A 46,286-nucleotide genomic window follows, 5' to 3' on the forward strand; every position below is an offset into this window, starting at 1 on the left:
ATTCCTCATGTCTCGTGTGGCTAAAGCCCCAGTAACTGTACCGAATGGTGTAACAGTTACTCAGAACGGCCGGCAGGTCGAAGTGAAAGGCACTAAAGGTACATTGTCTTTCAACCTGCATGCGCTGGTCGAGCTTAAACAGGAAGACGGTACTCTGGCTATTGCTCCAGTACAAGAGTCGAAAGACGCTTGGATGCAAGCTGGTACTGCTCGCGCTGTGCTTAACAACCTTGTAAAAGGTGTTAGCGAAGGTTTCGAACGTAAGTTACAGCTTATCGGTGTTGGTTATAAAGCTGCGGTTAAAGGTGATGTTGTTCATCTTAACCTTGGTTTCTCTCACCCGATCGATTATGCACTTCCTGCAGGTGTAACTGCTGAAACTCCAACTGCAACTGAAATCGTACTTAAATCTGCTGACAAAGCAGCTTTAGGTCAGGTTGCTGCAGATATCCGTGGTTACCGTCCACCAGAGCCGTATAAAGGCAAAGGTGTTCGTTATTCTGACGAAGTTGTACTTCGTAAAGAAGCTAAGAAGAAATAAGGCGCGAGGTTCTTATGAACGAAAAGAAACAATCCCGTTTGCGTCGTGCGAAAAGCACACGCTTGCACATCCGTGCATTGGGTGCGACTCGTTTGTGTGTAAACCGCACTCCGCGTCACATCTATGCTCAAGTTATCTCTGCAGATGGTGGCAAAGTATTAGCGCAAGCTTCTACTTTAGACGCTACTCTACGTGCAGGTACAACTGGTAACGTTGAAGCAGCTCAAAAAGTAGGTGCTTTAATCGCAGAACGCGCTAAAGCAGCTGGTGTTACTAAAGTTGCATTTGACCGTTCTGGTTTTAAATATCATGGTCGTATCAAAGCCTTGGCTGATGCTGCTCGTGAAAACGGCTTGGAGTTCTAATCATGGCTAAAGTTGAACAAAACGAAGGTCTTGTTGAAAAGCTGGTTGCCGTTGATCGTGTAGCCAAAGTTGTTAAGGGTGGTCGTATCTTCTCTTTCACAGCATTAACTGTTGTGGGTGATGGTAATGGTCGCGTAGGTTTTGGTCGTGGTAAAGCACGTGAAGTTCCAGCTGCTATCTCTAAAGCACTTGAAGCTGCTCGTCGCAACATGATTACTGTTGACCTTGTTGATGGTACGTTACAGCACCCAATTCATGCACGTCATGGCGCTAGTCGCGTATTCATGCAGCCTGCCTCTGAAGGTACAGGCGTAATTGCTGGTGGCGCTATGCGTGCAGTTTTAGAAGCTGTAGGTGTACGTAACGTTTTGACTAAATGCCGTGGTTCTACTAACGCTGCTAACGTAGTTAACGCAACTTTCAACGGTTTGCGTGATATGACTACTCCTGAAAAGGTTGCTGCGAAACGTGGTCTTTCAGTAGAACAAATTCAAGGGTAATCAATCATGAAAACGATTAAAGTTACCCAGACTAAATCTGCATCGCACCGCTTGAAAAATCATAAGCTGAGCCTGCAAGGTTTAGGTCTGCGTCGTATTGGTCATACTGTAGAAGTGCAAGATACGCCTTCTAACCGTGGTATGATCAACCAAGTCTACTATATGGTTAGTGTAGAGGAATAAGCCATGACTCTGCGTTTAAATACAATTGCACCTGCAGAAGGTGCTAAACGTGACAACCTTCGTGTAGGCCGTGGTATCGGTTCTGGCGTTGGTAAGACCGGTGGCCGTGGTGTCAAGGGTCAAAACTCACGTAAGAGCGGTGGTACTCGTCCAGGTTTCGAAGGCGGTCAAACAGCACTTTATCGTCGTTTGCCTAAATTCGGCTTCACTAGCCAATTGGCTTTGAAAACTGCTGAAGTACGTTTATCTGAGCTTGCTAAAGTTGAAGGCGACATCGTGTCTCTAGAAACTTTAAAAGCGGCGAACGTTGTACGTAAAGACATGATCCGTGCTCGTATCGTACTTTCTGGTGAAATTACTCGTGCATTCACTGTTCAAGGTGTTGCATTGACTAAAGGCGCTAAAGCTGCTGTTGAAGCTGCTGGCGGCAAAGTCGAGGAGTAATCCCCAGTGTCTATGACTCCTAGTTCTTCAGGTCATGTCAACATGATGAAAGGCCAACCATTTCATGTGAAATACCGTGAAATTATTCGTCGAATGATGTTTCTCATTGGTGCGTTGTTGGTGTTTCGGCTAGGAGCGCATATTCCAGTACCGGGCATCAATAATGCGGCCCTAGAAAACCTGTTTAATGCAAACCAAGGTACTATCCTTGGTTTGTTTAACATGTTTTCCGGTGGTGCATTAGAACGAATGTCTATTCTTGCTCTTGGGATCATGCCCTACATTTCTGCATCGATTATCGTGCAGCTGATGTCGACAGTGGTTCCTTCGCTGGAAGCTTTGAAAAAAGAAGGCGAGCAAGGCAAGCGTAAAATAAATCAATACACACGACAAGGCACATTATTTCTGGCGCTTGTACAAGCAATCGGGATGTGTGCAGGCTTGATCAGTCAGGGGATTACCCTGAATACTGGTTTGGCTTTTTATATTCCTGCAGTAACCTCATTGGTTGCGGGAACCATGTTCTTGATGTGGTTGGGTGAGCAGATTACCGAACGTGGGGTGGGGAATGGTATTTCCATGATCATCTTCGCGGGTATTGTTGCCGGATTGCCTAATTTAATTATGCAATCTTTGTCATCTGTAGATAATGGCCAGACCAGCCTGATTGGCTTGGTAATTTTTGGTCTGTTGTCTCTGGGTGTTTTGGCAGCCATCGTGTTTATCGAGAAAGCGCAGCGTCGTATTCCGGTCAACTATGCTCAAAAACAACAAGGTCGTCGTGTATTTACTGCACAGCAGACACATTTGCCATTGAAAATTAATATGGCGGGTGTGATTCCGGCAATTTTTGCCAGCTCATTGCTGTTGTTCCCTGCGAGCTTAGGCCAGTGGGTGGGTAGTGCAGATCCGAATGCCGGATTTATTCAGCGTAGCCTGCAAGATGTAGCATTGGTATTGTCGCCTGGTCAGCCGTTGTATTTGGTGCTCTTTGGTGCGTTAATTATCTTTTTCTGTTACTTCTATACAGCACTGGTATTTAGTCCTAAAGAAGTGTCAGAGAACTTGAAACGCAGCGGAGCTTATGTGCCTGGTATACGTCCAGGTGAGCAAACTGCTCGTTACTTAGATCATATTCTCAGTCGTTTGACATTTATTGGCGCGATTTACATCACCGTCATTTGTTTGATGCCGATGGTGTTGCAAAGTTCATTTGGTATTCCATTCTATTTGGGTGGTACTTCTTTGCTGATTGTTGTGGTAGTAGTGATGGACTTTATGGCTCAGCTGCAGTCACACCTCACCTCGCACCAGTACGATAATCAAACGTTAATGAGAAAAACGACAGCTCATCCTAAGGGATAAGCGCACTTAGAGGTTTCATCATGAAAGTACAAGCTTCTGTTAAGAAAATTTGTGGTAGCTGTAAAGTTATCCGTCGTAATGGGGTTATCCGCGTAATTTGTAGCGCAGAACCTCGTCATAAGCAGCGTCAAGGTTAATCTGATTAAGACCTGTTGATTTCTGTAGGCGAATTGGGTTATTATCCGCCCCTCAAGATTTTTGTGGGGCGGTTGATTATCTACTGCCTTTTTGGAGAAAATTGAATGGCTCGTATTGCCGGTGTAAACATTCCGGATAACAAGCACGCTGTTATCTCTCTAACGTATATCTTTGGTATTGGTCGCCATACTTCAAAAGCTATTTTAGCTGCTGCGGGTATTGCTCCAACGACTAAGATCCGTGAATTAGATGACGCTCAGCTTGATGCGATTCGTGCAGAAGTTGCTAAGGTTCCGACCGAAGGTGATTTACGTCGCGAAATTTCCATGAACATTAAACGTTTAATGGATTTAGGCTGCTATCGCGGTCTTCGTCATCGTCGCAGCTTGCCTGTCCGCGGTCAACGCACCAAAACTAACGCTCGTACCCGTAAAGGTCCGCGCAAACCTATTAAGAAATAAGATTTCTGGAAGCTAAAAGATGGCTAAAGATACTCGCGCACGCAAGAAGGTCACTCGTACCGTCTCTGAAGGTGTCGCACACATTCACGCTTCTTTTAATAACACCATTGTGACTATTACCGATCGTCAAGGTAATGCACTGGCTTGGGCCACTTCAGGTGGACAAGGCTTCCGTGGATCACGTAAATCAACTCCGTTCGCTGCTCAGGTAGCTGCTGAAGTTGCTGGTAAAGCTGCTTTAGACTACGGTTTGAAAAACTTGGACGTCCTTGTAAAAGGTCCTGGTCCTGGTCGTGAATCTGCGGTTCGTGCTTTAGGTGCAGTGGGTTATAAAATTAACAGCATTACCGATGTGACGCCAATCCCGCACAACGGTTGCCGTCCACCTAAAAAACGTCGCGTGTAAGGAGAAACATTCATGGCTCGTTATATTGGTCCAAAATGCAAACTCTCTCGCCGCGAAGGGACAGACCTGCAACTTAAATCAGGCGTTAAACCGTTTGATGTAAAAACTAAAAAACACGCTAAAGCTCCTGGCCAACATGGTGGAGCTCGTGGCGGTAAACAGTCTGAGTACTCACTACAATTACGTGAAAAACAAAAAGTACGTCGTATGTACGGTGTTTTAGAGCGTCAATTTAGTAACTACTACAAAGAAGCTGCTCGTGTTAAAGGCGCAACTGGTGAAAACCTGTTGAAGCTACTTGAAAGCCGTCTTGATAACGTTGTTTATCGTATGGGTTTCGGTTCTACTCGCGCAGAAGCTCGTCAGTTAGTATCTCACCGCAGCATCACTTTGAATGGCCGTCGTGTTAACATTGCGTCTATCCAAGTTAAAGCGGGTGATGTGATCGCAGTTCACGAAGGCGCTAAACAACAATTACGTATCAAAAACGCAATTGAATTAGCAACTCAACGTGGCATGCCTTCTTGGATGGAAATCGACCATTCTAAATTAGAAGGTACGTTCAAAGCTGCACCGGATCGTTCTGATTTACCTGCTGAAATCAACGAAAGCTTGATTGTAGAATTGTATTCTAAATAATCCTTGAGGAAGCAATATGACGCGTACTGCAAATGAGTTTCTAACTCCGCAAGCGATCAAGGTCGAAGCGGCAAGCGGGACCTCGGCAAAAGTTATTCTAGAACCTTTAGAGCGTGGCTTTGGTCATACTCTGGGTAATGCTTTACGTCGCATCCTTCTTTCTTCTCTACCTGGCGCAGCTGTGGTAGAAGTTGAGATTGAAGGGGTCGAGCACGAGTACAGTACTTTGGAAGGCTTGCAGCAGGACATCGTCGAGCTCTTGCTGAACCTAAAAGGATTGTCGATTAAGCTGTTCGATCAAAATGAAGCATACTTAACATTAGAGAAACAAGGTGCAGGCGACGTAACTGCGGCTGACCTTCGTTTACCTCATAATGTTGAAGTGGTTAACCCTGAACATTTGATCGGTACTTTAAGTGCCTCAGGCTCATTGAAAATGCGTCTGAAAGTTGCTCAAGGTCGTGGCTACGAGACTTCTGATTCACGCTTCCCAGAAGGCGAAACTCGCCCAGTGGGTCGCTTGCAGTTAGATGCTTCTTATAGCCCAATCAAACGTGTGTCTTATACAGTGGAAAACGCTCGTGTAGAACAACGTACTGACCTTGACAAATTGGTCATTGATCTTGAAACCAATGGTACTGTAGATCCTGAAGAAGCAATCCGTAAAGCGGCAACAATCTTGCAACAACAAATTGCAATCTTTGTTGACCTTCAGAAAGATCAAGCACCTGTGGCTCAAGAGCCGCGTGAAGAAGTTGACCCAATCTTGCTTCGCCCAGTAGATGATCTAGAGCTAACTGTTCGTTCTGCTAACTGTTTGAAAGCAGAAAACATTTACTACATTGGTGATCTTGTACAGCGTACTGAAGTTGAGTTGCTTAAAACTCCTAACTTGGGTAAAAAATCGCTTACTGAGATCAAAGATGTTCTGGCTTCTAAAGGCTTACAACTCGGCATGCGTTTAGAGAACTGGCCACCGGCTAGTCTCCGTATGGACGATCGTTTCGCCTATCGTAGCCGTTAATTAAGTAGGACTATCACCATGCGTCATCGTAATAGTGGTGTGAAATTAGGCCGTACAAGCAGCCATCGTAAAGCGATGTTCCAAAACATGGCTAACTCTTTGTTCGAGCACGAGTTGATCAAAACAACTGTGCCTAAAGCGAAAGAGTTACGTCGTGTAGCTGAGCCTTTAATCACTTTAGCTAAAAACGATACAGTAGCAAACCGTCGTTTGGCGTTTGCTCGTACTCGTTCAGCAGCAACTGTTGGTAAATTATTTACCGTTCTTGGCCCTCGTTACAAAGAGCGTAACGGCGGTTATCTACGTGTTCTTAAAGCGGGCTTCCGTGCAGGTGATGCTGCACCGATGGCTTACGTTGAGCTAGTAGATCGCGAAGTTAATTAATTTCGTGTAGAACAGCACACGTTGTTCGAAAAGGTCGGTTGAATAAACCGGCCTTTTTTAATGCCTGTTAAAAGGGAAAATGGCCAGATATATTTTTATTTTGTCCTCAAAAGATAAAAAAAAGAGTGCAAAAATTCAAACTTGACATGGAGTATTGTCAGTTTTGTGCTTTAATAAAATAAATGACAAAACATAGGTCAAAAGAAGAACATGGAAAAACAAGTTGATATTTTAATTGTGGGTGCGGGGATCTCGGGAATTGGTCTGGCAGCGCATCTTTCTAAACATTGTCCGCAGCGCTCATTTGAAATTATTGAGCGACGTGCCAGCATTGGCGGAACTTGGGATTTATTTAAGTATCCGGGAATTCGTTCTGATTCGGATATGTCGACCTTTGGTTTTAATTTTAAACCCTGGAAAAAAGCCAGTGTACTTGCCGATGGCGCTTCGATTAAGGGCTATCTGGCCGAAGTAGTAGATGAATTTAATCTGGAATCGAAAATTCATTATCAACACCGTGTGTTAGGTGCAAATTATGACTCGAGTAAACATAAATGGTCGGTACACATCGAAAATGTTCAAGGCAAAAAGGAAACTTGGATAGCAAACTTTGTGCTGAGTTGTACCGGTTATTACAATTATGACCAAGGTTTTCAGCCTGAGTTTCCAAATCAGGAGGCTTTTAAAGGTCAATTCATTCATCCGCAGCATTGGCCGGAAAATTTAGATTATCAGGGCAAAAAAGTGGTGATCATTGGTAGTGGTGCCACCGCGATTACTTTAGTTCCAGCGATGGTCAAAGGCGGCGCCGGGCATGTGACCATGTTACAGCGTTCTCCGACCTATATCGCTTCAGTGCCCTCTATTGATATGATTTATGCAAAGATGCGGCAGTATCTACCAGAAGATGTGGCCTATAAAATTACCCGTGCCCGGAATATTGGCATGCAGCGCGGAATTTATGCCTTGGCACAAAAACAGCCAAAACTGTTAAAAACGCTGTTACTTAAATCCGTGCAGTTTCAGCTCAAAGGTAAAGTGGATATGAAACACTTTACCCCGAATTATGAGCCGTGGGATCAGCGCCTATGCGTGGTGCCGGATGGTGATCTGTTTAAAATTTTACGTGAAGGGCAGGCATCAGTTGTAACGGATCAGATCGAAAGCTTGACTGAAACTGGCATTCAGCTGAAATCGGGTCAACATCTGGAGGCAGATATTATCGTTTCAGCCACAGGCTTAAATATCCAGATTCTTGGTGGAATTCAGGCGACGATTGATGGTCAACCTGTCGATACCTCACAACATATGCTGTATAGAGGCATCATGGTTAGTGATGTGCCGAATATGGCGCTAATTATTGGTTATATCAATGCCTCTTGGACTTTAAAAGTGGATATTGCCGCTGAGTACATTTGCCGTTTGCTGAACTATATGGATCAGCAGGGCTATGCTGAAGTCATCGCTCAGGGTGATCAGACTGAATTGCTAGAGGATACTGTGATGGGTAGTCTCAGTTCGGGCTATATTGCCCGTGCCGCAGATGTGATGCCAAAACAAGGTAAACATGCACCGTGGAAAGTCAGCAACAATTATCTTGCAGATCGTAAGGAACTTAAACAGGCTTCGTTTGAAGATAGGGTGCTGAAATTTAAAAAAAACAGCAAGGCTCTCAAACATAAACCGCGTCTGGTCTCTTAAAGTCGGATATTGAACTAAAGAAAAAGGAGTCCTGAGTGACTCCTTTTTTATGCGTCCAGTTTACAGTGAACGTGCAATCAGTTCTTTCATGATTTCGTTGGTACCAGCATAAATCCGGTTGGCACGGTTGTCGATATAGGCCCGGGCAATTGGATATTCCAGCATATAGCCATAACCACCATGCAATTGCAGGCATTCATCTACCACCTTGCTATACATTTCTGAAATCTTATATTTGGCCGCAGCAGCGGCATCGATGCCTAATTCTTGCTTGAGTTGCAGCTCCATGCAGCGATCCAGATAAGCGCGACAAAACTCGATTTCGGTACGCATTTCTGCCAGTTTAAAGCGGGTATTCTGAAAATGGCTAATACTCTTGCCAAAGGCCTGACGTTCCTTGGTGTATTTCACTGTATGTGCGAAAGCAGCTTCAGCGCCAGCCTGGCACATAATTGCCACAATCAGGCGTTCCCAGGCCAGTTCTTTCATCAACATCATAAAGCCCATGCTTTCCAGACCGAGCAAGTTTTCTTGTGGTACGCGTACATCGTCAAAGAACAGCTCGCAAGTATCCTGGCCTTTCATGCCAATTTTATTCAGCGGCTTGCCTTTGCTAAATCCGGCTCGATCGGCTTCGACCATAATTAATGAGAGATTGGCCGAGCCTTTGTCACTATTACCCGTTTTACAGACCACAATCGCCATATCGCAGAGATAGCCATTGGTAATGAAGATCTTGGATCCATTAATTACATACTCATCGCCATCCAGTACTGCAGAGGTACGCACTGCCTGTAAGTCTGAGCCGGTTCCCGGTTCGGTCATGGCAATGGCGGTAACTACTTCTCCAGATGCCATTTTCGGTAGCCATTGCTGCATTTGGGCTTCATTACCAAAGTTCAGCAGATAATTGGCGACGATATCCGAATGCAGGGAAAAACCTGTGGCTGAATCACCAGCATAAGCCTGTTCTTCAATCAGAATCATGCTATACAGCCGGTCTACCCCAGAGCCGCCATATTGCTCTGGCATGGTGGCGCAGAGTAGTCCCAGTTCACCCGCTTTAGTCCAGAGCTCTCGATCCACATGCTGTTGCTTTTCATAGCGCTCGCTATGCGGAATAACTTCCTTTTCATAAAACTTGCGTACGGTTTGACGAAATGCTTCATGTTCGGCAGTAAAAAGCTGGCGGGGCAGCATCGGGGCAAGCGGGCGAATGGCTGCAGATTGCATCTTGTTATTCCTTATTCTGATCTGTTTGCTTTAAAGTAGGTCAAGCATAGATCAGCAACAATGAGCGGAATGTTCAAATAACTTAAATATGCTGATGCTTTTGGTCATTTGTATGAAATCCCTCGAAATTCAGCGATGGCTTCAGGTAAACTATTCCGGTTTATAACGAATTGGGGAAATTCGATGACTGATGACATCACCTTAGAAGAGCGCAAAGTGATTTATCGCGCGCGTCGTGGCCTAAAAGAGCTGGATGTGTATTTTGATCCCTACGTAAAAAACTACTACTTAACTGCTGATCCATTTGAAAAGCAGATGTTTGCTGAGTTGGTCGATCAGGAAGATCCAGATCTGCTGGACTGGTTTATGGAAGTCTCTGAGCCGCCGCGTCCTGAATTAAAAGATTTGATCAAGAAGCTTAAATTTTACGTCCATGGATAATCGCTGTTTCAAGCTGAAACGCAGTTATTGTGCACTGGCGTTTCAGCTTTTTATTTTTGCACTGTTGATGTACCTGCTGTATCAGCTACTGCCAATTACAATTTGGCTATTGTGTGCTGTGATGGGACTGGTGATTTATCAGCTGTTTTATCGCAAGACGCCCCAGATTGAACAGTTTGAATATCTGGATGGACGTGAATGGTCATTGACGGCCAAATCTCGGCCCACCTGTCGGGTATGTGTTAGTCATGTGATTGATCATCAAGCTTATATTGTGGTGTATTTTCAGCACGCCAAGGCTCAGCCTTTATTGATCTGGTGTGACCAATTGCCGCTAAAACAATGGAAATCCCTGAAAGTTCTGACCAAACTTATCTAGTTGTCAGACAACGCTATTTTAATCACTTGATTGAAGTTTCAATAAAACAGATACTTAGATCATTAATACGCTTTCATTGTCAGACAGAAAATAATAATGACTTATCAGTAAGATAAATTGTATGACAATTTCCCGCCTATGTTTTATTTTTAGCCTGTACATTGAACGCACCAACAGCAAATACGGGAGAATTCAATAGAATCTCCAGTGTGGATGTTTTTGATCGTAGTGATTGTTTCAGCTTTGGTGGTTGGACAATTCGCGATGGTGCTGAAGGATAAATTTTCATCTTAATCAAGCAGAGTTATTACCGGCTCTCTGTTTGTACAGTTAATAAGTAGCATGTGCTGAACCGTCGCAATGCTACTTTTTTTTGCCCAAAATTTGGTAATTCAACAGATCAAGTCAATTGCAGTCGGCCAGTTTGATGGCACAGTGTCTGGTCTAAATTAGAGTAAATACTCTTTTATTCACAAAATGCTTCTGATATCTTTAGCAGAAAGATGGACATAATCACAATTATAGAGGACAGGAAAATGTCAGGCGTCCGTAAAATATGCCAAGGTATGGCGACCATTGCAATAACAACAACAGTATTAACGGGGTGTTCCCATGTCATTAAAACCGGTGCCAATGTCGCACTGGGTTTTACCGAAAACCATATTGTCCCACCAATTTTAGCCATGGATGATGCCGAGATGGTCTGTAATTCAGGCAATTCTCTAACTCCGGCCATCATGGCAACCAAAGAAATGGGAGCGGATCCGACGCGAGTAGCCGTATTGATGTATTCGGCTGCCGGCATTTGTGCCGAGCAAAAGGCGCTGGAAGCTGAGTTACGCTATTTACGTGCTTCAAAAACCAATCAGGTAGCGGAAGCCCAAGATGCACGAATCGAGCAGAAGCGCTGGGCGGCTCTAGCGGCACAGCGTCAATATACCGGTTATCAATTGTTCCAGAGCCGTTATGAAAAAAAATATCAAAAAGCCTTGGGTGAAGAATGCCCGCGCATGAACAGCGATATGGAGCAAACGGTTTATCTGCTGGGTATGCTCAGCGGTTTACAAGCCATGACCAATGATATTAATTCCGGCGGTGCAGTGCATGTACCCAAAGATATCGCTGCCGTGGTCGAGCGTGGTATGACCTGTCTGGATAATGCCAAATTCTGGGGAGCACCGAATGCTACGCGTGCTGTGATCTGGACTTTATTGCCAGGTGCAAGCGATGGTAAACCTGATCCTTACCAAACATTAAAACAATCTACACAAATTGGTGAGCAAAAAGGTGTACGTTTATCGCACGCTTTATATGCTGTAGCAGCACAGGCCAGTGGTGACGATGCCAAAATCCGCGATGCTTTAAAAACCTTTGCGCAGGCCCGTACCGAGGAAAAGCCGGTAAATCCACAGTTCAAGCTGATCGACAGTATGGCAGCGATTATGGTCGGTGGAATTTCAGATCGTTACTGGACAGAAAATACTGGTGTGCGCAGCGCCGATGATGGCATGCAACGTTTCTGGGATGAATCAGACAGCTCTTCGGAACTCGATGACCTGTTCAGTGCAGACCTGTAACCCAGATAGCCTGCATAGAATTTTAAGGATGAAATTAAACTAGATGGTTAGGGAGAAGCATAAGCTGATGCTAGATCAACATGTTCGACGAAAAATTATTTTTCTAGCGGCTTTTGTCTCTCTCTGTGCATGTCTGCAAATTTTTCAGGATCATTTCATCTACTGGCAAGAGAGCCTGTTAGGTGAATTTTGGCGACTCTGGACAGCGCATTGGGTGCATGTGGGCTGGATTCATTATTTTCTGAATATTCTCGCTTTTCTCTGTTTGCCTTTTATTTTTCCACGCGCCACCGTCTGGCATTTCTGTGCCATTTTACTGATCTTGCCGCCGCTGATCAGTTTAAGTTTTTATTTTTTCTTACCCAATATTGAAGCCTATGCCGGCTTGTCGGGCGTACTGCATGGCGCCTACGTGGCAGTGGCGTGTGTGCATTTGCTGTATAAACGGGAACGCGGTTTTGCGGCGCTGGTGTTGTTTTTGATTTTTGCCAAACTGGTCTGGGAAAACACCATTGGCAATGTCGGAACGGCGCAGCTGATCGGCAGTCCGGTTTTGGTTGAGGCACATTTACTTGGTGTGATTTGGGGCGTGATTCTGGCGCTGATCTATATCGTGAGCAATTATTTTCGGGATAATTAAAGTGCAGAGATAAATCATTTACTTGGCAGAAAATACAAAAAGAAAATATAAATTGTCATTTTTATTGTGCCAATTTTCATGCAAAGTCAAAACATAGAATAAAGATCCTGACCTTTGAAAAGGAATTTTCGGGGCAGAAGGGAAGATCGGCGTCCTAGACCAAGCATTAGGCCGCTAAAATAAAAATAGGAATACACATGCAAAATGATGATCAAAACAGATCAGGATTAGGTCTGTTGCGTTATATATGGACAGAGTGGATCTCGACCTTCGTCGTGCTGGTTTTACTTTTGCTCACTTTGATTATTGGCACCGGGGAAATGATTCACGGCCAGTTGCTGCGTATGGGCGAGCGTATTTACGGTGATCCGGCAACCGGAATGCAATATTCATTTCTAAGGGCTGAACCGACGCGGCCACAATGTGAACGCAATATCAATGTTGATCAGCGTGTTCAGCAGCAGATGAAAGCCGATGCAGCCGATGAATACGCCGATTTCTTCGGGGTGCGTTCGGAAGCGGATGTCCGTGCTGCGGTGTTACAGGCACAGCAGGTCTGTGAAGAATCCTACCTGTTTTACGATAAAGCCATTCAGCATGTGGAAGCCCATCCAAGTATTCGGGCTTATCGGACATTTGAAACCTCTTTCTTTGGAATCTTCAAGTTTGGTACGGAAAACCGGGCTTTGCTTCTGGTCATCATGGTGGTCTTTGCTGCGATCAGTGCCACCCTAAAAACCCATCATATTGGCTTACGTAGCCCGAGTACGCGTATCGACTTTAAAGTTTATTCGGTCGCCATGCTGGTTGCTAATGCTTTCCTGGCATTTTCATCCTATAGCCAATATCAGTCCGTATTGAACTCGGGCGTGCCGATGGGGGAAATGAAATACATCTACTGGTTGTGGATGATTCTGTTCAGCACACTCACCTTGATCAGCCTGTATCAGGTGATCAAACAACCAAAACCAACGCGAGAGGGCGGCAGTTTTGGTCTGGCCTTTCTGAGTGTACCGTTGTATGCCTATATGGCCATTACGACCGGAATAAATTTCACTTTCTTTATGGACTATCCAATGGGACAGGGGATTTACCTCGGTCAATTGGTAGAGTTTTCTAGTATCTTCCTGAACTTGGCCTTATTTATCTGGGCCGGTATGTTGCTGAAACAGACCCGTGTCGTGGACATGTTCCTGAATATTCTGCGTCCTTGGAATCTGGCACCTGAAACCCTGACCTGGCTAATCTTGCTGGCAGCGGCATTACCGACCGCCTATACTGGAGCATCAGGAATTTTCGTGATTGCCGCAGGTGCGATTATTTATAAGGAAGTCTGGAATGCGGGTGGACGCCGTCAGTTTGCACTGGCCGCCACTGCAATGTCCGGCTCAATGGGCGTAGTCTTACGTCCTTGCTTGCTGATTGTTGTTGTGGCATCACTCAATAAAGAAGTGACCACCGACTTACTGTATCACTACGGGATTTATGTCTTCCTGCTCAGCTCGACTTTATTCCTGGTAATTTCCCTGTTCTTTGCAGAAAACAAATTCCGCATTGCTGCGCCTACTATAGCTGCTCCTCAATCTGGTCGTGCCTTCATTGCGATTATTCCATATATCGTGATTTTTATTCTGATCTGGTTATTCTATAAATATGCCTTGTCGACTGACCTGAATGAATTTACCGCACCAGTGATGATGCCAGTCATTCTGCTGATGATTGTTCTGTTCGATAAGTTACGTCATGAACCTGCGCCGTTGCCGGCAGTGGGGCATTGGGATGAAACCTTGACCGCAACTTTAAACTCAAGATCGACATCTGAACTGGTGACAGCCGGTGCCGCGGCCAATGCAGAATATCGTGAAGCTGAACATAGCGAACAACTAGGCAAAGAACTGGCTGTTGATCATACTGTACAGCGTTCGAAAGCGACTGAAATTTTGCGTCATGTCGGTTTCTGGAAGTCCATGCATATTTCGACCAGTGAGACCGTGGGACATATTGGTGCGCTGGTCATCCTGATGGCACTCTCGGTGAGTGTGGGTGGCTTGCTGGAACGTATGGAAATTATGGAAGCCTTCCCGACCGATATCAGTAGTACCATTCTGGTGATTTCACTGATTGTCGGCTTGATGATTTTTGTCGGGATGATCATGGATCCATTTGGCGCGGTGATTCTGATTTCTGCAACCGTTGCTCCAGTGGCTTACCAATACGGCATTCATCCGGTTCATTTCTGGATGATTACCCTGATTGGTTTTGAGCTGGGTTACGTGACGCCACCAGTTGCGCTGAATCATCTGTTGGCCAGACAGTCGATTGGTGATGCTGAAGTGGCCGAAGCGGATGCCGAAGTACGACACCTGTCTTTCTACTACCGTTATGAACGCTGGATTTTGCCGGTGATAGTATTGCTGCCTGCGATGTTGATCATTGCCTATGTGCCTTATATCTTTAAGCTGTTCGGCTGGTATCAATAAAAGAAAAGCAATAAAACAGCACCTACGGGTGCTTTTTTATTGCTTTGATTTCGAATCTTGATCAAATCTTCGATGAATTCAGGCGCTTCTGCAGTATCGGGCTACACAGTAGAATCGCACAGAAAATCAGCCCCAGCCCGATTAGGCTATAGAGGTCCGGAACTTCCTGCCAGAACAGAAATCCCCACATACCAGCAAAGAAAATTGCCACATAGTTGACCGGTCCAATTTGTCCTGCCGGAGCCAGTTTGTAAGCATTTGACATCAATAACTGACTGAAATTGGCCAGAATGCCGGCAGTAATCAGATAGCTGAAGTTCTGTCAGAGTATAGGGCCGCCACACCCAAAACATCGGAATCACTGCAATCAGGCTGCCAATCAAACAGAAATAAAATACGATTTTTTCTGGAGATTCGGTTTTGGTCAGCGCTCGAACTGTAATAAAAGCCATCGCCGCTAGAAAACTCGCACTCAAACCAATGACCGACATCAGGTTAATTAAACCCGAATCCGGTTTGGCAACACAGAGTACCCCGATGAAACCAATTGCAGCGGCGACTAACATGCTTGCTGTTATTTTTTCCTTGAGAAATAGCCAGGCAATCAAAGGAATAAAAATCGGAGAAGAGTAGGTGAAGACCATGGCATTGGAGAGTTTTAAATGGGCAATGGCATAGAAAAAGCCGTACATGGCAGTCAGTCCGACCACTGCGCGCCAGGTGTGCATCCATAGTTTTTCAGTTTTGAAAAAACCAATGCCTTTATTGAAAATGAAGGGCAGGAAAATAAACAGCCCGACAAAATTGCGAAAGAAGACCACGGTGGCGTTATCAACCGTTGCCGAGGCATAACGGATACACACGCCCATGACTGAAAAGAGAAAAGCAGAGCAGGTCAGTAAAATAATGGCTTTGAATAGTGGTGAGGTGGCTGTGGTAGACAGGGAGACAATTTGGCTAGAAGATCTGCAGATCTTCTAGCCAAAATGCATCAAGATTATTGGCCTTGAGCCAGTTGTGCTTCGAGTAGCTTGATCTGTTCCTCTTTCAATTGAATGAGCTGGTCAGCATCGCTGTGCTGCGCATCTAGCGTGGCTTTTTGCTCATTGAGCTGAACTTGAATATCGGCTAATTTGGCCATCTCTTCATTGGCCAAAGTAGCATTTTCCGGCACTGGCGCTTTTAACAGGCTGCCGCTGATTAATGCTTTGGTCTCGAGTGCCTCAGCTGCTTTCGCTGCCGCTGTATCTTCTTCAGTTTTCGCCGCAGGTTTTGCTGCCGGAACAGCTGCGATATCTTCCTGATGTATGCGTTCCGCTTCACCGGAAGAGGCATTCAACCACTGATATAGCAATACCAATGCAACGACAGTAACTAAAGCCCCCATAATCCCCATTAAAAGTTTGGGGTTATTTCTTTGTTCTACTGACATAGCTTGAACCTTGATTTTTATTTTACTGAACGAGGTTTAAACTGAATCACGCCAACTTCATCTGGAACAGCTGGTGTTTCTGGTTGGTCAACATGTGTGGGACGATTTTCTTCATAACCACATTCAATACATTCGATCCATTCATCTTCACCAGAGGTCAGCATGACGACGCGATCTAACGCCTGACATTTTGGACATTTTGCGCCTGCAATGAAACGACGTTTAATGGTCATCATACTCACCTTGTGATCAACTTAAAAAGCTAGTTTAAGCGTTTTTAGAGGGGTTCGTCCAACCTTGATGACGCAGCAATGCATCTATTTTTGGCTCGCGTCCGCGGAAATTGATAAATGCGTCAAGTGCTGTGTCTTTTCCGCCAACTGCGAGGATATTTTCCCGAAACTGCTTTCCGGTGGTGGTGTTAAAAATACCTTCATCTTCGAAGCGGTCGAAGGCATCACTGGCCAAAACTTCGGCCCATTTATAGGAATAATATCCCGCTGCATAACCACCGGCAAAAATATGACTGAAGCTGTGCTGGAAACGGTTATAGTCAGTCGTCGGTAGAACCGCATATTTTTCACGGATCTCATTCAGAGTAGCCTGAACCTGTGCTGCATTTAAAGCTGGATTGGCTCGGTGAATACTCAGGTCAAACAGGGCAAATTCAAGTTGACGCAGGGTTTGCATACCGGATTGGAAGAAACGTGCATCGAGCAGGGCTTTGAGCAGGTCGGCCGGCAAAGATTCCTTGGTTTCAATATGTTCACTGAGCAGATTCAGACTGTCCTGATCCCAGGCCCAGAATTCCATAAACTGGCTTGGCAGCTCCACGGCATCCCAAGCCACGCCATGCGTACCTGCCACCGCGATATTGTCGACTTCAGTCAGCATATGATGCAGGCCGTGACCAAATTCATGGAACAGGGTAATCACTTCATCATGCGTGAGCAGTGCAGGTCGGTTGCCAACAGGTGGAGTAAAGTTACCCACCATATAGCAGATCGGTTTTTGCAGGCCATCACGTGTCTGCATGCGCGAACGGAAACCGCTCATCCAGGCACCACCACGTTTGCCTTGGCGTGCATACAGGTCAAAATAGAAACCGCCAATCACCTGACCTTGGTCTTCCAGTTCGAAATAACGCGCCTCTGGATGCCAAACCGGCGCTTCACGTTCAATCACCTGAATGTCATACAGGCGATTGACAATACTGAACAGGCCTTGCAGGATTTTTGGTGCAGGGAAATAAGGTTTCAGCGCTTCCTGTGACAGATTGAACTGCTGCATTTTCAGCTTTTCTGAATAATAGCTGCTGTCCCAAGGTTTCAGTTCATCAATACCATCTTCAGCGGCAATGGCTTTTAGTTCTGCAATTTCTTTGGTTGCCGGCGCACGGGCATGCTCTGCCAGATCACGCAAGAATTCGTCTACTGCTTCTACACTTGGCGCCATTTTGCTGGCCAGGGACAATTCTGCATAATTGTTGAAGCCGAGCAGCTTGGCCATTTCCTGACGTAAGCTGAGGATTTCTTCAATTAAGGCGGTATTGTCAAATTCAGTTTGGTCGGACTGATCTGAAGCGCGCGTGGTATAGGCTTTATACAGCTCTTCACGCAGTTCACGATGTTCCGCATGGGTCATGATTGCCAGATAAGACGGGAAATCTAGCGTAGCGACCGGCTGATCCAGCTCGCGTTGCTGGCCATATTGTTTTAACAGCTCAATATTACTTTCAGAGAGACCCGCTAACTCATCTTCAGCTAATGGTCTGAAATAAGCCTGAGTTGCATCCAGCACATGGTTGGAGAAGTCCGAAGACAGTTGTGAGAGACGTGCAGAAATTTCCGCATAACGTTTCTTCGCTTCGCCTTCTAAGGCCACACCAGACAGTTTGAAGTCACGTAAGGCCAGTTTGATGGCACTTTGCTGGGCTGCAGGTAATTCATTAAAAATTGATGCATCATGAACATGCTGATAAGTTTGATACAGCGCCGTATGTTGACCTAGTTGTGTATAGTATTCGCTCAGACCCGGTAATAAGGCTTGATAGACGTCACGGGTTTCGGCATTGTTCATCACGGCATTCAGATGCGATAACACGCCCCAGGATTCACTCATATTATTTTCGAGGGTATCGACCTGTTCCAGAATCTCAAGTTGGGCCTGAACCGAGTCTGGCGTGTCAGTCAGTTCATTTAAAAACTTTTGTCCGGCTTGAATGGTTGTTTCAATTTTTTCTTTGAGATCGGCCAGGGTAATCTGATCAAATTGTGGAACAGGCAAAGTTGCCTTTTCTAAAGTCATGTCGGTCTGCCAAATTAATTTTCTATATTCAGTCTAGATGTAGGGCCTTTGGTGGGGGAAATCAAGGTAGTTAAAGTTTTTTCTCTAGCTTTGTATTTAATATTTTCAATTCTTTATTAATATTTTGAAGCTGTTCAATAAATCCACCATCAGATGAAGGTAAGGCTTCTAGTTCATTTATATCGATGATGGAAATATCAGTGATTTGAGTTTTCCATAAGTTTAAAGGGTGTTGATACCAATACGTGACTTTCATGGTGATAGGATTATTATCTAAAGCCTCTCTGAGGCCGCCGTATTGTCCCCAATCGTATATATAGCTCTGATTGGGTATAAATACTTTGACTCCATGTTTGAAAATACCGCTATCAAAATAATCTTTTGAAGTATTTAATTTTTTAATTCCGAAGGCCTGTTTAGGAATGGGTTGATCACTCGATATTTGTACATTATAGGCAATGGATTTTCCTATATTCTTTATCTGTAGTTGAATGAAAGATTGCTTACCGTAATGCGGAAGAGCAAAAACTATAATTTGTGGTTGCTGATCAGATTTAAATACGGCATAAGTCACAAGCAAAGCCATTAAAGAAATGATCAAAGTAAAAATAGTTATGGTATCCATTCTTATAATTTTTCCTATTTTAATATTTTGATTATAAATAAAAAAGAGCGCCTTAGCGCTCTTTTTATACCGTCAAAAATTATTCAGTCTTGGCTTTTGCATTCGACTTTTTCTTTTTCACTTTGGTCTTTTTCTTTACTTTATCTTTAGCCTTTGCTTCAGGCTTTGCTGCAGATTTTTTAGCAGACTTGCTGTTGTAAGAGCTGGGTTTTCCTTTGGCTTTTTTGCGTCGTATGGGCTGTTCTCCATCGGCATTCAGGCTGGATTTAGACTCGCGCTCATTCTTGCTAAAAACCTCTTCTGTTGCTGCTGGACGTACTGCCGGTTTTTTCTCGCTCACGCGCGGCGCACGAGCACGGATCGCACGGCCGGCATGACTGAGCTGCTGTACCAGTTCAAAGTCGATCTTGCGCTCTTCCAGATTGACGCCAGCCACCTTGATCTTGACTTCATCGCCCAGACCAAAGACCTGACCACGATTCTGGCCGACCAGATTCTGGCTGACTTGATCAAAGACAAAGAAGTCATCGCCCAACTGGCTGACATGCACCATACCATCCACATACAGGTCTTTTAGCGTCACAAACAGGCCAAACTCTGCTGTGGCACTAATGATGCCAACAAATTCTTCGCCTAAATGCTGTTGCATATAATGACATTTCAACCAGGTCGTCACCGAGCGAGAGGCTTCATCAGCACGGCGTTCAGTGGCAGAGAAATGTGTTCCTGCTTCATCTAAAGCTCCACCTGAAAGCGGAGATGGCTTTTTATTTAAATGCGCTTTAATGGCACGATGCAATAACAGGTCTGGATAACGTCGAATTGGCGAAGTGAAATGTGTGTACGCCTCATAAGCCAGACCGTAGTGCCCCGCATTGTTAGGGCCGTAATAAGCCTGCATCATGGAGCGTAATAACACCGCATGAATGCTTGGTGCATCTATGCGGTCTTTGGTCGCTTCAATCACCGCCTGATAATCTGCTTGAGTGGGTTGCTCCGGGAATTTCAAACCAAGCAGCTTGACGAAATCACGGACTTTTTGAATACGCGAGAACTCAGGTGGCTCATGCACGCGGTACAACATCGGAATTTCATTTTTCAATGCATATTCTGCGGCTGCCACGTTGGCCAGCAACATACATTCTTCAATCAGCTTATGCGCATCATTACGGCTACGCGGCAAAATCTCTTTAATTCCGCCCAGCTCATCAAAAGTCATATACGTTTCAACGGTTTCAAATTCCATGGCATGGCGTTCAGCACGTAAGCCTTTCAGAACCTGGTACAGCTGGAACAGGGTGTTGATCGACTTGCGAACTTCGCGATCTTCGGTAATGGCCTGACTGTCGCCTTCCAGATATTGTGCAACCTGATCATAAGTCAAACGTGCTTTAGAGTGCATCACGGATGGATAGAACTCAAAACCGGTAACACGACCGGCACGTGACAGTTTTAAATCACAGACCATACAGAGACGATCAACAGCCGGATTTAAAGAACACAAGCCATTCGACAAGGCTTCAGGCAGCATTGGTAAAACAAAGTGCGGGAAGTAGACAGAAGTTCCGCGTTCCTGAGCTTCATCGTCCAGTGGTTTGCCTGTACGTACATAATGACTGACATCGGCAATCGCTACGACCACGCGATAGCCACCGCCCGGACGTTTTTCAGCATATACTGCATCATCAAAGTCACGTGCATCTTCACCATCAATGGTGACCAAAGCTAAATCACGCAGATCCACACGACCTTCACGGTCTTTTTCTGTTGGTTCTTTAAAGCTTTCTGCATCCTGAATCACTTCTTCCGGGAATTCATACGGTAAACCATATTCTAAAATGGTTTGTGGAATGATGATTTCGGTATCGGCTTTATCTGCCATGGACTGGACAATATGACCGGTCGCAAATTCTTCACGGGTCGGATAAGTATCAATCGCCACGCGAATCGAATCACCCAGATTGACTTGCGCATGTTCAATCAGTTCTTTTTCAAGAGTAATCGGCTGATGCGCATTTGGGCTGGCAGGTTGAACAAAGTATTCACCTTCATATAGGGAAACTTTACCAATGATCTGCTTAACGCGGTGCTGCACAACTTCAGTCACATAACCCCAGGCTTTACCTTTACGGTCTACTGAAGTTTGACGTACTTTGACACGGTCGCCATTAAAGACCAGCCGTAGTTCACGCTCAGCCAGTAAGAGATCGTCCTGGCCAGAAATGTTGGCAGTTCCCATCCCGCGGGAATTGATATAAACCGTCGCTTCGGATTCAGGCTGCTCGACGGCAATCTGGAATTTATAACCATCTTTCATCAATTGCCCGTCACGCACCATCGCAATTAAACGATGGCTGAGAGCATCAATACTTTTTTGATCTGCGATTTCGAAATGTTCTACCAGGTCGGCATGAGACTGGGCATTATTTTTTTCTATGGTTTCTAAAATTAGCGTACGGCTTGGGATAGGGTTGTCATAACGTTCGGCTTCAGCTTTTGCTTCAGGATCGACCCAGTTTTTCATCATGTCTTTAAATTTATCTTAGGAGATAGGTTTAGCATAAAACATGTGTGCGCAGACTGCACGTAAATGATTGCAATAATCCATTTAAGTTTTCAATTTTCTGTTCATTTTAGATAACTGGAAATTTATTCGGTTTTTTGAGCAGGAAAATGTACGAAAAATCGCTGAATTGCTTAAAAAGTATTTAAACGAGCAAAAATATGCACTTTTTTTCGATGCTGCGCTTGCAGTGCCATGCCGAAATTTGTATTATGGCCGCACGTTACGGTGAGATGGGTGAGTGGCTGAAACCACGTCCCTGCTAAGGACGCATACGGGTAACTGTATCGAGGGTTCGAATCCCTCTCTCACCGCCACGCTTACTTATGTCGCGCGCTCATAGCTCAGCTGGATAGAGCACTTGGCTACGAACTAAGGGGTCGGGAGTTCGAATCTCTCTGAGCGCACCAAGTAAGTTAAGCAAAAAAACGTATTGCCAACCTAGGCACACAAGTTACGCGCTCATAGCTCAGCTGGATAGAGCACTTGGCTACGAACTAAGGGGTCGGGAGTTCGAATCTCTCTGAGCGCACCAACTTGAACAATCAACCGCTTTCATAGCGGTTTTTTTGTGCCTGAAATTTGGGAACATCTTTCTTGGTATTTGCTGTGTGCTTTTCATCAGGATGAAATGGAGCTTGTCGCCACATTGAATACAGCGTCAAAGTCCGGATGGTATTAATTGTTTTTAGCTCTAAATGTGCAGAAATTCTCACAGAAAACTGTAAATACTGCTGTATCGTTTAATTACTATACATTCAGTTGTGCTTTTATTAAAAAACACTTAACAAGCCTTAAAAAAGCCGTATAATGCACCCCATCAAGACGTCGCGCTCATAGCTCAGCTGGATAGAGCACTTGGCTACGAACTAAGGGGTCGGGAGTTCGAATCTCTCTGAGCGCACCAATCTTGATAAGAATTCTGAAAAAACCGCACATTGATGCGGTTTTTTTACGTCTGTGATATTTAACGCTTTTTCATATAAAAAACCAATAACTACCGATTCGTTGATTATCTTAATTTTTGCTGTACCTTGAGTGCATAGACGGTATTGCCACCCACCGCAGGTAATACATCGTGATAGGGCAGACTGCGCATGGCCCTTAATAAAAACGGTGCCTGATCATGAATCTTCATGCTGCTGGTGATTTGGAACAGATTACCTTGTGATTGCGGCAATAGCTTCATGCCGCCTTTGACAAACTTTAAGTCGCCACCATTGGCATTGAACTGATTCTGCAAGGGATCGGGCTGGTAAAAACGCATCTTGAAGTTAAATGGAATCTGAATCACGCCTAAGCCCACTGAAACTTTATAGTTGGCATCTACACTTTGGGTATTGATCGGGTTAAGTTCGACTTTCTTGATCTGGCGCGGGAAAAGCTGTTGACTGGCTTGTGCAGCCAACCACGGTCGTAGCTTGTCTACCGAATGCGGAAAGTATTGATAGGTGCTGCTAAATCTCAAATTTTCTGACGCTTTTCCTTCTTTGACCTGATAGCTGGGCAAAATAAAACTGACCGGTTGGCCAGATTTTTGACTAAGCTGGGCAATCTTCTGTAGCTGTTGTGAATTAAATTTGAGCTGTGGAGTCGGGGCGGTGAGTGTTGTGGCATGACTGGTTTTAAAGCGCTGTTGCAATGCTTCGAGTAGAAATGCGTTAGTACCGGGAGGAATGCCAAGTTTGGCTTCAGGCAGGGCATTGAGAATTTTACTGAATAGAAAACCTTTAGGCTGGTTCAGGTCGCCCCACTGGGTCACTGTCACCAGAGTTCTGTGCGGATCAAGCGCGAACCATTCCAGTTTTCCCGCGCCATAAGGAATGGGTGCATCAATAATTAAAGTGCTGATGCTGTTATTGCCCAGATGATGCTGCATCACCACGGTTTCTTTGAAGTTCAATATCGGAATTGGTGTGGGGATATGCACCTGATATTTGACCTGCTGAATCGAGCCTTGCTGTTCTAGAATTTTGGCTGACTTTAAAGTCGGAAACAGGCCAACATAATCCGGATAATGCTGTAGCAATTTCTCGACCTGTGTTTCAGCCACAGGCAAAACCACGGCGGCACTATAAAATTGTGCCTTGCTGGTGGCCTTACTGTTTAAGGTAGGAAGCTGGGTTTTAGTCACCGGATGCGCATAAATCAGAATCTTTTCGCCTGTCAATTCTGCCAATTGTTGGGCATTGCCCGGATAAGCACTCAGGCTACTGGGTAATTCTGCATCCCAGGGAATAATCTTGGCCAGTGATAGAGTAGACAGACCCGAACAGATACCGATCGCAATACATTGCTTGAATCCTTTCATTCAACATCCTGTTGCATATTTTTTGTTTTAATTGCTGTTTATTTAAAACTAAATACACGTTTTTCCAAAGCAAAGTTATGTAATTGATGCGACAGGCCATAAGCATTGTGCATATTTTGCTATAGTATTGGGCAAGATTTTATTTTTTTTGATGTGATGCTATGACTGAGTCAGCACCGACTTTATCGACCCGTTATTTTCTGACTTTAGAAGAATCTCAGGATGGTTTTGCCTTGGCGACTTTTGGCAAAAAGCAGATTTCACGTTTTCTGACGCCTCTGGTCAGTATCGGGATTATTATTTGGGGCTTTTCGATGGGCTTTGACGGGGTAGGACGCTATTACGTGGCTTTGGGGGCATTCTTCCTGATCCTGCAAGGCATCATGCGTTACTGGTTTCTGCCGATGATGTTTAAACGCCAGTTCGTCAAATATCAGTTTGGTAAGAGTGAACAAGGCCTCGATCTGTATCAGGACTATGCGGAAATTTTTAATAATGAGCGTAGCAAGCTGGTAGCGTATAGTGAAGTGCAGAATTTTGCTGCCGGCAAACTGACCTATATGCTTGAACTGAAAAACCGTACCGTCATCATTGTGCCAAAACGTGCCTTTAAAGATGCGACTGAGCAAAACATTTTTGAAAATACATTTAAAAAATAATCCAGAGATCGATATAAAGACAAATAAAGGAAAGTTTTGATCATGAGTACACGCCCATCCAAAATTGTCTGCGTTGGTCGCAGTTATGCCGATCATGCCAAAGAACTCGGAAATGCGATCCCTGATCATCCGGTCTTATTTATTAAGCCACCGAGTGCCTTAGGCTCGCTTGATGCAGGGATTGAATGGAATCCGGAGTGGGGCAACTGCCACTATGAATGTGAACTCAGTTTGCGTATTGACCGGACTTTAAGCAAAGAAAATGATCCTGTAAAAGCACTGCAAGCGGTGGGTGCGGTGACTTTAGGTCTGGACTTGACCCTGCGTGACTTGCAGGATGAACTCAAGAAAAAAGGCCAGCCTTGGGAACGTGCCAAAGCCTTTGATGGTTCGTGTCTGTTGTCAGACTGGATTCCTGTGAATGATGTGGTCGCGGACTGGCAAGATGTGCATTACACTTTGGAGGTGAATGAAGAACTGCGTCAAAAAGGCGATACCGCTTTATTGATTTTTGATATCGCGACTTTACTGGCAGATATCAGCCAGGTATTCACTTTAGAAGAAGGTGATGTGGTGATGACGGGTACACCCGCAGGTGTGGCGGCATTGCATGCAGGCGATCAGTTAAAAATGACCCTGAAAGGCCAGTCTCAGGATTATATCTGGACGACTTGGGTTAAATAAGCTGAACGGTTTATTTTTTGATTGAAAGGACTGCGAACGCAGTCCTTTTTTATCGAGTTTTAAAATATTTACAGCGCTGGCAAAATAATAGAAAAGTATTGTTTTACCGCAGAGAAGATTATAGTGGGCACTTTAAAGCGGTCACAGGAGTAGGGGTGAAGCAACGTCAGGCGCTAGATACCAAAGCATCTGCCATCATGTTTGTATTATGTATGTTGTGGGGGCTACAACAGGTCGTGCTGAAATGGGCGGCCAGTGATATTTCAGCCTTGATGCAAATTGCCTTGCGTTCAGCCTTGTCTGCGATCATGGTGTATCCCCTGATTCAGCAGAGCGTGCGCCGTCAGCTTTTGAGCACCCGCTATTTGCCTGCAGGATTGCTGGTCGGAATACTGTTCGCAACCGAATTTTATCTGATTGGGGAAGCACTACGCTATACCTCAGCTTCGCATACCATTGTTTTGCTTTATACTGCGCCGATTTTTGTCGCATTGGGTCTGCACTGGAAATTGCCGGCAGAGCGTTTGTCGCGTGTGCAATGGGGCGGTATCTTCGTGGCATTTAGCGGGATTGTGGTCAGTTTTTTACTCAGACCACAGACAAGCTCTACTTTACAAACCGATGCTTTGTGGGGAGATTTTCTGGCCTTACTCGGAGGTATATTCTGGGCAGCCACCACTGTCAGTGTACGTCTGAGCCGACTGGCTGAAGCACCTGCCACCCAGACCTTATTCTATCAATTATTGATGGGCGGCATATTATTGCTACCTTTGGCTTTTTTTAGTGGGCAAGCGACCATTCAATGGACGACCCTGTCTATTTCCAGTCTGATCTTTCATACCGTGCTGATTTCCTTTGCCAGTTATTTGATCTGGTTCTGGATGCTGAAACATTATCTGGCTTCACGTTTGGGCGTATTTTCTTTTTTAACGCCTGTATTTGGCATGCTGTTTGGGGTGTTGATTCTGGATGAACAGATCGAACTGAATTTTATTATTGGAACCTGTATGGTCATGCTGGGCGTGATTCTGGTGAGCTTGCAGGGATGGCTGAAAAAACCGAATACAACGAATAATCCTCAAGAGCAAACATGAACGTCTGGTCGATGAAACTGGCCACCTGGATTGGCCTGTCTTCCATTCTGATCTGGGCCAGTCTGGTGGCTGTGGTCAAATTGATTACCGAATCTACCAGTCCGGTGCAGGGGATTGCCCTGATTTACACTTTTAGTAGTCTGGCGATTCTGGCATTGATTGGATTTCCTAAAATCAGGCAAATGTCCAAGCGCTATCTATTGGGTTGTGGGGCTTTGTTCGTTGCTTATGAAATTCTATTTCTTGTTGCAGTTGCCTGGTCGGATCACCGTGAACAGGTGATGCTGATTGCGATGATTAATTATCTCTGGCCACCCTTGATGATTGTCTTTTCGATATTTGCCCGGCAATTGCAGGCGCGTCTTTGGGTCATTCCAGGATTTTTGCTTGCTGTAGTCGGTCTGATGTTGGTGGTCAATCCTGAAATTACCAATCTATCGAAACTTATGCAGGTTTTAGCTGAAAATCCTTGGGCTTATGGCTTTGCTTTTATCGGTGCCTTGTTATGGCCATGTTATTGCATTCTGACCAGAAAATATGGTCGTGGACAAAACGGCGTACCGATTTTTTTTGTGGTCGCCGTCATTGCGTTATGGGGCTTACATCTGGGCTTGGATGAGCCTTTCAGGATGCCTTCATTGAAGCTCTGGCTGAGAATCGCCATAGTAGGCAGTCTGATCGGGATTGCTTATAGTAACTGGAATCAGAGCATGCAGTACGGCAATATCAAGGTACTGATTTTGGCCACCTATTTTATGCCAATTCTGTCTTCAGTTATGTCCATGCTGATTCTGGATATTCGACCCGAGCTGAGTTTTTGGATTGGTACTGCTTTGGTGACCGCAGGTGCGATCGTCTGCTGGAAGTCTACGCAAACAACTTAAAAAAATCCTCTCAAGCGAGAGGATTTAGGATTATTTATTCCGGAACAATTCGGAAAGTGGAAAACTCAACTTTTCTTCCAGATATTGATCGGTTTCCTGTAGTTTAGGTGAGAATTTCTGCATCCAGATTTCCTCGGTATGTGCCTCGGTGAAGTGATGCTTACGTGGCAATGGATAAGGAAGTTGCAGATAAAAGTCCCAAAAACTCACCTGATCCAGATCACGTACCAAAACATATTCATTGTCATCGGTACGTTTGATCAGATTTTGTTTTTCAAACATGCTCACATAGTTTGGCCAGCGACCAATTTCATCACGACCCAAAGCATCTAATGCTTCTGCTTCACTAATGCTCTCACCAGTTTTTTGCTTTTTATGAAACAGCTCTAATAGATCCAGCAGCATGATGATTGGGTGACGTTTATGATCCTGGCCAGATTCAAAGGCCGTCAGGGCATAACTGATCTCAACGCCGAGTAAGACAATATTCCAGGATAAATAAATCCACAGTAGAAAAATCGGCACAGCGGCGAATGCACCATAGACAATCTCATAACTGGTAAAGTTTGACATCACAAAACCGAACAGGTTTTTAAGCAGCTCAAACACCACTGCACTAAACAGGCCGGCAATAAATGCAGACTTGAGTGGCACACTGCGATTGGGGATGGTCCAGTTGAGAATGAAAAACCCGAGTACGGTCAGAGAAAAGGAAATGGCCCAGAGGACAAAAGCACCATTAAGTTCATACCCGGCAAAGTTATTGCTGAGGACACTCATGGAAGCCACAGTTGATGAAATGACGAAGGCACTACCCAGTAAAATCGGTCCCAGCGAAATGATAGTCCAGTAGCGCATAAACCCGATAATTCCACCTCGGGTCTGAGTCACTCGCCAAATTCGGTTAAAGGCTGTTTCGATACTGGTGAGCATCAATACGGTCGTAATGAATAAAAACAGGATACCAATCACGGTTAAATTACTGGATTTATCGGTAAAGGCATTCAGCGCTTTATCAAAGGCAATCGTGGTTTTGGGTAGAAAGTTACTGTAGATCAGCTGTTGCAATTGTTGTCGTGCAGGCTCTAAGGCTTTAATCGATGAAATAATGACCAAGAAAACCGTCAACATCGGCACGACTGCGAAAAGCGTAGTATAGGTCAGGGAACCGGCTTGCTCACGACAACGGTCTGCTTCAAAGCGTCGGAGTACGAATAAAATAAACTGAAACCAGTGTTTCTCATAAAAGGGTAACTTTTTTAAATACTCAACAATCATGTGCATCCAATCTCAATTTTTTTAATCATCATGAATTTTCATCCATTAGCTTAACCAAAAAAGTTACAGAATATCGTATAGTTTTATTTTTTTAAGTAATGAATAAGAAGCCTCATGCAACCTTATGTTCTTGTTTTATATTACAGCAAATATGGCTCAACGAAAGAAATGGCACATCTGATAGCCAATGGCGTTGAATCGGCAGGAATGGCGGTAAAAATTCGGACTGTCCCGAATATTTCTAGCGTCGTAACCATAGCCGAGCCGAGTATTCCGGCAGAAGGAGATATTTATTGCAGTTTAGAGGATTTGACCCAGTGTTCTGGCTTGGCCTTAGGTTCACCGACCCGTTTTGGCAATATGGCCTCAGAAATGAAATACTTTTGGGATCAGACCACCAGTCTATGGCTGAATGGTGCGCTGCACGGTAAGCCGGCCTGTGTCTTTACCGCATCGGGTTCCATGCATGGCGGACAGGAAAGTACCTTGTTGACTATGCTGCCACCATTATTCCACCACGGTATGATGATTATGGGGCTCAGTAATGCTACAGCTGCCTTGTCCAATACCAAGACTGGCGGTACGCCGTACGGTGCCAGTCATGTCAGTGGCCCACGGCATGATCAGGGTTTAAGCCCAGATGAAAAAGTTTTGTGCGAAGTACAGGGCAAACGACTGGCTGAAGTGGCTTTCAAACTCAATCAGTCTTAAGCATTAACTCAGAAGGAAATGAAGAACTCACTCACTTCATTTCCTTCATGATATTAATCTTCTTTTTGATCTTTTTGATCTTTTTGATCTTTTTGATCTTTTTGATCTTTTTGATCTTTTTGATCTTTTTGATCTTTTTGATCTTTTTGATCTTTTTGATCTTTTTGATCTTTTTGATCTTTTTGATCTTTTTGAATAAATCTATGTTTGCATTTTAAACATTGATAATCCAAGAATAAATTACGGTCGACGGAAATCCCGGCTTTCTTGCCTAGAAAATTCCCCACTACACCACCAGTAATCCCGACACTGATTGCGCCGACAAAGGTGCCTACAGTCCCGCCGACAATAACACCTAAAGGTCCTGCTACCGTGCCAATCGCAGCACCAATGGAAGCACCCGAAGCAGCACCACCCACAGTCCCGGCAGTTGCGCCGGCAGAACTCATGAGAATACCGCCAATTTTCTTTAAATTCTGTTCGTGATCGCGCTGTTCGATCTCGGTTGAGCCACATTTAGGACATTGCATAGTCTCATTCCATGATGTATGACATGCTACCTGTCGTAACACGCATAATGTTTCTATAAATATAGGTTTAATTGAAAAGATTAGAATCTTGTTCTGTTAAGCATAAGGTGCTTTAGGCGATAAACAATTGATATTTTGTGAACATTTTGGTTTTTATTTTTGAGTTGGCTAGCTATAAAAAAAAGCGCCAGATCTGGCGCTTTTAAATTCATGATCAGCATGACTGCTTAATCACGAACAAATTCAACTGTGCCATTTGCCAAAGATTTTACGCGTGCCAGTGACTCCACACGGTAGCCTTTTTCAAGCAGCAAGTCGCGACCAGGCTGGAATGATTTTTCAATCACAATACCAATACCGACCACTTCTGCGTTTGCCTGATGAATCAGATCGGCCAGACCCAGCGCCGCCTGACCATTCGCCAGGAAGTCATCAATCACTAAAACCTTGTCGGTTGAGCTGATGTGTTTATTTGAAATCGCGATGGTGCTTTCAGTCTGTTTGGTAAATGAAAACACTTTAGAGCGGTATAAATCATCTTTCAGGGTCAAAGACTGGTATTTACGTGCAAAGATGACAGGTACACCAAGTTCTAAACCTGCCATCACTGCAGGTGCAATACCTGATGCTTCAATCGTAATAATTTTGGTGATACCAGCATCCTTAAACAGACGCGCAAATTCTTGACCAATTAATTGCATCATGACTGGGTCAATCTGGTGGTTTAAGAAAGAATCCACTTTCAAAACTTCTTCAGAGAGAACGATGCCTTCGGCCAAGATTTTCTGTTCTAGTGCATGCACGGGAGAATCCTCAAGAGCAGGTGCTTTTTCAAGCAAAAGCGTATTGTAAAAAGCACCCGGAAAAAATCAAGTGAAATTCGCCAAAATCTTAGTTGCTTGCACCTTTATAGTCAGTTAATAGCAAACCATAAGAGGTTTTCTTGTCTACATGCGAAACTTTGACTGGCAGATAGTCAAGTTTCGGTGCCAGCCAGAAGATGGTTTCACGACCCGGCTTGCTATGCTTCATCACCACCTTGATGGTATTAAAAGAACCATATTTGGTACTGACCGTTTCTGAACCTTGTCGAACAAACTTACGGCCTTCGACCTCTTTAGCATCAGCAAGATAATAATTCGATTTTAAGCCACCATTTTTTAGATCTTCACGAATTTGTAATTCCGCATTCAGTTCATCCAGAACATCGGCTCTCCAGGCAAAAGAACGCTTTTCATCATCTTTTCTGGTATTGATGGTTTTGCTGGAAGGATTAAAGTTAATACTCATGGTGTTGTTATGTACCAGGATTTTACTGCTACGACTGAAACTGCTGGAGCCAATCTTGCCGTTATTAAAGGTGAAACGGCTGGTTTCAGTTGCTGAAGCAATACCACCGGCTTTTGCAGCAAAGACGTAAGTCCAGTTATTGCCGGATTTACTCAGAGTACGGGTGGCAGAACCCATATTCTTGCCATTATAGCTAAATTGATAATTGGCTTGGAAAGGCGTCATGGCAAAAGCCTGGCTAGAAATACCAGTCAACAGTATTGCACCGCTTAGACCTGTGGTCATCGCTAAAGTCTTAAATACAGTCTTCACCATTAGTCATTTTCCTATATTGGTTAAACGGGCAAAATATCTTACTTGTTGTAGCTTTTATTCTTTAGGCAAAATATGGAAATTTAAGGGATATTTCTAGCAAAAATGTATCTTTCATGTAGTTGTTTTCAACAAAAGTTCAAAAAACGAGATTGAATAGTATTCAAGACGGATCTTTCTGTTTGATCGGGGTCACCAGGTTATCGTCCATTTCGTCTTCATCCCAATTTTCCTCTCTGTCTTGAGAAAGTTTCCTAAACAGGGCTGCCAGATTCACATTACCAATCACCACCAGTTCAGCTTCGCGAAGCACTGCATGATTCACATGAACTTTTCCTAGAGTATCAATAATCGAACGGTTTTTGCCTAACCAGCGGTTCAAGTCCAGATACAGCAAGTCATCAATGACTTTAATAACGCCAAGTTTTTCCAGAATCATGCCCAATGGATCTTTGTTCAAGATGCGTTGATAGAAGAACAGGGCAAAACGCACCCCAAGCTTATACAACAGATTTGGATATTTGGCGTCAATAAGCTGTGTATCACTGATTTGCTCGAATACAATCAGCTGGGTGGTCTTATTCAGTTCCATCTGAACCAGCTTCAAGTCTACCGACAAAGTGATATTCAGGCCTTTATAGTCTAGTGTCGCGTAGAGACGCAGCCAGTCTTCATGCAGGTCTGCGTGTAAGTCTTTCAGTGCATCGACATTGTCGGTGACAAAGCGTTGAAAAGTTGCATTTAAGAAGACTTGCGATAAAGGGAATTCACGCTCATCCTCAATAAATCCTTCCGCCCTCTGATACACTTGGCGGATTCGGTTGGAAATATTGGAAATTAGCGTTTGCATATTGAAGCATCCTAGCAACTTTATTTTTGACTCGAAGTGTATCTTGTCGAATTGTATGAAAAATACAAGTATTCAAGCTTGAAGTTTAGCAAAATAAATAGCACCATTTTTATAGTTTTAGTTATGTAACGTTGAAGATTTGATGGATTTGGCATTTTTAAAATAGAAATGCCCAATTTGTTTGTTTTTAATCTTTAAAATACTTTTTTGGGGAACTGAACTCAGGACTGAGTTTGGGTAATGTGATAAACAATGATATTAATGCCTCTGGTCAGAACCTGGTGGAAAGATCCAGTGTTTAGCAGTGCCGTGCTCACCGCAGGCATTCTGCATTTGATCGTATTGACACTGGAATTTGGTATGCCGCAAGATCGGGAGACCAGCACCAAAGAAATTGCAGTCAGCTTGCGACAAACAGATGAAAAAATTGAACACGCTGATTTTCTGGCCCAGACAGACCAGCAAGGGTCTGGCAAGTTTCGAGAAGCGCATCGGATGTCGAGTGATATGCCATCTCCTTTGTTAGAGCAGAAGGCAGGGGAAGAACAACAAGAAAGTCCGGATCTGCTGCAACAGAAACAGGAACTCAGTTTTGAAGAAAAAGTGCTGATGACCACCTTGAGCTGGCAAAAACAGGCAGAAGAAAATCAGCGTAAAAAAATGCAGGAGCAGTTACAAAGCCAGTTTCAGGCCAAAGCAGCCATGGTGGCCAGTCTGGAAGCGCAATATTTACAGCGTCAGCAAAATTTTAGTCGTCAGCAAAAAATTAAAACTGTGGATGGTATTCAATCCAAGCAGGATGTCTCCGCAGCCTATCTGGAAAAGTTCCGTCAGAAAGTAGAGTTTTATGGCAATCAGTATTATCCGGAAGCTGCCAAGCAGCAGAATCTGGCAGGTGAAGTTCGTCTGATGGTGATCCTGAATCAGAATGGAGGGATTCGTGCCATCCGATTAATTGACAGTTCAGGACATGCCATGCTGGATGAGGCTGCGAAATCTTCTGTACGTAAAGCGGCGCCATTTGGTGCGTTTGATGCCAAAATGAAGGAAGTTTCTGAATTGCGGATTATCCGAACCTGGCGTTTTGATCCGGCTGAAGCAGAGTTTGAAGTACGTTAATTCATTCTAGTTCTCTCTCCCTTTGGGAGAGAGTTAGAGAGGGGTTTTAACAGGTATTAGAACCTCTCCCTTGCGAACTCAGAATATATTCTGAGGATTCTCATCTCCTAGAGGAAGAGCGAATATAAAGCATTAAAAAAGCGAGCCTCAGCTCGCTTCCTTCATTTTCTTTTAAATCTTAATCTCGTTCCAGATAAGGATTTTCAAAACCCAGCTTGGCCAGAATTTCAATTTCAATGCCTTCCATTTCTTCCGCATCTTCATCTGATGTTTCATGATCATAACCCATTAAATGCAAGGTGCCATGCACCAGCATATGGGTGAAATGCGTCAACGGCGCTTTTTGCTGCTCAAGCGCTTCAGCAAGTACCACAGGAATACAGATCACCAGATCGCCAATGGGAAAGGCATCCAGAAATTGCGCCATTTCATCTGGAAGATCGCTCGGAAAAGACAGGACATTGGTCGATTTGTCTTTGCCGCGATATTCCAGATTCAGTTTATGACTTTCATCATGATCGACACAGGCAATTCCGATTTCGCAATTACTTTGCGTACCGATATGACCTAAAGTGGTTTCGACTACTTTTTTAATAGAGGCACGTTTTAGTACCAGTTCAGGTGACTGAAAATCCTGCTGTAAGGAAAGACTAAGTTTCAACACAAATCCTTAAATTGAAAGCTTAATGCTGTGCATCTGCGGCAGCATTATTTTCAGCGATCAAGGCGTCCTGACGTGCTTTACGTTCGGCACGTGCTTCTGCACTTAAACGCTGCTGATCACTGTCCCAGCCTTCATAGGCTTCAACAATTTTCTGTACCAGTTGATGACGAACCACATCACGCGAATGAAAACGGGTGATATGAATTTCAGGGATTTTATCAATCACACGCAGGGCATGTGAAAGACCAGACTGTTGGCCGCGCGGTAAATCCACCTGCGTCACGTCACCAGTAATGACCGCTCGTGAACCAAAACCTAAACGGGTCAGGAACATTTTCATCTGTTCTGGGGTGGTGTTCTGTGCCTCATCCAGAATGACGAAAGAATGATTCAAGGTACGGCCACGCATATAAGCGAGTGGCGCCACCTCAATCACTTGACGTTCAATCAGCTTGGCCACTTTTTCAAAGCCGAGCATTTCATACAAAGCATCATACAATGGACGCAAATAAGGATCGATTTTCTGGCTTAAATCCCCTGGCAAGAAACCCAGTTTTTCACCGGCCTCGACCGCAGGACGCACCAGTAGAATGCGCTGGATTTCATTGCGTTCCAGCATGTCCACAGCAGCAGCGACAGCCAGATAGGTTTTACCGGTTCCGGCAGGACCTATACCAAAAGAAATATCACTTTGCAGAATACGCTGTACATAACGTTTCTGGTTGGCACCACGCGGATTGATCCGGCCTTTACGGGTTTGTAACCAGACATTGTCCAGGCCGGTATGTTCTTGGTCTTCTAGATCTTGCTGGAGTTCACGGTCAGTCTGACTGCCCTGAATCATTAGGTGCAGGGTATCTGCGCTGATCTGCTGGCTCTGTTCAGATTCTTCGTGTAGACGTTGCAAGAGCATTTCGGCTCTTTCAACGGCATCGATTCCACCATCCACAATAAAACTCTCTCCGCGATGGGAGATTTTGACATCTAAACGTTGTTCAATTTGCTTCAAATGACCGTTATAAGCACCTAACATCGCTTGGATACGGTCCATTGAAATCCCAGGAAAAGCTACTGTACGTCGAATCGCTGCAGTCAAAGAGTATTCCTTATGAAGTGTACGTTATATGCTCTACATTACGCCACGTCAGGCTCAAGATTCAAGAGTTCACCATAAACTAAATTCAAAGTTTTAATTTCGGTCACTTCGATCTCGGCAAAGCGACCTACCCAGGCAGGATCACCAATAAAGTTGACATAACGGGTGTTGTCCGCCGTACCCACCAGAATATTCGGATCTTTATCAGAGACTTTCTCGATCAGTACCCGCTGGATGCTACCGAGCATGGCATCCGTTTTGTCAATACTCGAGCGTTTAATCCATTGCTGAACTTTGGCCAGACGTTCTTTTTTGACATCTTCCGGAATGGTATCTTCCAGTTCTGCCGCAGGCGTACCCGGACGTTTTGAATAGATAAAACTATAAGAATGATCGAAATCCAGATCCTGAATAAACTGATAGGTCTCTGCAAAGTTCTCATCGGTTTCACCCGGGAAGCCAATGATAAAGTCTGAAGATAAATGCATATCGGGACGAACTGAGCGTAACTTTTTAATCTTCTCGATATAGACATCGATGGTATGGTTACGTTTCATGGCCTGAAGCACATCATTCGAGCCACTTTGTACCGGCAAATGCAGATGCGAAACCATTTGTGGCAGGTCACGATAACACTGGATCAGGTCATCATTAAATTCGAGTGGATGCGAAGTGGTATAACGAATCCGGCCAATGCCCGGAATATCCGCGACTAAACGCAACAGATCGGCAAAAGTACAGATATTGCCTTCAAAGGTTTCACCACGATAGCCATTGACGTTTTGACCCAGCAGGGAAATTTCACGCACGCCTTTTTCTGCCAGACCCGCAATTTCAGCCAATACATCATCCAGTGGGCGAGACACTTCTTCACCACGGGTATAAGGCACCACGCAGAACGAACAATATTTTGAACAGCCTTCCATGATCGAAACAAAGGCTTTATAGCCCTCAACACGCGGTTCAGGCAGAAAGTCGAATTTTTCGATATCCGGGAAGGAGATATCTACCAGTTTGATTTTTTCTTTTTTCGGTTTTTCGATCTGGTCAAAATGCTGATCCAGCATTTGTGGCAAGCGGTGCAGGGTTTGCGGGCCAAAAATCATGTCGACATAATTGGCACGTTTCTGGATGTTGTCGCCTTCCTGAGACGCCACACAGCCGCCAACCCCGATAATCAGATCCGGATTCTTGTCTTTCAGTTTGCGCCAGCGACCCAGCTCGGAAAACACTTTTTCTTGGGCTTTTTCACGGATCGAGCAGGTATTCATCAGCAGAATATCGGCATCTTTAGGATCGTTGGTCAGCACATAGCCATGAGAATCGCCTAACAGGTCTGCCATACGGTGACTGTCGTACTCATTCATCTGACACCCTTGCGTTTCGATATACAGTTTTTTTACTGCAATCTCATGGACAGGGGTGTGCGCTGGCTGGGTAACAGTGTTTTCTGAGGCAGCTGGGGCACCATTCGGAATGAAGGTTTGAACCGTCATGTAGGCTCCTACAAGGTAATACGTTGAAAGAGTGAACGAACAGCCTGATTGACGCATCAAACAGGTGAATAACAATTCAATTCACGGACTGAAATATGGGAAGGCGCATATTTTAGCAGGAAAGTCGCTTAAACTTATAGCTTAAATTAAACGTGGAAAAATATTGATTTATGGGTAAAAATTGTCTGTAGATTAATATTGCTTAATCATAAGGTTACATAACTGAACAATACAGTTGCTTATAATATTTCAACAAAGCTCTTATGATAAGCAACATAGGCTAGGCACAGAATCGATGAGAGAAGGCAAAGGGATGTTGAAACACACTGAAAATATGTATAAATATTATAAATTAATTACGTTAAGTGTGGCGTGTATCGGTTCAGCAAGTACATATGCAGCTGAAGAGCAATTTAACGATGCCTTACGTGCGGCCAATTCAGGTAATACTGAATTATTACAACAATATCGCCTGTCCATGCAGAATGATGCTTTAGGCTATTATCCGGAATACTGGATTTTAAACCAGAATCTTGCCTTGCAACCTGCCAGCCAAATTGTCAGTTTTGCTCAGCGCTACCCGCAATCTGCGATGGCTGAAAAGCTGGCAGCGGACTATGTCGAAGAAAAAGTCAAAATGGCAGATTTCACCACGGCTCAACCGGTATTGCCTTATGTGACCAATGCTGATCCAGCTGAAGCCTGTGCCGTAGCACAAGTTCGTGCCAAAGCCGGTGATGAGCTGGTTTATGCCGAGTTTAAAGAGGTCTGGCTAACCACCAATAGCCAACCGGATTCTTGTACTGGACTTGGTCGAATGATGCTTTCTAGCCCTTTAATGACGGCAGAAGACCGCCAACAGCGACTTTGGGTACAATTGCGTGCCGGTCAGTCAGGTCAGGCTATTGCCACTGCGCAAGGAATCGGTCTGAATCTGTCTTTAGCACAACTCAATTCGATTCAGGCCAATCCAACCAATTATTTATGGTCTGCACCGAAAAACAGTGCGGCAGAACATGCTTATCTGATTTATGCACTGGGACGTCTGGCAGATAGTGATCTGGACTCGGCGTTATCCATTGTGAAACGGACTGCTGAAGGCACACCGGTACAAGTACAACGTGCCTTATACCGAGCTGTGGGGTATGTCGGTGGAACCACAGTCATGAAGAACAACTTTAACCGGGAAGTGTTAAATGCCTTTGATGCCAGTTATGGTCTGCCATTTAGTCCGGAAGAAGCTGAGATTTATGCGCGTCAGGCCATCCGTTTTAGTGCGTGGGAAAGCCTAATCCGTGCGATTGATGCCATGAGCGTCAATCAGAAACAGGAAGATCGCTGGCAATATTGGCTGGCCCGTGCCAGTGAGCAGCGTGCAGATCGTAGTTCAAAGAAAACTGCAGAGAGTATTTATCGTACATTGGCCGCCGGGGATGATTATCACAATCTTCTGGCACGCGACAAGTTGGGACAGCTGACTGCGAGCACACCCAATCCAATTCAGCCATCGAATCAGGCCATGCAACGTTTGAATCAGGATATTCATTTCCGTCGTGCGTTCACGCTACGTAATATCAGTGCACCGAATAACTACATTAACCGTGAATGGAACTGGGCAGTGCGTCAGGCCTATCTGAAGAAAGATGATGAGCTGTTGCTGGCCGCAGCAAAGCGTGCCATGGACATGGGTTGGCATGATCGGGCCATTTATGCAGCTGACCGCACCGTGAACAAACATAACTACAATTATCGTTATCCAATGCCGCACCAGAATTACGTGGTCAGTCATAGCCGCAATGCCGGGATCGATCCGGCTTGGGCTTATGGCTTGATGCGTCAGGAAAGCCGTTTCAATACCGTGGCACGTTCACATGTGGGTGCCGGTGGCCTGATGCAAATCATGCCAGATACTGCCAAGCTGGTGGCGCGTCAAATGGGTGAGGCTTATAATCCGGCAGCTTTGACCGATATGAATACCAATATCCGTTATGGCACCTTTTATTTATCGACCATTCAGCGTCAGCTCAGCAACAGCCCAGTCTTGGCAACCGCAGGCTATAATGCCGGACCAAACCGTGCCCGCCGTTGGCAGCCGGAATTTCAGGGCATGGCAGCAGATCAATATACTGAAAGTATTCCTTTACTTGAAACTCGGGATTATGTGAAACATGTCATGACCAATGCCACACATTACGGTCTCTTGTTAGGACAGGGTGCACAGTCCGTGGGTAAGCGTATGCAACTGATACCATTACGTAATACACAATAAAATTAAAATTATTGGGGATGGTGATTTATTCATGAAAATAATGAAGGATCGTCGAGTTTGGGGGAAATGGGCAGCGCTTGTATTTTTGGGCAGCAGTCCGGCAGCATTCGCCATGCCGACAGACTATGTTATGGATGTAGAAATGGTGCCGGCTTTATGTAGCCTGTACCCTGAATATGCAAAGAAACGAAAATGTCTGGAAGGCTATTCCTTGAATATTTCCGGCTTATATCCTCAGGCTACGTCAGAAAACTGTACAACCAATAGCTCTGCGAAACTTTCACCACTTCAGTCCAAGGTGGTGGCCAGAATTATGCCGGATGAAAATACCCGGACCATTTTGTGGCGCAACATCGGCGGCTGTGTTCCAATGAATGCCAGCCAATATTTCCGGACGATTATCAATTATGCAGACCGGCTTAAAGTGCCGGCAGAGCTGACTGAACAGGAAAATATCACCATATCAGTCGATGCGCTGCGTGTGAAATTTGTGAGAATTAATCCGCAATTACCCGCCAATGCTTTGAGATTTAATTGCCAGCTTACTCAAGCTAGCAGCGTGTTGACCTCGATCAAAGTCTGTTATCACAAAAATGGCAATTATAAATCCTGTCCTGCCAACATTATTAATACATGCCCAAAAACTGTCACAATAAAAGGAACATACTGAGCTTTTTTGCCGGTTTAATTTATATTTCCTATCAGACTTTAGATGAAATCCGTCCTCTTTTATATGCATCCGGCAAAGGATTGGAGTACAATCTTTCGCGTTTACGATTATTAGATTAAATACTAACTATTTAATCGCGTTGAATATCCTCAATTGGAGATAATTAGATGAAGCAAGCAGTTCGTGTTGCCGTTACTGGCGCTGCAGGTCAAATTGGTTACAGCCTATTATTCCGTATCGCAAGCGGCGAAATGCTAGGTAAAGATCAACCAGTGATTTTGCAATTGCTCGAAGTTCCTTTTGAGAAAGCTCAGCAAGCGCTTAAAGGCGTAATGATGGAGCTTCAAGATTGCGCATTCCCGCTACTAGAAGACATGATCGGTACTGATGATCCTAAAGTTGCATTCAAAGATGCTGACTACGCGTTATTAGTTGGTTCACGTCCACGTGGTCCAGGTATGGAACGTGCTGATCTGCTTAAAGTGAACGGCGAAATCTTTATCGGTCAAGGCCAGGCACTTAACGAAGTTGCGAGCCGTGACGTTAAAGTTCTTGTTGTAGGTAACCCTGCGAACACGAATGCTTACATCGCGATGAAATCTGCTCCAGATCTTCCAGCGAAAAACTTCACTGCAATGTTACGTCTTGACCACAACCGTGCTGCATCTCAAATTGCTGCTAAAACCGGTAAAGCGGTTAAAGACATCAAAAATCTTACAGTTTGGGGCAACCACTCTCCAACAATGTATGCTGACTACCGTTTCGCTACAATTAATGGCGAAAGCGTTAAAGACATGATTAACGACCAAGATTGGAATGCAAACACATTCCTTCCGACTGTTGGTAAGCGTGGCGCTGCCATCATTGAAGCGCGTGGTTTGTCTTCTGCTGCTTCTGCTGCAAACGCTGCAATCGATCATATGCGCGATTGGGCTCTTGGCACAAATGGCGAATGGGTAACCATGGGTATTCCTTCTGACGGTTCTTACGGTATTCCTGAAGGCGTTATGTTCGGTTTCCCTGTAACGACTGAGAACGGTGAATACAAAATCGTTCAAGGTCTAGAAATCGACGAGTTCAGCCGTGAGCGTATCAATGTTACATTGAACGAACTTGAAGAAGAGCGCGCAGCGATTGCTGACATGCTTAAATAATTTGATCGTTTAGATTAAGTTGAAAGAGCACTCCATTCGGGGTGCTTTTTTTATCTCTCTATTTTTTTGATGAACAAAAAATAACATGCTGTGATGCAGCAGCAACTGAATCTTGCTTAGGCTTGGACTAAGCTAAAAAACATAAATAATCCAATAAAAGGCGAGGTGAAGAAGATGTTTGATCAACACCCAACGTTAGAAATGTTTTTTCAGCAACTTGGATTGGACTCGAGTCCCGAGGCGATTGATGAGTTTATCAAGACCCATCAAATTGGCATGGACGTGCCTTTGCACAAGGCGCCGTTCTGGTCGAAATCCCAGCATGATTTCCTGATTGGTCAGTGGAAAAAAGATGATGAATGGGCAATTTTAGTTGATGTCCTGAATGAACAATTACATAGCGAAGCCCAAGGTTCTGGGTCATGTGATTTATAAATGAGTATTTAAGGATTTATGCCAGTTCTTATTTTAGGGATGGTAAAGGTCTTATTTTTAGTTTAGAGCATATAACAGGAGCAAGTGGATCATGTTCGAACAACAGCCAACTTTAGAATTATTATTTGAACAATTGGGTTTGCCTTCTGATGAAGCCGCAATTAATGAATTCACCCATACCCATCAGTTGCCATCTGAAGTCGCTTTACCGGATGCCGAATTCTGGAGTGAGGGCCAAAGTGCATTCTTACGCGAGCACTGGCATCAAGATGATGAATGGATTGTGATTATTGATAAACTGAACCAGCTGTTACATGTCGAAAGTGACAAGCAAAGTGTTTAAATTATAGTCTACAAAAAGAAACAACAAACCTAGTCAAATGACTAGGTTTTTTTTGTCTTATCTTATAAGTTAGATCTATAAATAATTACAATTTATCTGATATAAGGAGGGCGACATGCTCATGAAGAACCAACCATCCTTAGAAATGTTATTTTCTCAACTCGGTCTGGCCAATAGCGCTGCTGCCATTGAGTTGTATATCCGGACTCATCAACTTCCAGCAGGCCTGTCCTTGCATGAGGCACCATTCTGGAATAAATCCCAGCGTTCATTATTGATTAGTCATCTGGTACAGGATGATGATTGGGCAATCTGGGTGGATGAGCTGAACCAGCAATTACACATGGATGCCTACAGACGTCAGCCTGCTTAACTGTGTTATATCTTGGTATTACTTAAAAAATGAAAGTGATGCTCAAAAGAAAACGCCTCAAATGAGGCGTTTTTTTGACGCTGTTAAGCTTAATGCATTTTACTTTTTAATATTTTGATAAACCATTCCTGCTGACGATAATCACTAAAGGCATGATGCTGCTGCAACAATTCCAGTTCACATTCAGCCGTTTTGGTGTATTTACCTAACCAGTGACGTGTCAGGGCCGGCTCATTTTTACTGGCACTGGCATAGGCCAGTAAAAAATAAATATCGCCATGTTCATAACTGGCCATCGGCTTAAGAATTTGCTGGGTAATCAGGGCAAAATGCTGCTCTTTGGTCAATTCAAAAAACATCATATAAGCCTTGGCCAGATGCAAGGATAAATTGATATACATGCGCAGCGGCATTTCTTCAAATTCCACCCGGCCTTGTTCAAGTAAGACAATCGCTTCTTGCAGGAAATGTCGCTGTTCCTGACGCAGCTCACTTAAAGTCACCAGCTGTAAACGAAGATCAGCACGTTCAAGCGTTAATTCTGGCGTATTGCCTTTTAAGTACAATTGGTCAGTTTCACCCAGTCGCTCAATAATCTGCTTGGTTGTTAATCGCATCAACGCAATCCTCATTTCTCAATAATGCCTATATGAGGTTAAAAAAATAAATTTAAAGCATGAGCGAGCATTAGACTAGGGCTGTATCGCTTCTTAACCAGGCCGTAATGGATAGACGTTGCTGTTTGGAAATTAAAACTTCATGTAACAAATCACTCTGGAACAGTACAATCCGGTTCGGCTGTGGCTGAATAATATGCCACTGGCCATTTTTATCTTGCAGACGCAATTCACCCCCCCAATCTGCCTGCCATTGTTCATGCAGATAATACACACTGGAAATCATTCGGCCATTTTTAGCTTTAGGATTGTCACGATGCAGCGCATAAAACTCGCCAGCGTGATAGCAGGCAAAATGTGCTTCGATTTCTTTAATGCCTAAATAAAACGCGCGGTTTAAAGCTTGAGAAAACTGTTGCAGGGTTTGGGTGTGTAGGTGGGAAATTTGAAATTCAGGTCGTAACCAAAGAATATGATCACTACGGATGTTGCTGACGACGCCATTTTGAATGGCTGCATTACGAAATTCGTTTAAGTGGCTTAAGCATTCCTGACTTACCGCATGTTGATATTCACTAGAATAAGCATCGTCAACAATACTAAAGCCATGTTGATCTAAATCATCTAAGATTTGATCAACATTCCAATCCCCTGGGATGATAACAGCTTCCATTTTTTTCAATTCTCGATAGTGTGGCAAAACAGGTTCGCTATTTTAGTGTAAGAATCGTGCCTGAACGAAACTATTTTTCATGTTAAAATAGCTGTTGATATTAGGAATTAATGAAACATGAATTACCGTCACTCTTACCACGCAGGCAACTTTGCCGATGTCATGAAGCACGTTTTATTGCTTCAGTTGTTGACTCGACTGAATGCAAAAGACAAACCTTATCGCTATGTAGATACACATGGTGGTGCGGGTAAATATGATTTATCGACTGCTGAAGCGCAAAAATCTGGTGAGTTCTTAAACGGTATTCATCGTCTTGTTAAACTGGATGACTCGATCAAGCGTAATGCACCTGAAGGTGTACAACAATATTTGAAAGTTGTTGAGAAAATGCGTGAAAACTTTGGTAAGGGTGCTTATCCCGGTTCACCTTGGTTTGCACTAGAAGGCATGCGCGAGATTGATAAAGCGACCATTTTTGAAATGCAGCGTGATGTGTTTCAGCAGCTTCGTCATAATATTTTTGACAAGCGTGCCGGTTTGCATGAGCGTGATGCTTATGAAGGTCTTTTGGGGGTGATTCCGCCGAAAGAAAAACGTGGTCTGGTGATGATCGATCCACCTTATGAGCTTGAGCGTAAAGATTTTCCACAATTGGTAGAATTGCTGGTTGCCGCTTATAAGAAATGGCCGACAGGTGTATTTGCTGTTTGGTATCCAATTAAAGACCGTGCCATGATTGAACGCTTCGAGAAAAAAATGTTCAAGACCGGCATCCGCCGTCAACTGGTGTGTGAAGTCTGTGTATGGCCGGATGACACCCCAGTCGGCTTGAATGGTTGTGGTTTGCTGGTGATTAATCCGCCTTGGAAATTCTCTGAAGATGCAGATGAAGCACTACAATGGTTATTCCCACATCTTCGTATGAGTGAAAATGGTGGTCACGCTGCAGTTCGCTGGTTAGTCGGCGAATAATTTTTTCAAAGCACAGGTCATAGCTAGGATCGACAAGAATGACAAATATAAGCAAACCGGAACGCGACTCATCAAAAGACTTGCCTTTTGATGGCATCACCTTTGAGGTGGAAGAAGAGGAACATACCCAGGAAGGGCAGAAAGTTAAGCGTCGAGGCATCTATCTATGGCCGAACCTGATTACAACCGCTGCGTTGTTAGCGGGTTTCTACTCCATTATTGCCAGTATGAATGGCAATTTCCAGCAAGCGATCTATGCAATTTTTATTGCGGCTTTGCTGGATGGTTTGGATGGGCGCGTGGCGCGTGCGATTGGTGCGCAAAGTCCGTTTGGTGAACAGTTTGATTCGCTTTCCGATATGCTGGCTTTTGGTGTGGCTCCCGCGATCTTGATGTATAGCTGGGGGTTGAGTGATTTAGGCCGGATTGGTCTGGCCGCCTGTTTTGTCTATACCGCCTGTGCTGCTTTTCGTCTGGCCCGTTTTAACGTACAGATTGGCGTGGTAGACAAGCGTTATTTTATTGGTGTGGCCAGTCCATTGGCGGCTCTCATGATTGTTTCGCTGGTCTGGGTCGGTTTAGATTTTCCTGAAATTTTTGATATTCGTGAAGCATCCATTCAGATCATTAACGCCGTTGTCATTATTGCGGTGGGCTTGTTGATGATTTCCAATATCAAATATTATTCATTCAAGACCGTAGAGCGTAAACGCGTTCCGTTTTTTGTATTACCAATTGCCGTATTTGTCTTTGCTGCGATGACTTATAATATTCCTGTCGGCATTCTGGTCATTTCTATTCTCTATGCCTTATCTGGTTTTGTGACCACCTTTATGGCAAAAAGATCGAGTAGATTATAAAAATATAAGGAGTCTGAGATGCGGTTTCTTCAAGATTTTTTAGATCGTTCGAAACAGCTGAATCAGACTCCAACTGTTTCGCATTATCCTGCCTATCATGGCCCCACCTCAAAATATAAGATTATTCATCAAGGTTTGATGATTCCTGGACTTCCGGCGCCGCTGCACTATCTAAATTTTCTCAGCATTATCGGGCAGCCGAATGCACCGATGCTGGCCAATCCCAGTGCAATTCAAACCAACGCACTGGATACCGCTACGGTGATTTGCAGCACGAGTTCGCATATGGTCGGCCAACTGCATCGTTATTCAGTACAGCAGGACTGTAACTTTGATGCTGGCTTATTTCAGTTTTTAGATCGGGAGCAACTGAGTGGGGCCTTTCCTCATTTTCGTTTGCAGCGTTTTGACTCGGAACTCAGTTTCGATTTAAGCATTCATACCACTCAGCTCATTTCCCACTTTAGCCAGGTGAGGTTTTCACTTGCCGAGCACTGGTCTTTGCTGTGCTATTGCCAGGGCACATTAAAATATAAACAACAGACATATAATATTGATAGCCTCGGAAGTTTTGAATATGCACGAAGTTTCAATTTCCCTTATCTGCCTTTGGCCTTCCTGACTTATCAAATTATTAACCTGAGTGAAAACCGGCAGCTACTGTTGGCGCAAATTCGGGATGGAGTGAATAGTATTGTTCAGTCTCGGATGTATTTGCGTGATTTAAACAAGATGCAGACTCAGATGTTTGACCAAAAAGTGTATTTTAAAGTTCATCGTGTCTATCCGCGCGTCACCACGCCGAATGGGCAAAATATGTATTTGCCACGTGAATTTGAATGGTGTTACGAAGCTAAAGATGGTACCTGTATTTGGGTACAAGGGCAAAGTCGCGGTGATTTCAAATTTGGTTTGGCCGCGGGCTATGTTGGAAGTTTTAGTTATCAGGTCAAAATAAATGAAGAAACCGAAAGTGGGGAGGGGGGCTATTGTGAATACATAGATTGTCGGCCTTTACGCTTTCAGGAACAGAATAAAACAGAAAAAAGATTAAGTTATTTATCCAATTCAGTCCCTTTACTGCTCAAGAAATGAAGAAAAGTGCGATTTT

The 46,286-nt window shown here is 44.3% G+C and carries 50 protein-coding genes, 4 tRNA genes and 1 pseudogene; 37 read left to right on the plus strand and 18 right to left on the minus strand.

The window, feature by feature from the left end; translation table 11 throughout:
• The first annotated feature begins 7 nt into the window (after positions 1-7).
• From rplF to LOZ91_RS04935, 13 genes are all read left to right on the plus strand, one after another.
• Positions 8-541 carry a 50S ribosomal protein L6 gene (rplF, locus tag LOZ91_RS04875; RefSeq protein ID WP_005094142.1) on the plus strand — a complete coding sequence of 178 codons (534 nt, stop codon included), beginning with the start codon at positions 8-10 and terminating at the stop codon, positions 539-541.
• Between the two features lie 14 nt (positions 542-555).
• Entirely contained in the window at positions 556-906 is a 351-nt protein-coding gene (gene rplR / locus LOZ91_RS04880) for a 50S ribosomal protein L18 (protein WP_004281497.1), read from the plus strand.
• 2 nt (positions 907-908) lie between these two features.
• Positions 909-1,406: a 30S ribosomal protein S5 gene (gene rpsE / locus LOZ91_RS04885; RefSeq protein ID WP_004281496.1), complete on the plus strand. Its 498-nt coding sequence runs from the start codon at positions 909-911 to the stop codon at positions 1,404-1,406.
• A gap of 6 nt (positions 1,407-1,412) precedes the next feature.
• Positions 1,413-1,589 carry a 50S ribosomal protein L30 gene (gene rpmD / locus LOZ91_RS04890; RefSeq protein WP_005094139.1) on the plus strand — a complete coding sequence of 59 codons (177 nt, stop codon included), beginning with the start codon at positions 1,413-1,415 and terminating at the stop codon, positions 1,587-1,589.
• 3 nt (positions 1,590-1,592) lie between these two features.
• The gene (gene rplO / locus LOZ91_RS04895; protein ID WP_005094137.1) at positions 1,593-2,033 is read left to right on the plus strand and encodes a 50S ribosomal protein L15; all 441 of its coding nucleotides are present in this window, start codon (positions 1,593-1,595) and stop codon (positions 2,031-2,033) included.
• A 45-nt stretch (positions 2,034-2,078) separates the two neighbouring features.
• Positions 2,079-3,398 carry a preprotein translocase subunit SecY gene (gene secY, locus LOZ91_RS04900; RefSeq protein WP_171063316.1) on the plus strand — a complete coding sequence of 440 codons (1,320 nt, stop codon included), beginning with the start codon at positions 2,079-2,081 and terminating at the stop codon, positions 3,396-3,398.
• A gap of 20 nt (positions 3,399-3,418) precedes the next feature.
• Positions 3,419-3,535: a 50S ribosomal protein L36 gene (gene rpmJ / locus LOZ91_RS04905; RefSeq protein WP_000867907.1), complete on the plus strand. Its 117-nt coding sequence runs from the start codon at positions 3,419-3,421 to the stop codon at positions 3,533-3,535.
• Between the two features lie 105 nt (positions 3,536-3,640).
• Positions 3,641-3,997, plus strand: a complete 357-nt coding sequence (gene rpsM / locus LOZ91_RS04910; RefSeq protein ID WP_004281492.1) for a 30S ribosomal protein S13 — start codon at positions 3,641-3,643, stop codon at positions 3,995-3,997.
• 19 nt (positions 3,998-4,016) lie between these two features.
• On the plus strand, positions 4,017-4,403 hold the full coding sequence (rpsK, locus tag LOZ91_RS04915) for a 30S ribosomal protein S11 (protein WP_004281491.1): 387 nt from the start codon (positions 4,017-4,019) through the stop codon (positions 4,401-4,403).
• Between the two features lie 12 nt (positions 4,404-4,415).
• Positions 4,416-5,042 (plus strand): 30S ribosomal protein S4, encoded by a 627-nt coding sequence (gene rpsD / locus LOZ91_RS04920; protein ID WP_005094132.1) that lies wholly within the window; start codon positions 4,416-4,418, stop codon positions 5,040-5,042.
• A 16-nt stretch (positions 5,043-5,058) separates the two neighbouring features.
• Positions 5,059-6,066, plus strand: coding sequence for a DNA-directed RNA polymerase subunit alpha (gene rpoA, locus LOZ91_RS04925; protein ID WP_005094131.1), 1,008 nt, complete (start codon positions 5,059-5,061; stop codon positions 6,064-6,066).
• Positions 6,067-6,084: 18 nt separating this feature from the next.
• Positions 6,085-6,450: a 50S ribosomal protein L17 gene (rplQ, locus tag LOZ91_RS04930; RefSeq protein WP_004281488.1), complete on the plus strand. Its 366-nt coding sequence runs from the start codon at positions 6,085-6,087 to the stop codon at positions 6,448-6,450.
• Positions 6,451-6,660: 210 nt separating this feature from the next.
• Positions 6,661-8,151: an NAD(P)/FAD-dependent oxidoreductase gene (locus tag LOZ91_RS04935; RefSeq protein ID WP_244782741.1), complete on the plus strand. Its 1,491-nt coding sequence runs from the start codon at positions 6,661-6,663 to the stop codon at positions 8,149-8,151.
• 60 nt (positions 8,152-8,211) lie between these two features.
• Here LOZ91_RS04935 and LOZ91_RS04940 read toward each other — a convergent pair whose 3' ends face one another.
• Positions 8,212-9,384, minus strand: a complete 1,173-nt coding sequence (locus tag LOZ91_RS04940) for an acyl-CoA dehydrogenase family protein (RefSeq protein WP_244782742.1) — start codon at positions 9,382-9,384, stop codon at positions 8,212-8,214.
• Between the two features lie 183 nt (positions 9,385-9,567).
• Here LOZ91_RS04940 and LOZ91_RS04945 point away from each other — a divergent pair, with 183 nt between their 5' ends.
• The 5 genes from LOZ91_RS04945 to LOZ91_RS04965 all read left to right on the plus strand — a co-directional run bounded on the left by LOZ91_RS04945 (position 9,568) and on the right by LOZ91_RS04965 (position 14,901).
• On the plus strand, positions 9,568-9,825 hold the full coding sequence (locus LOZ91_RS04945) for a succinate dehydrogenase assembly factor 2 (RefSeq protein WP_005094125.1): 258 nt from the start codon (positions 9,568-9,570) through the stop codon (positions 9,823-9,825).
• Entirely contained in the window at positions 9,818-10,204 is a 387-nt protein-coding gene (locus tag LOZ91_RS04950; protein WP_159138627.1) for a hypothetical protein, read from the plus strand. Before LOZ91_RS04945 ends, LOZ91_RS04950 begins: the two co-directional genes overlap by 8 nt.
• Positions 10,205-10,740: 536 nt before the next feature.
• Positions 10,741-11,781 (plus strand): hypothetical protein, encoded by a 1,041-nt coding sequence (locus LOZ91_RS04955; protein ID WP_244782743.1) that lies wholly within the window; start codon positions 10,741-10,743, stop codon positions 11,779-11,781.
• A 67-nt stretch (positions 11,782-11,848) separates the two neighbouring features.
• Entirely contained in the window at positions 11,849-12,421 is a 573-nt protein-coding gene (gene rrtA / locus LOZ91_RS04960) for a rhombosortase (protein WP_005168711.1), read from the plus strand.
• A 197-nt stretch (positions 12,422-12,618) separates the two neighbouring features.
• Positions 12,619-14,901 (plus strand): TRAP transporter large permease subunit, encoded by a 2,283-nt coding sequence (locus LOZ91_RS04965; RefSeq protein WP_244782744.1) that lies wholly within the window; start codon positions 12,619-12,621, stop codon positions 14,899-14,901.
• 61 nt (positions 14,902-14,962) lie between these two features.
• Here LOZ91_RS04965 and LOZ91_RS04970 read toward each other — a convergent pair.
• The 6 genes and pseudogenes from LOZ91_RS04970 to rnr all read right to left on the minus strand — a co-directional run bounded on the left by LOZ91_RS04970 (position 14,963) and on the right by rnr (position 21,792).
• Positions 14,963-15,845 (minus strand): annotated as a pseudogene (locus tag LOZ91_RS04970) (DMT family transporter).
• Between the two features lie 53 nt (positions 15,846-15,898).
• Positions 15,899-16,333 (minus strand): hypothetical protein, encoded by a 435-nt coding sequence (locus LOZ91_RS04975; protein WP_244782745.1) that lies wholly within the window; start codon positions 16,331-16,333, stop codon positions 15,899-15,901.
• Between the two features lie 17 nt (positions 16,334-16,350).
• Positions 16,351-16,560 carry a YheV family putative zinc ribbon protein gene (locus LOZ91_RS04980; RefSeq protein ID WP_171054337.1) on the minus strand — a complete coding sequence of 70 codons (210 nt, stop codon included), beginning with the start codon at positions 16,558-16,560 and terminating at the stop codon, positions 16,351-16,353.
• 40 nt (positions 16,561-16,600) lie between these two features.
• Positions 16,601-18,655 carry a M3 family metallopeptidase gene (locus tag LOZ91_RS04985; protein WP_244782755.1) on the minus strand — a complete coding sequence of 685 codons (2,055 nt, stop codon included), beginning with the start codon at positions 18,653-18,655 and terminating at the stop codon, positions 16,601-16,603.
• 55 nt (positions 18,656-18,710) lie between these two features.
• Entirely contained in the window at positions 18,711-19,265 is a 555-nt protein-coding gene (locus tag LOZ91_RS04990) for a hypothetical protein (RefSeq protein ID WP_244782746.1), read from the minus strand.
• A 79-nt stretch (positions 19,266-19,344) separates the two neighbouring features.
• The gene (gene rnr, locus LOZ91_RS04995) at positions 19,345-21,792 is read right to left on the minus strand and encodes a ribonuclease R (protein ID WP_005168700.1); all 2,448 of its coding nucleotides are present in this window, start codon (positions 21,790-21,792) and stop codon (positions 19,345-19,347) included.
• 263 nt (positions 21,793-22,055) lie between these two features.
• Here rnr and LOZ91_RS05000 point away from each other — a divergent pair.
• From LOZ91_RS05000 to LOZ91_RS05015, 4 genes are all read left to right on the plus strand, one after another.
• Positions 22,056-22,145: transfer RNA gene (locus tag LOZ91_RS05000), tRNA-Ser, on the plus strand.
• Between the two features lie 16 nt (positions 22,146-22,161).
• A tRNA-Arg gene (locus LOZ91_RS05005) sits at positions 22,162-22,238 on the plus strand.
• A gap of 48 nt (positions 22,239-22,286) precedes the next feature.
• A tRNA-Arg gene (locus LOZ91_RS05010) sits at positions 22,287-22,363 on the plus strand.
• Between the two features lie 295 nt (positions 22,364-22,658).
• Positions 22,659-22,735: transfer RNA gene (locus LOZ91_RS05015), tRNA-Arg, on the plus strand.
• Between the two features lie 105 nt (positions 22,736-22,840).
• Here the strand turns inward: LOZ91_RS05015 and LOZ91_RS05020 are convergent.
• Positions 22,841-24,139, minus strand: coding sequence for an SRPBCC family protein (locus tag LOZ91_RS05020; protein ID WP_244782747.1), 1,299 nt, complete (start codon positions 24,137-24,139; stop codon positions 22,841-22,843).
• Positions 24,140-24,300: 161 nt separating this feature from the next.
• Here LOZ91_RS05020 and LOZ91_RS05025 point away from each other — a divergent pair, with 161 nt between their 5' ends.
• The 4 genes from LOZ91_RS05025 (at position 24,301) to yddG (ending at position 27,460) form a co-directional block, all read left to right on the plus strand.
• Positions 24,301-24,798, plus strand: a complete 498-nt coding sequence (locus tag LOZ91_RS05025; RefSeq protein WP_100355124.1) for a YcxB family protein — start codon at positions 24,301-24,303, stop codon at positions 24,796-24,798.
• A gap of 42 nt (positions 24,799-24,840) precedes the next feature.
• Positions 24,841-25,482 carry a fumarylacetoacetate hydrolase family protein gene (locus LOZ91_RS05030; protein ID WP_244782748.1) on the plus strand — a complete coding sequence of 214 codons (642 nt, stop codon included), beginning with the start codon at positions 24,841-24,843 and terminating at the stop codon, positions 25,480-25,482.
• 155 nt (positions 25,483-25,637) lie between these two features.
• Positions 25,638-26,576, plus strand: a complete 939-nt coding sequence (locus tag LOZ91_RS05035) for a DMT family transporter (protein WP_244782749.1) — start codon at positions 25,638-25,640, stop codon at positions 26,574-26,576.
• On the plus strand, positions 26,573-27,460 hold the full coding sequence (gene yddG / locus LOZ91_RS05040) for an aromatic amino acid DMT transporter YddG (protein ID WP_244782750.1): 888 nt from the start codon (positions 26,573-26,575) through the stop codon (positions 27,458-27,460). Before LOZ91_RS05035 ends, yddG begins: the two co-directional genes overlap by 4 nt.
• A 30-nt stretch (positions 27,461-27,490) precedes the next feature.
• Here the strand turns inward: yddG and LOZ91_RS05045 are convergent, their stop codons facing one another.
• Positions 27,491-28,738, minus strand: coding sequence for a YihY family inner membrane protein (locus tag LOZ91_RS05045; RefSeq protein ID WP_005168686.1), 1,248 nt, complete (start codon positions 28,736-28,738; stop codon positions 27,491-27,493).
• 114 nt (positions 28,739-28,852) lie between these two features.
• Here LOZ91_RS05045 and wrbA point away from each other — a divergent pair, with 114 nt between their 5' ends.
• A complete protein-coding gene (gene wrbA, locus LOZ91_RS05050) occupies positions 28,853-29,449 on the plus strand; it encodes an NAD(P)H:quinone oxidoreductase (RefSeq protein WP_244782751.1) in 597 nt (198 codons plus the stop codon).
• A gap of 53 nt (positions 29,450-29,502) precedes the next feature.
• Here the strand turns inward: wrbA and LOZ91_RS05055 are convergent, their stop codons facing one another.
• From LOZ91_RS05055 to LOZ91_RS05070, 4 genes are all read right to left on the minus strand, one after another.
• On the minus strand, positions 29,503-29,979 hold the full coding sequence (locus LOZ91_RS05055; RefSeq protein WP_244782752.1) for a hypothetical protein: 477 nt from the start codon (positions 29,977-29,979) through the stop codon (positions 29,503-29,505).
• Between the two features lie 227 nt (positions 29,980-30,206).
• Positions 30,207-30,782 (minus strand): xanthine phosphoribosyltransferase, encoded by a 576-nt coding sequence (locus LOZ91_RS05060; RefSeq protein WP_005094083.1) that lies wholly within the window; start codon positions 30,780-30,782, stop codon positions 30,207-30,209.
• An 88-nt stretch (positions 30,783-30,870) separates the two neighbouring features.
• Positions 30,871-31,584 carry a DUF3108 domain-containing protein gene (locus tag LOZ91_RS05065; RefSeq protein WP_005168676.1) on the minus strand — a complete coding sequence of 238 codons (714 nt, stop codon included), beginning with the start codon at positions 31,582-31,584 and terminating at the stop codon, positions 30,871-30,873.
• A gap of 160 nt (positions 31,585-31,744) precedes the next feature.
• Entirely contained in the window at positions 31,745-32,431 is a 687-nt protein-coding gene (locus tag LOZ91_RS05070) for a hypothetical protein (protein ID WP_005094079.1), read from the minus strand.
• A gap of 261 nt (positions 32,432-32,692) precedes the next feature.
• Here LOZ91_RS05070 and LOZ91_RS05075 point away from each other — a divergent pair, with 261 nt between their 5' ends.
• On the plus strand, positions 32,693-33,550 hold the full coding sequence (locus LOZ91_RS05075; RefSeq protein ID WP_244782756.1) for a TonB family protein: 858 nt from the start codon (positions 32,693-32,695) through the stop codon (positions 33,548-33,550).
• 178 nt (positions 33,551-33,728) lie between these two features.
• Here LOZ91_RS05075 and ybeY read toward each other — a convergent pair whose 3' ends face one another.
• Genes ybeY through miaB form a run of 3 tightly spaced genes read right to left on the minus strand, consistent with a single transcriptional unit; the run spans position 33,729 to position 36,806 of the window.
• Entirely contained in the window at positions 33,729-34,211 is a 483-nt protein-coding gene (gene ybeY / locus LOZ91_RS05080) for an rRNA maturation RNase YbeY (RefSeq protein WP_005094076.1), read from the minus strand.
• Between the two features lie 22 nt (positions 34,212-34,233).
• A complete protein-coding gene (locus tag LOZ91_RS05085) occupies positions 34,234-35,310 on the minus strand; it encodes a PhoH family protein (protein ID WP_005094064.1) in 1,077 nt (358 codons plus the stop codon).
• Positions 35,311-35,348: 38 nt separating this feature from the next.
• A complete protein-coding gene (gene miaB, locus LOZ91_RS05090; protein ID WP_159138917.1) occupies positions 35,349-36,806 on the minus strand; it encodes a tRNA (N6-isopentenyl adenosine(37)-C2)-methylthiotransferase MiaB in 1,458 nt (485 codons plus the stop codon).
• A gap of 334 nt (positions 36,807-37,140) precedes the next feature.
• Here miaB and LOZ91_RS05095 point away from each other — a divergent pair, with 334 nt between their 5' ends.
• From LOZ91_RS05095 to LOZ91_RS05120, 6 genes are all read left to right on the plus strand, one after another.
• Positions 37,141-39,075 (plus strand): lytic transglycosylase domain-containing protein, encoded by a 1,935-nt coding sequence (locus LOZ91_RS05095; RefSeq protein ID WP_180040701.1) that lies wholly within the window; start codon positions 37,141-37,143, stop codon positions 39,073-39,075.
• A 31-nt stretch (positions 39,076-39,106) separates the two neighbouring features.
• Entirely contained in the window at positions 39,107-39,745 is a 639-nt protein-coding gene (locus LOZ91_RS05100; protein ID WP_005168674.1) for a hypothetical protein, read from the plus strand.
• 167 nt (positions 39,746-39,912) lie between these two features.
• On the plus strand, positions 39,913-40,899 hold the full coding sequence (locus LOZ91_RS05105) for a malate dehydrogenase (protein ID WP_005168672.1): 987 nt from the start codon (positions 39,913-39,915) through the stop codon (positions 40,897-40,899).
• A gap of 174 nt (positions 40,900-41,073) precedes the next feature.
• Positions 41,074-41,334, plus strand: coding sequence for a DUF2789 family protein (locus LOZ91_RS05110; RefSeq protein ID WP_005094053.1), 261 nt, complete (start codon positions 41,074-41,076; stop codon positions 41,332-41,334).
• 88 nt (positions 41,335-41,422) lie between these two features.
• Entirely contained in the window at positions 41,423-41,677 is a 255-nt protein-coding gene (locus LOZ91_RS05115) for a DUF2789 family protein (protein ID WP_244782757.1), read from the plus strand.
• A 115-nt stretch (positions 41,678-41,792) separates the two neighbouring features.
• Complete coding sequence (locus tag LOZ91_RS05120) at positions 41,793-42,050, plus strand: DUF2789 family protein (RefSeq protein WP_005094049.1); 258 nt, start codon at positions 41,793-41,795, stop codon at positions 42,048-42,050.
• 89 nt (positions 42,051-42,139) lie between these two features.
• Here the strand turns inward: LOZ91_RS05120 and LOZ91_RS05125 are convergent, their stop codons facing one another.
• Together LOZ91_RS05125 and LOZ91_RS05130 are read right to left on the minus strand one after the other, a co-directional pair.
• Positions 42,140-42,667, minus strand: coding sequence for a hypothetical protein (locus LOZ91_RS05125; protein ID WP_100355120.1), 528 nt, complete (start codon positions 42,665-42,667; stop codon positions 42,140-42,142).
• Between the two features lie 70 nt (positions 42,668-42,737).
• Positions 42,738-43,340: a 2OG-Fe(II) oxygenase gene (locus LOZ91_RS05130; RefSeq protein WP_100355119.1), complete on the minus strand. Its 603-nt coding sequence runs from the start codon at positions 43,338-43,340 to the stop codon at positions 42,738-42,740.
• 117 nt (positions 43,341-43,457) lie between these two features.
• On the opposite strand from LOZ91_RS05130, the gene rlmJ reads away from it, so the two are divergent.
• From rlmJ to LOZ91_RS05145, 3 genes are read left to right on the plus strand one after another with little or no spacing between them, the layout of a single operon-like run.
• Positions 43,458-44,315 carry a 23S rRNA (adenine(2030)-N(6))-methyltransferase RlmJ gene (gene rlmJ, locus LOZ91_RS05135; RefSeq protein WP_005094045.1) on the plus strand — a complete coding sequence of 286 codons (858 nt, stop codon included), beginning with the start codon at positions 43,458-43,460 and terminating at the stop codon, positions 44,313-44,315.
• 38 nt (positions 44,316-44,353) lie between these two features.
• A complete protein-coding gene (gene pssA, locus LOZ91_RS05140) occupies positions 44,354-45,175 on the plus strand; it encodes a CDP-diacylglycerol--serine O-phosphatidyltransferase (RefSeq protein WP_005094042.1) in 822 nt (273 codons plus the stop codon).
• Positions 45,176-45,193: 18 nt separating this feature from the next.
• Positions 45,194-46,270: a DUF6670 family protein gene (locus tag LOZ91_RS05145; protein ID WP_244782753.1), complete on the plus strand. Its 1,077-nt coding sequence runs from the start codon at positions 45,194-45,196 to the stop codon at positions 46,268-46,270.
• Positions 46,271-46,286: the final 16 nt, after the last annotated feature.

Source organism: Acinetobacter sp. F-1, assembly GCF_022869025.1.
Classification (GTDB): domain Bacteria; phylum Pseudomonadota; class Gammaproteobacteria; order Pseudomonadales; family Moraxellaceae; genus Acinetobacter; species Acinetobacter pseudolwoffii.

Excerpts from the sequence above, each read along its gene's own strand:
- LOZ91_RS05125 (WP_100355120.1), bottom strand. The coding sequence starts at position 42,667 with ATGCGATTAACAACCAAGCAGATTATTGAGCGACTGGGTGAAACTGAC.
- LOZ91_RS05110 (WP_005094053.1), top strand. The coding sequence starts at position 41,074 with ATGTTTGATCAACACCCAACGTTAGAAATGTTTTTTCAGCAACTTGGA.
- rplF (WP_005094142.1), top strand. The coding sequence starts at position 8 with ATGTCTCGTGTGGCTAAAGCCCCAGTAACTGTACCGAATGGTGTAACA.
- rpsM (WP_004281492.1), top strand. The coding sequence starts at position 3,641 with ATGGCTCGTATTGCCGGTGTAAACATTCCGGATAACAAGCACGCTGTT.
- LOZ91_RS05025 (WP_100355124.1), top strand. The coding sequence starts at position 24,301 with ATGACTGAGTCAGCACCGACTTTATCGACCCGTTATTTTCTGACTTTA.
- rplO (WP_005094137.1), top strand. The coding sequence starts at position 1,593 with ATGACTCTGCGTTTAAATACAATTGCACCTGCAGAAGGTGCTAAACGT.
- pssA (WP_005094042.1), top strand. The coding sequence starts at position 44,354 with ATGACAAATATAAGCAAACCGGAACGCGACTCATCAAAAGACTTGCCT.
- LOZ91_RS05030 (WP_244782748.1), top strand. The coding sequence starts at position 24,841 with ATGAGTACACGCCCATCCAAAATTGTCTGCGTTGGTCGCAGTTATGCC.
- yddG (WP_244782750.1), top strand. The coding sequence starts at position 26,573 with ATGAACGTCTGGTCGATGAAACTGGCCACCTGGATTGGCCTGTCTTCC.
- LOZ91_RS05075 (WP_244782756.1), top strand. The coding sequence starts at position 32,693 with ATGCCTCTGGTCAGAACCTGGTGGAAAGATCCAGTGTTTAGCAGTGCC.
- LOZ91_RS05095 (WP_180040701.1), top strand. The coding sequence starts at position 37,141 with ATGTATAAATATTATAAATTAATTACGTTAAGTGTGGCGTGTATCGGT.
- rrtA (WP_005168711.1), top strand. The coding sequence starts at position 11,849 with ATGCTAGATCAACATGTTCGACGAAAAATTATTTTTCTAGCGGCTTTT.
- rpoA (WP_005094131.1), top strand. The coding sequence starts at position 5,059 with ATGACGCGTACTGCAAATGAGTTTCTAACTCCGCAAGCGATCAAGGTC.
- wrbA (WP_244782751.1), top strand. The coding sequence starts at position 28,853 with ATGCAACCTTATGTTCTTGTTTTATATTACAGCAAATATGGCTCAACG.
- LOZ91_RS04935 (WP_244782741.1), top strand. The coding sequence starts at position 6,661 with ATGGAAAAACAAGTTGATATTTTAATTGTGGGTGCGGGGATCTCGGGA.
- LOZ91_RS04975 (WP_244782745.1), bottom strand. The coding sequence starts at position 16,333 with ATGTCAGTAGAACAAAGAAATAACCCCAAACTTTTAATGGGGATTATG.
- miaB (WP_159138917.1), bottom strand. The coding sequence starts at position 36,806 with ATGACGGTTCAAACCTTCATTCCGAATGGTGCCCCAGCTGCCTCAGAA.
- rpsK (WP_004281491.1), top strand. The coding sequence starts at position 4,017 with ATGGCTAAAGATACTCGCGCACGCAAGAAGGTCACTCGTACCGTCTCT.
- LOZ91_RS05120 (WP_005094049.1), top strand. The coding sequence starts at position 41,793 with ATGCTCATGAAGAACCAACCATCCTTAGAAATGTTATTTTCTCAACTC.
- LOZ91_RS05130 (WP_100355119.1), bottom strand. The coding sequence starts at position 43,340 with ATGGAAGCTGTTATCATCCCAGGGGATTGGAATGTTGATCAAATCTTA.
- secY (WP_171063316.1), top strand. The coding sequence starts at position 2,079 with ATGAAAGGCCAACCATTTCATGTGAAATACCGTGAAATTATTCGTCGA.
- rnr (WP_005168700.1), bottom strand. The coding sequence starts at position 21,792 with ATGATGAAAAACTGGGTCGATCCTGAAGCAAAAGCTGAAGCCGAACGT.
- LOZ91_RS05070 (WP_005094079.1), bottom strand. The coding sequence starts at position 32,431 with ATGCAAACGCTAATTTCCAATATTTCCAACCGAATCCGCCAAGTGTAT.
- rplR (WP_004281497.1), top strand. The coding sequence starts at position 556 with ATGAACGAAAAGAAACAATCCCGTTTGCGTCGTGCGAAAAGCACACGC.
- rpmJ (WP_000867907.1), top strand. The coding sequence starts at position 3,419 with ATGAAAGTACAAGCTTCTGTTAAGAAAATTTGTGGTAGCTGTAAAGTT.
- LOZ91_RS04945 (WP_005094125.1), top strand. The coding sequence starts at position 9,568 with ATGACTGATGACATCACCTTAGAAGAGCGCAAAGTGATTTATCGCGCG.
- LOZ91_RS05055 (WP_244782752.1), bottom strand. The coding sequence starts at position 29,979 with ATGCAATGTCCTAAATGTGGCTCAACCGAGATCGAACAGCGCGATCAC.
- LOZ91_RS05020 (WP_244782747.1), bottom strand. The coding sequence starts at position 24,139 with ATGAAAGGATTCAAGCAATGTATTGCGATCGGTATCTGTTCGGGTCTG.
- rplQ (WP_004281488.1), top strand. The coding sequence starts at position 6,085 with ATGCGTCATCGTAATAGTGGTGTGAAATTAGGCCGTACAAGCAGCCAT.
- LOZ91_RS05100 (WP_005168674.1), top strand. The coding sequence starts at position 39,107 with ATGAAAATAATGAAGGATCGTCGAGTTTGGGGGAAATGGGCAGCGCTT.
- LOZ91_RS04940 (WP_244782742.1), bottom strand. The coding sequence starts at position 9,384 with ATGCAATCTGCAGCCATTCGCCCGCTTGCCCCGATGCTGCCCCGCCAG.
- rlmJ (WP_005094045.1), top strand. The coding sequence starts at position 43,458 with ATGAATTACCGTCACTCTTACCACGCAGGCAACTTTGCCGATGTCATG.
- LOZ91_RS04950 (WP_159138627.1), top strand. The coding sequence starts at position 9,818 with ATGGATAATCGCTGTTTCAAGCTGAAACGCAGTTATTGTGCACTGGCG.
- LOZ91_RS05105 (WP_005168672.1), top strand. The coding sequence starts at position 39,913 with ATGAAGCAAGCAGTTCGTGTTGCCGTTACTGGCGCTGCAGGTCAAATT.
- rpsD (WP_005094132.1), top strand. The coding sequence starts at position 4,416 with ATGGCTCGTTATATTGGTCCAAAATGCAAACTCTCTCGCCGCGAAGGG.
- LOZ91_RS04990 (WP_244782746.1), bottom strand. The coding sequence starts at position 19,265 with ATGGATACCATAACTATTTTTACTTTGATCATTTCTTTAATGGCTTTG.
- LOZ91_RS05145 (WP_244782753.1), top strand. The coding sequence starts at position 45,194 with ATGCGGTTTCTTCAAGATTTTTTAGATCGTTCGAAACAGCTGAATCAG.
- rpsE (WP_004281496.1), top strand. The coding sequence starts at position 909 with ATGGCTAAAGTTGAACAAAACGAAGGTCTTGTTGAAAAGCTGGTTGCC.
- LOZ91_RS05045 (WP_005168686.1), bottom strand. The coding sequence starts at position 28,738 with ATGATTGTTGAGTATTTAAAAAAGTTACCCTTTTATGAGAAACACTGG.
- LOZ91_RS04965 (WP_244782744.1), top strand. The coding sequence starts at position 12,619 with ATGCAAAATGATGATCAAAACAGATCAGGATTAGGTCTGTTGCGTTAT.
- LOZ91_RS04955 (WP_244782743.1), top strand. The coding sequence starts at position 10,741 with ATGTCAGGCGTCCGTAAAATATGCCAAGGTATGGCGACCATTGCAATA.
- LOZ91_RS05065 (WP_005168676.1), bottom strand. The coding sequence starts at position 31,584 with ATGGTGAAGACTGTATTTAAGACTTTAGCGATGACCACAGGTCTAAGC.
- rpmD (WP_005094139.1), top strand. The coding sequence starts at position 1,413 with ATGAAAACGATTAAAGTTACCCAGACTAAATCTGCATCGCACCGCTTG.